The sequence below is a fragment of the Lysobacter sp. M2-1 genome, from assembly GCF_022662495.1.
Classification (GTDB): Bacteria; Pseudomonadota; Gammaproteobacteria; order Xanthomonadales; family Xanthomonadaceae; genus JAKPBU01.
Window position 1 is genome coordinate 1 of sequence record NZ_JAKPBU010000001.1, and the last position, 57,671, is coordinate 57,671.

At 66.9% G+C, this 57,671-nt stretch carries 48 protein-coding genes and 1 riboswitch (1 of these 49 running past the window's edge); of the genes, 27 read left to right on the top strand and 21 right to left on the bottom strand.

The features are described 5' to 3' along the window. Positions 1-356 precede the first annotated feature (356 nt). Entirely contained in the window at positions 357-560 is a 204-nt protein-coding gene (locus tag MC375_RS00005; RefSeq protein WP_242101239.1) for a dodecin family protein, read from the bottom strand. Between the two features lie 90 nt (positions 561-650). On the opposite strand from MC375_RS00005, the gene MC375_RS00010 reads away from it, so the two are divergent. From MC375_RS00010 to hemE, 4 genes are all read left to right on the top strand, one after another. Then, complete coding sequence (locus MC375_RS00010) at positions 651-1,202, top strand: shikimate kinase (protein ID WP_242101240.1); 552 nt, start codon at positions 651-653, stop codon at positions 1,200-1,202. Further along, the gene (aroB, locus tag MC375_RS00015) at positions 1,202-2,299 is read left to right on the top strand and encodes a 3-dehydroquinate synthase (RefSeq protein ID WP_242101241.1); all 1,098 of its coding nucleotides are present in this window, start codon (positions 1,202-1,204) and stop codon (positions 2,297-2,299) included. The genes MC375_RS00010 and aroB overlap by 1 nt, the downstream gene beginning before the upstream one ends. A 121-nt stretch (positions 2,300-2,420) precedes the next feature. Next, positions 2,421-2,678: a WGR domain-containing protein gene (locus MC375_RS00020; RefSeq protein ID WP_242101242.1), complete on the top strand. Its 258-nt coding sequence runs from the start codon at positions 2,421-2,423 to the stop codon at positions 2,676-2,678. 288 nt (positions 2,679-2,966) lie between these two features. After that, a complete protein-coding gene (hemE, locus tag MC375_RS00025; RefSeq protein ID WP_242102910.1) occupies positions 2,967-4,028 on the top strand; it encodes a uroporphyrinogen decarboxylase in 1,062 nt (353 codons plus the stop codon). Between the two features lie 117 nt (positions 4,029-4,145). Here hemE and MC375_RS00030 read toward each other — a convergent pair whose 3' ends face one another. Beyond that, positions 4,146-7,682, bottom strand: coding sequence for a two-component regulator propeller domain-containing protein (locus tag MC375_RS00030; protein WP_242101243.1), 3,537 nt, complete (start codon positions 7,680-7,682; stop codon positions 4,146-4,148). 117 nt (positions 7,683-7,799) lie between these two features. On the opposite strand from MC375_RS00030, the gene MC375_RS00035 reads away from it, so the two are divergent. Genes MC375_RS00035 through MC375_RS00045 form a run of 3 tightly spaced genes read left to right on the top strand, consistent with a single transcriptional unit; the run spans position 7,800 to position 9,680 of the window. Beyond that, complete coding sequence (locus MC375_RS00035; protein ID WP_242101244.1) at positions 7,800-8,543, top strand: YceI family protein; 744 nt, start codon at positions 7,800-7,802, stop codon at positions 8,541-8,543. After that, the gene (locus tag MC375_RS00040) at positions 8,540-9,136 is read left to right on the top strand and encodes a cytochrome b (RefSeq protein WP_242101245.1); all 597 of its coding nucleotides are present in this window, start codon (positions 8,540-8,542) and stop codon (positions 9,134-9,136) included. The genes MC375_RS00035 and MC375_RS00040 overlap by 4 nt, the downstream gene beginning before the upstream one ends. After that, complete coding sequence (locus tag MC375_RS00045) at positions 9,129-9,680, top strand: YceI family protein (RefSeq protein WP_242101246.1); 552 nt, start codon at positions 9,129-9,131, stop codon at positions 9,678-9,680. Before MC375_RS00040 ends, MC375_RS00045 begins: the two co-directional genes overlap by 8 nt. Before the next feature lie 28 nt (positions 9,681-9,708). Here the strand turns inward: MC375_RS00045 and MC375_RS00050 are convergent, their stop codons facing one another. Beyond that, positions 9,709-9,942, bottom strand: coding sequence for a glutaredoxin family protein (locus tag MC375_RS00050; protein ID WP_242101247.1), 234 nt, complete (start codon positions 9,940-9,942; stop codon positions 9,709-9,711). A 42-nt stretch (positions 9,943-9,984) separates the two neighbouring features. On the opposite strand from MC375_RS00050, the gene MC375_RS00055 reads away from it, so the two are divergent. From MC375_RS00055 to MC375_RS00065, 3 genes are all read left to right on the top strand, one after another. Next, positions 9,985-11,367 carry an L-serine ammonia-lyase gene (locus tag MC375_RS00055; protein WP_242101248.1) on the top strand — a complete coding sequence of 461 codons (1,383 nt, stop codon included), beginning with the start codon at positions 9,985-9,987 and terminating at the stop codon, positions 11,365-11,367. 178 nt (positions 11,368-11,545) lie between these two features. After that, a complete protein-coding gene (locus tag MC375_RS00060) occupies positions 11,546-13,093 on the top strand; it encodes a sulfatase (protein WP_242101249.1) in 1,548 nt (515 codons plus the stop codon). Positions 13,094-13,217: 124 nt separating this feature from the next. After that, positions 13,218-14,738, top strand: coding sequence for a sulfatase (locus MC375_RS00065; RefSeq protein ID WP_242101250.1), 1,521 nt, complete (start codon positions 13,218-13,220; stop codon positions 14,736-14,738). A gap of 221 nt (positions 14,739-14,959) precedes the next feature. Here MC375_RS00065 and MC375_RS00070 read toward each other — a convergent pair whose 3' ends face one another. Then, positions 14,960-17,344, bottom strand: a complete 2,385-nt coding sequence (locus tag MC375_RS00070) for a TonB-dependent receptor (RefSeq protein ID WP_242101251.1) — start codon at positions 17,342-17,344, stop codon at positions 14,960-14,962. 171 nt (positions 17,345-17,515) lie between these two features. Between MC375_RS00070 and MC375_RS00075 the strand changes: the two genes are divergently transcribed. Further along, on the top strand, positions 17,516-18,661 hold the full coding sequence (locus tag MC375_RS00075) for a phytase (RefSeq protein ID WP_242101252.1): 1,146 nt from the start codon (positions 17,516-17,518) through the stop codon (positions 18,659-18,661). Positions 18,662-18,677: 16 nt separating this feature from the next. On the opposite strand, the gene MC375_RS00080 is transcribed toward MC375_RS00075, so the two are convergent. Genes MC375_RS00080 through MC375_RS00090 form a run of 3 tightly spaced genes read right to left on the bottom strand, consistent with a single transcriptional unit; the run spans position 18,678 to position 22,125 of the window. Next, a complete protein-coding gene (locus tag MC375_RS00080) occupies positions 18,678-19,802 on the bottom strand; it encodes a homoserine dehydrogenase (RefSeq protein ID WP_242101253.1) in 1,125 nt (374 codons plus the stop codon). Beyond that, positions 19,799-21,073 (bottom strand): O-succinylhomoserine (thiol)-lyase, encoded by a 1,275-nt coding sequence (locus MC375_RS00085; protein WP_242101254.1) that lies wholly within the window; start codon positions 21,071-21,073, stop codon positions 19,799-19,801. Before MC375_RS00085 ends, MC375_RS00080 begins: the two co-directional genes overlap by 4 nt. Then, on the bottom strand, positions 21,070-22,125 hold the full coding sequence (locus tag MC375_RS00090; protein WP_242101255.1) for a homoserine O-succinyltransferase: 1,056 nt from the start codon (positions 22,123-22,125) through the stop codon (positions 21,070-21,072). The genes MC375_RS00085 and MC375_RS00090 overlap by 4 nt, the downstream gene beginning before the upstream one ends. A 97-nt stretch (positions 22,126-22,222) precedes the next feature. Beyond that, a riboswitch (SAM riboswitch) is annotated at positions 22,223-22,352 on the bottom strand. Positions 22,353-22,589: 237 nt separating this feature from the next. Between MC375_RS00090 and MC375_RS00095 the strand changes: the two genes are divergently transcribed. The 6 genes from MC375_RS00095 to MC375_RS00120 all read left to right on the top strand — a co-directional run bounded on the left by MC375_RS00095 (position 22,590) and on the right by MC375_RS00120 (position 29,414). Continuing rightward, positions 22,590-23,576: a phytase gene (locus MC375_RS00095; RefSeq protein WP_242101256.1), complete on the top strand. Its 987-nt coding sequence runs from the start codon at positions 22,590-22,592 to the stop codon at positions 23,574-23,576. Between the two features lie 5 nt (positions 23,577-23,581). After that, entirely contained in the window at positions 23,582-24,514 is a 933-nt protein-coding gene (locus MC375_RS00100) for a M23 family metallopeptidase (RefSeq protein WP_242101257.1), read from the top strand. Between the two features lie 125 nt (positions 24,515-24,639). Then, complete coding sequence (locus MC375_RS00105; RefSeq protein WP_242101258.1) at positions 24,640-26,262, top strand: peptide chain release factor 3; 1,623 nt, start codon at positions 24,640-24,642, stop codon at positions 26,260-26,262. A gap of 45 nt (positions 26,263-26,307) precedes the next feature. Then, entirely contained in the window at positions 26,308-26,985 is a 678-nt protein-coding gene (locus MC375_RS00110) for a hemolysin III family protein (protein WP_345779235.1), read from the top strand. Between the two features lie 106 nt (positions 26,986-27,091). Next, positions 27,092-29,023 carry an AsmA family protein gene (locus MC375_RS00115; protein WP_242102911.1) on the top strand — a complete coding sequence of 644 codons (1,932 nt, stop codon included), beginning with the start codon at positions 27,092-27,094 and terminating at the stop codon, positions 29,021-29,023. Further along, entirely contained in the window at positions 29,013-29,414 is a 402-nt protein-coding gene (locus MC375_RS00120) for a hypothetical protein (RefSeq protein ID WP_242101259.1), read from the top strand. Before MC375_RS00115 ends, MC375_RS00120 begins: the two co-directional genes overlap by 11 nt. Before the next feature lie 542 nt (positions 29,415-29,956). Here the strand turns inward: MC375_RS00120 and MC375_RS00125 are convergent. Genes MC375_RS00125 through mtgA form a run of 3 tightly spaced genes read right to left on the bottom strand, consistent with a single transcriptional unit; the run spans position 29,957 to position 32,099 of the window. Then, positions 29,957-30,385 (bottom strand): CBS domain-containing protein, encoded by a 429-nt coding sequence (locus tag MC375_RS00125; protein ID WP_242101260.1) that lies wholly within the window; start codon positions 30,383-30,385, stop codon positions 29,957-29,959. Further along, the gene (locus tag MC375_RS00130) at positions 30,345-31,361 is read right to left on the bottom strand and encodes a glycosyltransferase family 2 protein (RefSeq protein ID WP_242101261.1); all 1,017 of its coding nucleotides are present in this window, start codon (positions 31,359-31,361) and stop codon (positions 30,345-30,347) included. The genes MC375_RS00125 and MC375_RS00130 overlap by 41 nt, the downstream gene beginning before the upstream one ends. A gap of 18 nt (positions 31,362-31,379) precedes the next feature. Beyond that, complete coding sequence (gene mtgA, locus MC375_RS00135) at positions 31,380-32,099, bottom strand: monofunctional biosynthetic peptidoglycan transglycosylase (protein WP_343223510.1); 720 nt, start codon at positions 32,097-32,099, stop codon at positions 31,380-31,382. A 95-nt stretch (positions 32,100-32,194) separates the two neighbouring features. Here mtgA and MC375_RS00140 point away from each other — a divergent pair, with 95 nt between their 5' ends. From MC375_RS00140 to MC375_RS00150, 3 genes are all read left to right on the top strand, one after another. Next, on the top strand, positions 32,195-33,109 hold the full coding sequence (locus tag MC375_RS00140; RefSeq protein WP_242101263.1) for an Hsp33 family molecular chaperone HslO: 915 nt from the start codon (positions 32,195-32,197) through the stop codon (positions 33,107-33,109). Positions 33,110-33,261: 152 nt separating this feature from the next. Then, positions 33,262-34,095 carry a hypothetical protein gene (locus MC375_RS00145; RefSeq protein ID WP_242102912.1) on the top strand — a complete coding sequence of 278 codons (834 nt, stop codon included), beginning with the start codon at positions 33,262-33,264 and terminating at the stop codon, positions 34,093-34,095. Between the two features lie 227 nt (positions 34,096-34,322). Then, positions 34,323-37,217, top strand: a complete 2,895-nt coding sequence (locus MC375_RS00150; RefSeq protein ID WP_242101264.1) for a TonB-dependent receptor — start codon at positions 34,323-34,325, stop codon at positions 37,215-37,217. 119 nt (positions 37,218-37,336) lie between these two features. On the opposite strand, the gene MC375_RS00155 is transcribed toward MC375_RS00150, so the two are convergent. The 4 genes from MC375_RS00155 to MC375_RS00170 form a co-directional block, all read right to left on the bottom strand. Further along, on the bottom strand, positions 37,337-38,941 hold the full coding sequence (locus tag MC375_RS00155) for a sulfotransferase (protein ID WP_242101265.1): 1,605 nt from the start codon (positions 38,939-38,941) through the stop codon (positions 37,337-37,339). Between the two features lie 30 nt (positions 38,942-38,971). After that, complete coding sequence (locus MC375_RS17755) at positions 38,972-40,231, bottom strand: aspartyl/asparaginyl beta-hydroxylase domain-containing protein (RefSeq protein ID WP_242101266.1); 1,260 nt, start codon at positions 40,229-40,231, stop codon at positions 38,972-38,974. Positions 40,232-40,280: 49 nt separating this feature from the next. Then, on the bottom strand, positions 40,281-41,825 hold the full coding sequence (locus MC375_RS00165; protein ID WP_242101267.1) for a putative 2OG-Fe(II) oxygenase: 1,545 nt from the start codon (positions 41,823-41,825) through the stop codon (positions 40,281-40,283). Positions 41,826-42,143: 318 nt separating this feature from the next. Then, on the bottom strand, positions 42,144-42,644 hold the full coding sequence (locus tag MC375_RS00170) for a hypothetical protein (RefSeq protein ID WP_242101268.1): 501 nt from the start codon (positions 42,642-42,644) through the stop codon (positions 42,144-42,146). A gap of 103 nt (positions 42,645-42,747) precedes the next feature. Here MC375_RS00170 and MC375_RS00175 point away from each other — a divergent pair, with 103 nt between their 5' ends. The 5 genes from MC375_RS00175 (at position 42,748) to MC375_RS00195 (ending at position 48,186) form a co-directional block, all read left to right on the top strand. Then, positions 42,748-43,689, top strand: coding sequence for a class I SAM-dependent methyltransferase (locus MC375_RS00175; RefSeq protein WP_242101269.1), 942 nt, complete (start codon positions 42,748-42,750; stop codon positions 43,687-43,689). Next, the gene (locus tag MC375_RS00180) at positions 43,686-45,239 is read left to right on the top strand and encodes a sulfotransferase (protein WP_242101270.1); all 1,554 of its coding nucleotides are present in this window, start codon (positions 43,686-43,688) and stop codon (positions 45,237-45,239) included. Before MC375_RS00175 ends, MC375_RS00180 begins: the two co-directional genes overlap by 4 nt. Before the next feature lie 93 nt (positions 45,240-45,332). Continuing rightward, positions 45,333-45,869: a hypothetical protein gene (locus MC375_RS00185; protein WP_242101271.1), complete on the top strand. Its 537-nt coding sequence runs from the start codon at positions 45,333-45,335 to the stop codon at positions 45,867-45,869. A gap of 245 nt (positions 45,870-46,114) precedes the next feature. Further along, positions 46,115-46,645, top strand: a complete 531-nt coding sequence (locus MC375_RS00190; RefSeq protein WP_242101272.1) for a hypothetical protein — start codon at positions 46,115-46,117, stop codon at positions 46,643-46,645. A 437-nt stretch (positions 46,646-47,082) separates the two neighbouring features. Further along, positions 47,083-48,186, top strand: a complete 1,104-nt coding sequence (locus MC375_RS00195; RefSeq protein ID WP_242101273.1) for a tetratricopeptide repeat protein — start codon at positions 47,083-47,085, stop codon at positions 48,184-48,186. A 61-nt stretch (positions 48,187-48,247) separates the two neighbouring features. Here the strand turns inward: MC375_RS00195 and MC375_RS00200 are convergent, their stop codons facing one another. Together MC375_RS00200 and MC375_RS00205 are read right to left on the bottom strand one after the other, a co-directional pair. Beyond that, a complete protein-coding gene (locus MC375_RS00200) occupies positions 48,248-50,023 on the bottom strand; it encodes a phosphoenolpyruvate carboxykinase (GTP) (RefSeq protein WP_242101274.1) in 1,776 nt (591 codons plus the stop codon). 10 nt (positions 50,024-50,033) lie between these two features. Next, complete coding sequence (locus MC375_RS00205; RefSeq protein ID WP_242101275.1) at positions 50,034-50,651, bottom strand: TetR/AcrR family transcriptional regulator; 618 nt, start codon at positions 50,649-50,651, stop codon at positions 50,034-50,036. A gap of 229 nt (positions 50,652-50,880) precedes the next feature. Between MC375_RS00205 and MC375_RS00210 the strand changes: the two genes are divergently transcribed. Continuing rightward, positions 50,881-53,361 carry an acyl-CoA dehydrogenase gene (locus tag MC375_RS00210; RefSeq protein WP_242101276.1) on the top strand — a complete coding sequence of 827 codons (2,481 nt, stop codon included), beginning with the start codon at positions 50,881-50,883 and terminating at the stop codon, positions 53,359-53,361. A 28-nt stretch (positions 53,362-53,389) separates the two neighbouring features. Then, complete coding sequence (locus MC375_RS00215) at positions 53,390-53,872, top strand: hotdog fold domain-containing protein (RefSeq protein ID WP_242101277.1); 483 nt, start codon at positions 53,390-53,392, stop codon at positions 53,870-53,872. A 42-nt stretch (positions 53,873-53,914) separates the two neighbouring features. Here MC375_RS00215 and MC375_RS00220 read toward each other — a convergent pair whose 3' ends face one another. From MC375_RS00220 to MC375_RS00240, 5 genes are all read right to left on the bottom strand, one after another. Continuing rightward, complete coding sequence (locus MC375_RS00220) at positions 53,915-54,265, bottom strand: DUF1304 domain-containing protein (RefSeq protein ID WP_242101278.1); 351 nt, start codon at positions 54,263-54,265, stop codon at positions 53,915-53,917. Positions 54,266-54,336: 71 nt separating this feature from the next. Beyond that, positions 54,337-55,242: a DUF4097 family beta strand repeat-containing protein gene (locus tag MC375_RS00225; RefSeq protein ID WP_242101279.1), complete on the bottom strand. Its 906-nt coding sequence runs from the start codon at positions 55,240-55,242 to the stop codon at positions 54,337-54,339. Positions 55,243-55,284: 42 nt separating this feature from the next. Continuing rightward, entirely contained in the window at positions 55,285-55,794 is a 510-nt protein-coding gene (locus tag MC375_RS00230) for a hypothetical protein (protein ID WP_242101280.1), read from the bottom strand. Beyond that, on the bottom strand, positions 55,791-56,384 hold the full coding sequence (locus MC375_RS00235) for a sigma-70 family RNA polymerase sigma factor (protein ID WP_242101281.1): 594 nt from the start codon (positions 56,382-56,384) through the stop codon (positions 55,791-55,793). Before MC375_RS00235 ends, MC375_RS00230 begins: the two co-directional genes overlap by 4 nt. Before the next feature lie 205 nt (positions 56,385-56,589). Beyond that, positions 56,590-57,671, bottom strand: the 3' portion of a protein-coding gene (locus tag MC375_RS00240; RefSeq protein WP_242101282.1) for an MFS transporter. 244 nt of this gene lie beyond the right edge of the window; only the last 1,082 of its 1,326 coding nucleotides appear in the window; its start codon lies beyond the right edge, outside the window; the stop codon is at positions 56,590-56,592.

Sequence of the window (57,671 nt, forward strand, 5' to 3'; positions counted from 1 at the left end):
TTTCTTTTGGTTACTTTTCTTTACTCGCACCTGCGGTGCTCGCCCTTCGGGCCGGCTTCGCCGTTCGCGCCTTCGGCACAGTGCACCAGCAAAGAAAAGTAACTCGCCGGCAGGCGAAAGCTCTGCTCTTATAGCTCCTGATACCTCCACCTACGGAACTCAGGAGCAACGTCCTTGGACCTCGTCTTCCATTCGGGCAGGCTCTGCGCGACGACGAGGAAATCAGGGAGTCATCGGGGGCTTGCGGCCACTCGCTGTAGGGCGAACTCGCGAAGATCAACAACGCCCCCTTGGCGCCAGATCACTCCCCAGGCCGCGATGCAGATGCATCGCGGCCGTTGCTGTCGACTCGGCGCCTAGTGCACGATGAAACTGATCTTCATGTTGACCCGCCACTCCTGGATGCTGCCATCCCCATTGGTGACCACCTTGATCTCGTTGACCCAGGCCCCCTGGATGTTCTTGACGGTCTCGGCGCACTTGGCCAGGCCGCCCTTGACCGCATCCTCGACGCTGGTTTTCGACGATGCGCTCAGCTCGATCACTTTCACTACCGACATCCGGGATTCTCCTTGCGGCTGGCGCACTGGCGCCGGAACCGGCAGCGTAGGCGCGCGCGTGTTAATCCCCGGTTGTTAAGATCGCGGCGCATGAATCCCTCCGCCAATCTCGTCCTCGTCGGCCCCATGGGAGCCGGCAAGACCTCCATCGGCAGGCGCCTGGCCGGGCGCTTCGCCCTGCCGTTCGTGGATGCCGACCGCGAGATCGAGGCGCATACCGGCGCCACCGTCGCCACCATCTTCGAGTGCGAGGGCGAGAGCGGGTTTCGCCTGCGCGAACGCACCCTGCTCGCGGAACTGCTGCAGGGTTCCGGCCATGTGATCGCCACCGGCGGCGGCGCGGTGCTCGATCCGGACAATCGCCGGCTGCTGCGCGAACACGGCTTCGTGGTGCACCTGCACGCCGACGTCGCCGCCCAGCTCGCCCGCCTGGCGCGCGACCGCACCCGACCGCTGCTGCAGCGCGAGGACCGCGAGGAGGTCCTGCAGGCATTGGCCCGGAATCGCGCGCCCTTGTACGCGGAGGTCGCCGACCTGTACTACGACACCAGCCACCAGTCCTGCAGCGAAGCCGCTGGCCAGCTCGCCGTGCTGCTGTCCGCACAATGGCAGCGTCGCGCGGCGCCGCAGGATGCCGCCTGATGGGCGCGTCGATCGCAACGGTCGAGGTCGGCGGCGCCCAGCCCTACCGGATCGACATCGGCGGCGGCCTGCTGGCGGACAGCGCACGGCTCGGCCGGCATTGGCGCGGGCGCCACGCACTGGTGGTCAGCGACGACCAGGTGGCGCCGCGGTATGCCGACGCTCTGGAAGCCGCCCTTGCGCGTGCAAAGCCGCAGGCGCGCATCGCCCGCTTCGTGCTGCCGGCGGGTGAGGCATCGAAGACGCTGGACACCTTCGCCGGCTGCATCGATGCCCTGGCCGCGCTGGGGGCGACCCGCGATGCCTGCGTGTTCGCCTTGGGCGGCGGCGTGGTCGGCGACCTCGCCGGGTTCGCGGCGGCGTGCTGGATGCGCGGCATCGACTGCGTGCAGCTGCCCACCACGCTACTGGCGATGGTCGATTCCTCGGTGGGCGGCAAGACCGCGATCGACATCCCGGCTGGCAAGAACCTGCTCGGCGCGTTTCATCCCCCACGCGCGGTGCTGGCCGATACCGACACCCTGCGCACCCTGCCCGCGCGCGAACTGCGCGCGGGGCTCGCGGAAGTGGTGAAGTACGGCGCGATCGTCGACGCGCCGTTCCTCGACTGGCTCGAGGCCAACGCCGACGCATTGCTGGCCATGGACGCCGCTGCGCTGGCCGAGGCCATCGCCCGCAGCTGTGCGCACAAGGCGGCGATCGTGGCGCGCGACCCCCTGGAACATGGCGAACGCGCCCTGCTCAACTTCGGCCACACCTTCGGCCATGCAGTCGAGGCCGAGCAAGGCTATGGAGAAGGCCTCAACCATGGCGAGGCCGTCGCGGTAGGCATGGTGCTGGCCGCGCGCCTGTCCACGCGGCTGGGCATGGCCGACGAGCACGATGCGCTGCGCCTGCAGGCACTGCTGGAACGCTTCGGCCTGCCCACGCGGATGCCGCCCGGGCTCGACCCGCAGGCGCTGGCGGCGCGCATGCGTCTGGACAAGAAGGCCGTCGGCGACGGGCTGCGCTTCATCCTGTGGGATGGCGCGGGCCGGGCCCGCATCGTCGCAGGAGTGGACGAAGCGGCGGTCGCGCAGCTGCTCGCCGCGACCTAGCCAACAGGCGCGTCCCCACGCACCCGTCGATGCTCTCAGGCGCGGGCGGCGCAGGCCTTGTTGGATCACCTTCGCCAACCGCCCAAGCGCCGGAGCCGGGCCAGCCCTACAATATTTCCCCATGCGCCTGCTGCTGCAACAACGTCCCGACGGCCGCGAAGCCCCGCGCTTCGTGCAGCTGATGCTCGAGCCGGACCTGCTCGGCGGCTGGGCGCTGGTGCGCGAAACCGGCCAGATCGGCGGCCGGAGCACCCTGCGTCGCGAGCAGTATCTGGACCAGGCCAGCGCAATGGCGGCGCTGGAACATGCGCGCGATGCACAGCTAAAAAGGGGATTCCAGCTGATGTTCGCGCAGGGTGCCGAAGCGCCGAAAAGCTAGGAACCATCGCCTCGCCCCTCCACTCCGTTCGTCCTGAGCGTAGGCGCGCAGCGCCGCCCTTCGACTCCGCGGCCTGCGGCCGCTACGCTCAGGACGAACCGGCCCCCCAAGCCGGCAGCCCCGGCGCCGCCCGGGGCCGCGGCGGCCCCCCCCCCCCCCCACCGGCCACACTACCCGCTCATCCTGAGCGTAGGTGCGTAGCACCGGAGTCGAAGGGCGACTCCGCCTCGCTACGCTCAGGACGACCGGTTTATTGATGCACAGAGAACGCATTTGAACGTTGACCGCTTGAAGAACGACCGCTTCCTCCGCGCCCTGCGCCGCGAGCCCGTGGACCGCACGCCCATCTGGCTGATGCGCCAGGCCGGCCGCTACCTGCCCGAATACCGCGAGACGCGGCGCAGGGCCGGCAGCTTCCTGGCGATGGCGCAGAACCCCGACATCGCCTGCGAAATCACCCTGCAACCGCTGGCCCGCTTCGATCTGGATGCGGCGATCCTGTTTTCCGACATCCTCACCATCCCCGATGCCATGGGCCTGGGGCTGTATTTCGTGGAGGGCGAAGGGCCGAAATTCCGCGATCCGGTGCGCGACGCCGCAGCGATCGCCAAACTGGGCGTGCCCGACATGGAACGCGAACTGCGCTACGTGATGGACGCGGTGCGCACCATCCGCGCCGAGCTGGACGGCAAGGTTCCGCTGATCGGCTTCTCGGGCAGTCCCTGGACCCTGGCCTGCTACATGGTCGAAGGCGGCGGCAGCAAGGATTTCGCGCGGATCAAGGCGATAGCGCTGAACGATCCGCAGGCGCTGCATGCGCTGCTGTCGGTGAACACCGACGCGGTGATCGCGTACCTGTCGGCGCAGCGCGCGGCCGGCGCGCAGGCGCTGCAGGTGTTCGATACCTGGGGCGGCGTGCTCAGCCCGGCGATGTACCGCGAATTCTCGCTGCCCTACCTGACCCGCATCGCCGCGGAACTCGAGCGCGGCGCGGGCGTCGAACGCACCCCACTGATCCTGTTCGGCAAGGGCAACAGCGCCCATCTCGAAGCCCTGGCCGACTGCGGCACCGACGCCGTGGGAGTGGACTGGCTGGTGGAACTGGGCGAGGCCGCGCGCCGGACCGGCGGCAAGGTCGCGCTGCAGGGCAACCTCGATCCGGCCGCGCTGTACGGCTCGCCCGAGGCGATCCGCCGCGAGGCACGTCGCGCACTCGACAGCTATCGCGACGGCAACGCCGGTTCGCGCGAGGGCCATGTGTTCAATCTGGGCCACGGCATGTCGCCGGACATGGACCCCGAACATGTCGCGGTGCTGGTGGACGAGGTGCATCGCTACAGCGCACGCTGACTTGCCGAGTGGGAGCGGCTTCCGCCGCGAATGCTCTTTGTTGCCCGTGGCAATGACCGGTGCGTCCAGTTTCCTTGAAAGCAATCGCGGCCGAGGCCGCTCCCACTGGCTGCCCGATCAGGCCATCGCCGCCTCGATCGCGCGCGCCAGCATCGCGCCGGTCAGCGGCTTGCGCAGGAAGCCGTCGAAACCGGCAGCGCGCGCCAGCGGCTCGGCTTCGGCGTCGGCACGGGCAGTCACCGCCACCAGCGGCTTGGCGAAGCCCTGCGCGCGCAGCTGGCGCGCCAAGGCCAACCCATCGATACCGGGCAGGTCCAGGTCCAGCAAGCCGAGATCGAAGGCCCGACCGGATACTTCGGCCAGCGCCGCCAAGCCATGGGGGACGTGCACGACCTGGTGCCCCTGCGCCTGCAGCAGGCCCACCAGGACTTCGGCGACCGTGGGGTCGTCCTCCACCAGCAGCAGGCACAGCGGCCCGGTGGAGGCCGTTTCGCCGGACGCGGTTTCGCCGCCGTGCCCGACGCTTACTTCCACTGCGGCGGGCAGGGGCAGGTCCACGATGAAGCGGGTGCCCTTGCCCGGCGTGCTTTCCACGTCGATACGCCCGCCCATCGCCGCGGCGAGCTCCTGGCTGATCGCAAGCCCAAGCCCGCTGCCGCCGTAGCGGGCCGCGGTGCGTGCGCCTTCGGCCTGCTCGAACCTGCGGAACAGGCGTTGCTGCTGCTCCTCGTTGAGCCCCGGGCCGCTGTCGGTCACCGCGAAGCGCACGCCGCCGCCGGCCAGCGGCATGGCTTCGAGCGCGACGAATCCGCGTTCGGTGAACTTGATCGCATTGCCGAGCAGATTCATCAGGATCTGGGCCACACGCGTCCGGTCGCCGCGCAGGGCACGCGGCGCGCTGCCATCGATGGCATCGCTGAACTGCAGGCCGCGTCGCTCGGCGAGCGGCGCCATCAGGCCGACCACGTCGTGCATCAGGGCGGACAGCGAAAACTCCCCGCTTTCCAGCTGCAGCTTGCCGGCTTCGATCCGGGCCAGGTCCAGGGCATCGTTGACCAGACGCAGGAGATGCTCGCCAGCGCGTCGGATCGAGGTCACGTGGCTGCGCTGCTCCGCGTCCAGGTCGGTCGCGAGCAGCAATTCGCTCATGCCCAGCACGCCGGTCATCGGGGTGCGGACTTCGTGTCCGAGCATGGCCAGGAAACGCGTCTTGGCTTCGGACGCCTGCTCGGCCACGGCCCGCTGGTGCTTGGCCAGCTGCCAGGCATGGCGACGCTTCAAGCGCAGGCGATAGGCGTGCGCCGCCCACCACAGCAGCGAGAGCAGGGTCAGTCCGAAGACCGCATAAGCCCAGGGCGTGCGCCACCACGGCGGCGGCATGCGCAAGTCCAGGAACTGCGATGGGCTCCATTCCCCGTCCACGGTGCGCGCCTGTACCGCCAGGCGATAGCTACCCGGCGCAAGCGTGGCGAACAGGCGCTCGCCGGTGGCATCGGCGTCGACCCACCCGGGATCGTAGCCCTGCAAACGGAAACGGTAGCGATGGGCGTGCACGTCGGTGAACGAGAGCAGGCGCGCCACGATGCGCAGGTCGCGATCGCCCGGCTTGAGCACGATCGCGCCCGAACGCGGCAGCTCGACCCGCCGCTCGCCGCGGCGCACGCCAACGGAGGCAATGGCCAGCGTCGGCACCCGATCGCTCCACTGGATCTGCTGCGGATGGAACAGCAGCAGGCCGTCCGCGGTTCCGACCGCGAGATAGCCCAGGGGCGAGAGCTGGATCGGGCTGTCGCTGAACTCCTGGCTCGGCAGTCCGTCGCGCACTCCGAAGACGCGTACGCGCTTGCGCTGCGGGTCGTAGCGGACCAGTCCGCGCATGCTGGTCATCCACAGCGTCCCGACGCCGTCCACGGTGACGCCGCTCGGCGCGACCATCGGCAGACCCTGTTCCGCGCCGACGCTGGCGGCTTGGACCAGGCGCGCACCGTCCCAGCGCCAAGCCGAGAGGGTGCCCATGCCGGTCAGCCAGACCATGTCGCGCCCGGCCAGGGTGAAGGCCGACAGCGGCCGGCGCGGCGCGCCTGGCACCGGCTCGATCCGGCGCGCGCCGTCGTTCCACATCCACAGCCCGTCGCTGGTCGCCAGCCACAGCCCGCCGTCGGGCGCGATCGCGAGCTGGCTCACCAGCGCATCGGCGCGCAGGCCACGCCCGTCGCCGGCCACGAGTTGTTCAAGCACACGTCCGGCGGTGCTGCGCAACTGCAGCACGTTGCCGTCGGTCAGCCACAGGGCACCGTCACCGCGTTCGGTCATTGCCGAAATCAAACCCGCGGGCGGCGCATCGATCGAGTCCCCAGCCCGCCAGCGCGTGGCTGCGCGGCTGCCGGGGTCCACCCGCACCAGTTCGCCACGGCAGCCGATCCAGACACTCCCATCGCCGGTCTGCAGCACGGATTGCGCGCGCACTTCGCCGCAGACATTGCGCAGCACGTGTTCGATGCGGCCGGTCTGCGGGTCGAGGCGATCGAGCACCCCGCCGCTGCCCACCAGCCACAGCCCGTTGTCGTGCGCCGGCGCGACGCCGTGCACGAAGGCATTGGCGGGCGTGCCCGGATCGTCCACGCGCCGGGTGAGCAGGCTGAAATCGCGCCAGTTGGACGGCAGGTGCCACAGGCCCGAATCGCTGCTGCCGAACCACAGGCCGCCTTCCCGATCCTCGTAGGCCGCGCTCCACGCCGGGCGCACCAGCCCGCGGCTGGTGGTGCTGTACAGGGGCACGTCCTGCACCAGGCCGCGGCGCTCGCGCGCCAGCCCGCTGCGGGTATCCAGCCAACGCGCGCCCTGCCGGTCCTGCAGCAGGACCTGCAAGGCTGGCCCTCCCAGTACCGGATCGGAGAACGGCATGCGCTCGATGCGGCCGGTGCGCCGGCGCACCTGGCCTTCGCCGCTGACGCCCATCCACAGGTCGCCGGCGTCGTCCACGGTCAGCGAGTCCACCCGGTGCACGCTGCCGAGCATCGCCAAACGGGCAAAGCCGCTGCCGGTCCAGAGCGCGACCCCACCGGTCGTCGCCACCCACAGGCTGCCGGTGTCATCGACTCTCAGTGCCGTGACGCTGTCGGCGGGCAGGCTCGCCGCATCGCCCGGCCGGTGCACGAAACGCCGGATGCGTCCGTCCGCTCCCAGCCTATGCAAGCCGCCTCCCGCGGTACCGAACCACAGCGCACCGTCGCGCGTGCGTTCCAGGCTCCAGACCTCGTTGCTACCGATGGCTGGATGCGAGGTCCGGTCGAAATGGCGGAAGCTGCGCCGTTCGGCATCCAGCACCGACAGTCCCGCATTGCGGGTGCCGATCCAGACCCGATCCTGCGCATCAACGCGCACGCTCCAGACGAAGTTGTCGCGCAGGCCGTTGCCGACCCGCCAGACACGGAAGCCCACGCCGTCATAGCGCGCCAGCCCGTCGCGGGTGGCGATCCACAGATAACCCTGGCGATCTTCCGCAATCGCGTTGACGCGATTCGACGGCATGCCGTCGAGCACGCTCAGCTGGCGCGGCTGCGGCGTATCGGGTATGGCCGCACGGCCCACGCCCGCCAGCAGCAGGCATGTCCACGCAGCCACGATTCCGAGCCGGCCCGCCCCTCGCCGCATCCGAACCTCCTTGCCCGAGCCCCGCCGCATGCTCGCAATGGACCGTTGCGCGCGCAAGCGGCACGGTTCACCCGCCCACGCCTAGAATCGCTGCGATTCCCTTCCTGGCTTTGCTCGATGCGCGCATCCGGCCTGCTCCTGGCCTTCCTGCTGTCGACCTCACCCCTGGTCGCCCAGGCCGAGGCCGTGCGCTACGAACTGGATCCGGTCCACACCCGGGTCCTGTTCGCGGTGAGCCACGCCGGGTTCTCGCACGCGCTCGGCACCGTCTCCGGCAGCACCGGCGAGCTGTGGTTCGACCCGGACGACTGGTCGAGTGCCCGCCTGCAGGCCAGCGTGCCGATGACGCGCCTCGATCTGGGCGACCCGAAATGGAACCGCGCGGCGCTGGCGAAGAATCTGCTCGATGCCGACGACCATCCGGTGGCGACCTTCGTGTCCACCCGCGTCGAGCCCATCGATGCGACCCATGCCGCGGTCTTCGGCACGCTGACGCTGCATGGCGTGTCGAAGGAGGTGAAGCTGGATGTGACCCTCAACGCCGCGAGGCGTCATCCGATGCCGCCCTTCCGGCGAACGGTGGGTTTTTCGGCGACCGCTGCCCTCAGCCGCAAGGACTTCAGTATCGACGCCTGGCCGAGCGTGATCGGCGACGCGGTGGAGCTGCGGATCGAAGCCGAGGCGACGCGCGCAAGGCAACCCGACGACGAACCAGCCGACGAGATCGAAGCCACGGATCCCGCGACGAACCCGGTCGATACCCCAACGCCACCGGAAGCCGAACAACCGCCGGCGGGACCACCCGCGCCGTCCGGCATTCCGGACACGACCGTACCCGCGATACCGGAGCCGGCGCCGTGAGCCTGAAGAACACCGCAACCGAATGGGGCTGGCTCAGCAAACTGTTCCACTGGCTGATCGTGCTGCTGATCCTGGGCCAGGGGAGCGTCGGCCTGTGGATGGTGACCCTGCGCAACAGCCCGGACAAGATCCAGCTCTACGCGCTGCACAAGTCGTTCGGCCTGACCATTCTCGCGCTGGCGCTGCTGCGGCTCCTGTGGCGCCTGTATTCGGGCGTACCGCGCCCGGTCCCCGGCATGCCGCGCTGGCAGGAGCGCATTGCCGACCTGTCGCACTGGGGCCTGTATGTCCTGCTGTTCGCGATCCCGATCAGCGGCTGGGTCCTGAATTCCGCCGCCGGCTTTCCGCTGCAGTGGTTCGGCCTGTTCAACCTGCCGCGAATCGCCGGCAAGGACGAGGGCCTGCACGAATTCGCCGAGCAGGCGCACGAACTGCTGTTCTGGACCCTCGTCGGCGTGGCGCTCGTGCATGTCGCCGCAGCGTTCTACCACCACCTGTTCCAGCGCGATGCCACGCTCGCGCGCATGCTGCCCAAAGGCTGGTTGCGTCTGGAGCAACCGCTCGACCCGATCGAGGATTCACGCAATGCGTAAGACCCTGTTCGCCGCTGCGCTCGTGCTTGTTTCGTCCACCAGCGCCTTCGCCGCCGATTACGCGCAGGCACCCGGTTCGCGTCTGACGTTCGCCGGCACCTACCAGGGCGAAGTGTTCACCGGGTATTTCCCTGGCTTCGCGACCCGGCTCTCGTTCGACCCGAAACAACTGGCGGGCGCGAAGCTGGATGTCGTGATCCCGATGGCGAGCGCGACGACCGAGAATGCCGACTACGACGGCGAGTTGCGTGGCAGCGCGTTCTTCGATGCCGGCAAGTTCGCGCAGGCACGCTATACGGCGACCCGGTTCCGTGCGCTCGGCGGCAACCAGTACGCGGCCGACGGTACCCTCGCCCTGCGCGGCGTGAGCAAGCCCGTCACCCTGACCTTCACCTGGACGCCGGGCGCCAGGCCGGTGCTGGCCGGCAAGGCCACGGTCCGCCGTCTCGACTTCGGCGTCGGCGGCGGCGAGTGGGCCGATACATCACTGATCCCGAACGCGATCGCCATCAGCACCAAGGTCGTGTTCGAACCCGCACCGTGAGTTCGCGGAAGCTTCCGCGGGCGTCTGACTAACCGGCTGCGCCGATCGCCGCCAGCGCGGCTGGATCGAACGGCCAATCCAGCTCGACTCCATTCGCGTCGTCGCGAAATACCGGCACCCGTTCCCCATAGCGCGCTTCCAGCGCATCATCGCCGTCGATCCATACGCTCTCGAACTCCGGCACCCGGGCGGCCGCCAGTACGCCCAGCGCCTGGTCGCATAGCGGGCAGTCGTCACGCTGGTACAGGATCAGCCGCGGCATCGCTCGCCCGGTTCATTCGGAGGCAGGGCGTAGAATCTTCGCATGGCCGTCAGCACCTTCGACCTTTACAAGATCGGCATCGGACCGAGCTCATCGCATACGGTCGGTCCGATGCGCGCGGCTGCGCGTTTCGTCGAACGCTGGCTGGTGGAACCGGGGCGGCTATCGGACGTGGCCCGGGTCCGCGCCGAAGTGTTCGGCTCGCTGGCGCTGACCGGTCGCGGCCACGGTACCGACAAGGCGGTGCTGATGGGGCTCGAAGGCCAATGGCCGAACCTGATCGATCCCGACGTCATTCCCAAGGCCCTGGAACGCATCCGCAGCGAGCGCAGGATCCGGCTGCACGGCAGGCACGAAGTCGACTTCGACGAGAAGCGCGACCTGGTGATGAACAAGCGCCAGAAGCTGCCCTACCATACCAACGGCATGCGCTTCGCGGCCTATGACGCCGACGGCAACGAGCTCGCCACGCGCGACTACTACTCGGTCGGTGGCGGTTTCGTCGTCAACCAGGACGAAGCCGCCGAGGACCGCATCGTCGCCGACACCACGCCGCTGCCGTATCCGTTTTCCAGCGGCGACGAGCTGCTCGCCCAGGCCCAGCGCAGCGGCCTGACCATCGCCCAGCTGATGTTCGAGAACGAGCAGGCCTGGCGCAGCCCGGACGAGATCCGTGCAGGACTGCGCGAATTGTGGTCGGCGATGCAGAGCTGCGTGCAGCGCGGCATCCGCCAGACCGGCACCCTGCCCGGCGGGCTGCACGTGTCGCGCCGCGCGCCGGCCCTGTTCGCCGAACTCTCGTCCAAACCCGAGGCGGCGATGCGCGATCCGCTGACCGTGCTCGACTGGGTCAACCTGTACGCACTCGCGGTGAACGAGGAGAACGCCGCTGGCGGCCGCGTCGTCACCGCGCCTACCAACGGTGCGGCCGGCATCCTGCCCGCCGTGCTGCATTACTACGACCGCTTCTGCCCCGGTGCGAACGAACAGGGCCTCTTCGATTTCCTGCTGACTGCATCGGCCATCGGCATCCTCTACAAGGAGAACGCATCGATCAGCGGCGCGGAAGTCGGCTGCCAGGGCGAGGTCGGCGTGGCCTGCTCGATGGCCGCCGGTGGCCTGGTCGCCGCGCTCGGCGGCACGCCGGGGCAGATCGAGAACGCCGCCGAGATCGGCATGGAGCACAACCTCGGCCTCACCTGCGATCCCATCGGCGGCCTGGTGCAGATCCCGTGCATCGAGCGCAATGCCATGGGCGCGGTCAAGGCGATCAATGCCGCGCGCATGGCTGTGCGCGGCGACGGCAAGCATAAGGTCAGCCTGGACAAGGTGATCAGGACCATGCGCGACACCGGTCGCGACATGCAGGACAAATACAAGGAAACCAGCCGCGGCGGGCTGGCGGTGAATGTCATCGAGTGCTGAGCCCGGGCCGGCGGCCCAACGGTAATCGCACGATCACGCCGTGGCCGGCAGGCACGCGAGAAGGCCGCATTGCGATTACGGTGCGCCCCACGACGCGGGGCGCAATGGTGCACTGCCTCATGAAAACGGTTACACAGGCCGCTAGCATGCGCCAGGTCCTTGCTCGTTCCGGAACCGCATGCCCCGCCTCGACCGCCGCCGCGCCCTGCAGCTGCTCGGAGTTGGCGCTGCCGGCCTGTCGTTGCCGCCTGCGCTCGCCCGCATCGCCCAGGAGGGCGCGGGAGCGATCGGCAAGGCGCGCAAGGACGCGCCCAACATCGTCTTGATCATGCCCGACGACCAGGCCCGGGCCGCGCTCAGCATCTACGGCAACCAGATCCTGAAGACGCCGAACATGGACCGCGTCGGCAACGAAGGCCTGCGCTTCGACCAGGCCTTTGTCACCACCTCGGTCTGCGCGCCCAGCCGCGCCAGTTTCCTCACCGGGCTGTACGCGCACAGCCATGGCGTGACCAGCAACGGCGAGGAACCGGGCTGGTATGAGCAGATGGGCCTGGCCCACGACCAGATCACCTATCCGATCCTGCTACGGCAGGCCGGCTACCACACCGCGATGGTCGGCAAGTGGCACATCAAGTCCGAGCCGACCGGCTTCGACCACTGGGCGATGCTGCGCGGCCAGGGCAGCTATTTTGATCCGGAGTTCATCGTCAACGGCGCGCCGGTCAAGTTCCTCGGCCACACCGACGACGTGATTGGCGACCAGGCGTTGGCCTACCTGCGCCAACGGCCGAAGGACAGGCCGTTCTGTCTGTGCTACCAGTTCAAGGCGCCGCACGGACCGTGGGAACCGCACCCGCGCTTCTACGACGCTTTCAAGGACGTTGAGATCCCGCTGCCATCGGGCTTCGGCGAGCCGCAACCGGAAGACGCCCCGATCGCATTCTCCCGGACCACGCAGGAGATCGCCGACATGGGCGATTTCTTCCGCGACAACGAGCGCCGCAAGGCGCAGGTGGACAAGAACCTGCCCGAAGACGAACGCCTGCGCGCGGTGTTCCAGGCCTACGTGAAGGCCTACTACCAGGTGCTGCTGGGCGTGGACGAGAACGTCGGCCGCGTGCTCGATTACCTGGACCAGGAGGGACTGGCCGAGAACACCATCGTCGTCTATACCTCGGACAATGGCGCCTTCCTGGGCGAACACGGCTTCTACGACAAGCGGCTGATGCTGGAGCCGTCGATCCGCGTGCCGATGCTGATCCGCTGGCCCGGCCATATCGAAGCAGGCCGTGTCGACACCGACAACATGGTGCTGAACATCGATGTCGCGCCTACCTTCCTGGAGCTGGCCGGCGTCGAGGTGCCGGACTGGATGCAGGGGCGCAGCTGGAAGCCGCTGCTGGAAAACAAGAAGGCGGACTGGCGCGATGACTTCCTCTACGAGTGGTACGAATATCCGGCCGTGCATTGCGCGCGCAAGCACCATGGCGTGCGCAGCGAACGCTGGAAGCTGATCCACTTCTGGCAGGAGCCGGACGAGTGGGCGCTTTACGACCTGCACAACGACCCGGGCGAGACGGACAACCTGGTCGAGGATCCGCAGCACGCCGACACCGTCGCGCGGCTGAAGCGCCGCATCGACACGTTGCGCGCCGAGACCGGCGACACCGGCGAGCCGGGCGAAGTCCTGCCGAAGCTGGAACCGGGCAAGTGCCCGGCATGACCATGATCCCTCGTAGGAGCGACGTCAGTCACGATCTCTCGCCTTGCTTGGTAATCAAGGAACATCGCGACGAAGCCTGCCGCGGACCCGATCCGGGGTCGCTCCTACCGATACCGGGGGCCGCATGACCACATGCAATGGCCGCCGTAACGCGCTGAAGCGACTCGCCGGCGCCTCGCTCGGCCTATCGCTGGCGCCGCTGTTCGGCGGCTGCGCACCGGGCGTGGTGCGGTCGCGCAGCGCGCGCCGGCCCAACATCGTCTTCATCATGACCGACGACCATGCGCGCTCGGCGATGAGCCTGTACGGCAATGCGATCCTGCAGACGCCCAACCTGGATCGGATCGGCAACGAAGGCCTGCGTTTTGACCAGGCCTTCGTCACCAACGCGCTGTGCCTGCCCAGCCGCGCGAGCTTCCTTACCGGCCAGTATTCGCATACCCACGGCATGCGCACCAACGGCGAGGAAGCCGGCTTCACCCGCGAGCCGCCGTTGCGCAACGCGCAGACTTGGCCGCTGCTGCTGCGCACGGCCGGTTACCACACCGGCATGGTCGGCAAGTGGCATATCAACACCCTGCCGGAAGGCTACGACTATACGGCCATGATCCGCGGCCAGGGCAGCTACTTCGATCCCGAGATGTGGGTGCAGGGCCAATGGCGGGCACAGCGCGGGCATACCGACGATGTGATCGGCGGGCACGCCCTGCGCTTCGTGAAGGAGGCGCCGCGCGACCGTCCCTTCGCCCTGCTCTACCAGTTCAAGGCGCCGCATCGCGACTGGAACCCGGCGCCGCGCTTCCGCGACCGCTTCGAAGACGTCGAGATTCCGCTGCCGCCAAGCTTCGAGGAATCACTGGAGGCGCGCTCCCGGGCCGTGCGGGGCACGATGATGCGCATCGCCGAGATGCCGGACTTCCGCAAGGGCAAGATCGGCGAGCCCGCGGGGGAAGCCCTTGCGAAAGCCAACTTCCAGCAGTTCATGCGCAATTACTACCGCGTGCTGCTGGGCGTGGACGAGAACATCGGCCGCTTCCTGGACCATCTCGCGCACAGCGGCATGGCCGAGGACACGCTGGTGGTCTACACCACCGACAACGGCTTCTTCCTCGGCGAACACGGGCTGTTCGACAAGCGGCTGATGTACGAGCCGTCGATCCGCATCCCGTTGCTGCTGCGCTGGCCCGGCGGCATGGAAGCGGGCTGCGTCGACGATGCCCATTTCGCGCTCAATATCGACCTGGCGCCGACCCTGCTGGACCTGGGCGGCGCCACAATTCCCCATGCGATGCAGGGCGAAAGCTGGAGGCCACTGATCGAACGGCGCGCGACCGACTGGCGCCAGGACTTCCTGTACGAGTACTACGAATATCCGGGCGTGCATTGCGTGCGGCCCCATCGCGGCGTGCGCAACGCGCGCTGGAAGCTGATCGAGTTCTGGCGCGAACCGAGCGAGTACGAACTGTACGACCTGCAGGCCGACCCGCAGGAACGCAACAACCTGGCGCACGACCCCGCGCACGCGCAGACTCTCTCGCAACTACGCGCGCGCCTGGCCGAGCTGCGCGCCCGGTACGACGACCACGATCCACCGGATTACCTGCCCGAACAGCAGCAGCCACAGCAGTGCCATTACGGCGGCTGAGCCCCCCACGACGCGACGCAAAAATGGCGCGCTGAAGTCGCTCCGGAACCTCTGAATTTGATCGTCATTGCCGCGAAAGCGGAAGCGCTTTTCAACAGCCCGAAGGGCTGGTCAACCCGGCGTCTTGGATTTCTCCGGCTTGAAGACACTGGCTCCCGTTTTCGCGGGGATGACAGCAGTTATTCAAACCTTAGCCACAGGCCACAGGTGCAGTGGCGGGATCAGAACGCCCAGCGCATGACCAACTGGTAGCTCGGGCCGGCTTCTTCGGTTTCCAGTTCGTACTCGTCGTAGTCGCGGTCGAGTTGGTCTTCCAGCGTGTCGAACTTGTCGAAGAATTCGTCCTTCGAGGCATCCAACAGGTTGTTGGCAGACAGGCGCGCCGAGAAGCTGTCGCCGAAGCGCTTCTCGACGAACACGTCCAGTTCCTCGCCATAGCGGACGATGGCTTCCTCGCCCAGGATGCGGCTGTAGGCGTCGCCCTGCTTGCGATAGGTCACGCCGAAGCTGGCGGCCAGGTTCGGCAGGTCCTGGATGAAGCCGATGTTGTAGACGCTCTTGGCCTGGTCGTTGAAGCGACGGGTGCCCATGAAGTCTTCGACTTCTGACTTCACCCACGAGTAGTTCACGAACACGCCGGTGTCGTCCAGTCCGAACGCGGACAGCGGGGTGGACAGGTCGAATTCGAAGCCCCAGACCTTGCCGTCGCCAACGTTGGCCGAGGTATACAGCCAGCTTTCCGCGGGCTCCTGCGCCATCGCGTCGGCCAAATCGACGGCGTCACCGTCCTCGATCATTTCTTCCCAGGTGTCTTGCATTTCTTCGCTCGGCTCGCCGGTGTTGACGAGTTCGATCAGGTCCTTGACGTCGCGGTAGAAGAAGTTCAGGCCGACCACGCCCTTGCGGCCGAGGCGGTGTTCGAAGCCAAGGTCGAGGCCGTTGGCGGTTTCCGGTTCCAATTCCGGATTGCCAATGTAGTCGTTGTCGCCGAACTCGCCGTCCAGCACGGCCGGGATCAGTTCGTTGAAGTTCGGGCGCTTGACGGTCCTGGCCAGCGACAGGTTGATGCGGTCGGCGTCGGTCACGTCCCAGCGCAGGCTCGCCGACGGCAGCAATTCGTCGTACTCCTTGTCGACGCGGCCTTCGCTTTCCTCGTCCTCGATGTATTCCACTTCGGACTTGGTGGTTTCATAACGCAGACCGGCTTCCCACGAGAACACCTCGCCCTTGCTGCTGAGCATGATGTACGGGTCCAGGCGCTTTTCCTCGATTACCGAGGCGACGCTGCCGTCCAGCTCGTAGTCGGCCGGCCAGGCCGGGGTCTGGCCCTCTTCGTCGGCTTCCCACTCGTAGCTGGTGACGAGGCTTTCGCGCTTCTTGCTGCGGTGGTCCACGCCGAATTCCAGCTCGGCGGCGCCCACCGGGCGCATGTGGGCGAGCTTGAAGCCGGTTTCGGCGTCCTTTGCTTCGATGGCATCCGCCTCATACGCCGTTTCGTCCCACTCGGCGCCGTCGATGCTCCAGGTCTCATCCCAGTTTTCCGGACCGCTGACGTAGACGTGTTCGCCTTCGGTGGTCGCTTCGTTGTCGTCGAAGCGGGCGTGGTCGAGTTCGAGCTTGGTGGTGCCGCCGGCCATGTCTAACCTGTATTCGGCGGCGATGCCGTAGTTCTTCTGGTCGTACGGGTTGAGGCCGGGGACGCGCGCGTTAATGGTCTCGTCGTCGTCCAGCTCTTCCTCGAACGACACCTCGGTCACATCGCGATCGGTCTTGACGTAAAAGCCGTCGATGCTGAAGCGGCCGCTGTCGCCAACGTCGGCGGTGTAACTCAGGTTGGCCGAATAGTCGCGGCCGTCCTTCACTTCGGTCTGGTCTTCCCAGCTAACCTTCTCCGTCATGGTGTTGTCGGTGAATCGGTCGGAACGCTTTTCCTTGCGGCGGTAGCGGTCCTGCACGTTGATGCCGGCCAGCATGCGGCCGCCGAAGGCGTCGAACGAAGTCACCGCGCCGAAGGTCGGGTTCACTTCGCCGTCGTACCAACGGTTCACGCCGACACGGATATAGCCGCCAGTGAATTCGTAGGCATCGCGCAGCACGATGTTGATCGCGCCGGCCATCGCATCGCCGCTGCGGTTGGCGCTGGCACTGCGCTTGATCTCGATGTGGTCGACCATTTCCGCTGGGATGCGGTCGACGAAGAACGAGCGATCGTCACCGGCGCCAGGCACCTTCTTGCCGTTGATCAGCACCTGGGTGTAGCCGCCGCCGAGGCCGCGCAATTGCGCGCCGTCGTATTCCATGATGTCCGAACCAACGAAGCCGACGCCCGGCACGCGCTTGAGCATGTCGCCGACGGTGGAGGGTTCGAAGCGCTGGAAGTATTCGAGGTCGTAAGACAGCACCGGCGCGATATCGTCGGTGCGGTTGCGGTAGACGATCTCGGGCATCACCACGATGCGGTCGAGCTCCTTGGCCTCGGCCGCAGCGGGATCGGCGGTCATGGATCCCGACGGCGAATCCAGCGCCAACGCCGGCGAAAGTGTGGACAGCAGCGCTGCGGCAGCCAGTGCGCGCGTCAGCGCAGCCGCGAGACGGGTCTTGTGCATGGTGATTCACCCCTTGAGACCGGAGTGTTTTACGCGGCGCAGATAACGGAAATATGACGTGCGGCGCCATGTGTCGGAATTGCTTCCGGCAGATGCCCGCAACGCGACTTGTCACGCAAGAAACATATTCGTCATGTACAAGCCTGCGCCGACCCACCACGATCCGACGACATGACTCTGCGCCCGCTGCTGCCCGCTTTGCTGCCCACCCTGCTGGTGTTCCTAGCCGCCTGCGCCTCGGCGCCGGTGACCGACCGCGAACCAGACGAGGGTGCCGAGCACGAGCCGCTGTTGGCCGACGCCGGCATCGCGCACGTGGTGGTGCCGGAGGCGTTCGTCACCGCATCGACGCCCGCGGACAACATCGACTCGCCCGCCAGCTGGCTGGCGCCGGACGGCGGGCGCTGGCTGCTGGCCACCGCCAAGGCGACCGACCTGCTGATCGTCTACGACGGCGCTAGCGGCGCGCGTCTGCGCACGGTCGGCGGACCCGGCGCAGGCCCGGGCCAGCTGCAGCGTCCCAACGGCATCGCCGTGGTCGAAGACCCCGGCGCCGGCGCCGGGCACGCGCTGGCGCTGGTGGTGGAGCGCGACAACCACCGTGTGCAGGCCTTCGCCCTGCCCGCGCTGGAATCGGTGGCGATCTTCGGCAGCGAAGACCTGGTGCAGCCCTACGGCCTGTGGGTGCGACCGCTCGACGGTGCCTTCGAAGTCATCGTCAGCGACAACTACATGTCGTCGCAGGACGAGGACCTGCCGCCACCTGACGTCGAACTCGACCGCCGTTTCAAGCGCTATCGGCTGCGACGCGACGGCGGGGCCTGGTCGGCCGACCTTCTCGGCAGCTTTGGTGAGACCGGCGAAGGCGCAATCCGTATCGCCGAATCGGTGTTCGGCGATATCAGCAACGACCGTCTGCTGCTCGCCGAAGAAGACGTGGCCAGCGGCACGCGCCTGCGCGAATACGGACTGGACGGGCGCTATCGCGGCCGCGACATTGGCGCCGGATTGTTCAAGGCGCAGGCAGAAGGCCTAGCGCTGTGGCGCTGCGGCAACGACGGCTACTGGATCGCTACCGACCAGTTCAAGGATCGCAGCCTGTTCCACATCTTCGACCGCGACACCCTTGCGCACGTCGGCGCCTTTGCCGGCGAACGCACTGCCAACACCGATGGCATCTGGCTCGACCAGGCGCCCGACGCGCGTTTCCCCGAAGGCGTGTTCTATGCGGTCGACGACGACCAGGCCGTGGCCGCCTTCGACTGGCGCGACGTGGCCAAGGCACTCGGACTGCAGGAAACCTGCAAGACCCCGTAGTCCGTAGAGCGGAGCTCTACCGCTGGCCGGGTTGGCCGGCGATCGCGATCACATCGTCAAGCAAGGCCGCCGCGGTCACGTCCGCCCCCGCACCGGGTCCCTGGATCACCAGCGGCTGCGCGTCGTAACGACAGCTGCGGATCGCGACGCGGTTGTCGGTGCCGCCGCCGCCGCATAGCGCGTGCGTGTCGGGAAGCGCGTGCAGGCCGACGCTGGCGCTGACGCTGCCGGCGTCGTCGATGCGGAAACGGCCGACGAAGCGAAGTTTTGCGCCGGCGCGATACGCCTGCTGGTAACGCTCGCGCAAATCCGTGTCGAGCGATGGCAGCTGCGCATCCACGTGTTCCGGCTGCGCCTGGGCCAGCGCCTCGGGCACCAGCGAGTCGACCCGGACGTCCTCGGCGGCCAGCGCCACGCCTGCGGCGCGCGCCAGGATCAGCAGCTTGCGGCGTACGTCCTCTCCCGACAGGTCGATGCGCGGATCGGGTTCGGTGTAGCCGGCAGTGCGCGCCTCGCGCACGAAGCGGGAAAACGGACGAATGCCATCGTAATGGTTGAACAGCCACGCCAGCGAGCCCGAGAGCACCCCCTCGACTGCGTGGATCCGGTCCCCACCGCGGGTGAGTTCCCGGATCGAACGGATCAGCGGCAGGCCGGCACCGACGGTGGCCGCATCGCCGTAATGCGTGCGTCCCTCGCGCTGGGCCGCGGTAATGTCCTGCGCGCGCCGCAACGATGCGCCCATGCCCAGCTTGTTGGCAGTCACCACGTGCACGCCGCGACGCAGCCACTGCGCATGGCGTTCGGCGACCTGTTCGCTGGCGCTGGCATCCACCACGATGTCGCCGCGCACGAATGCGTCTGGGTCCAGTTCCACCGTACCGTGACGCCGGGCGGAACTGGCGAGGCTCCGCAGCACCTGATGGACATCGCCATTGCAACCCTGTGCGTCGCGCGAATTGGCGATCAGGGTGAGCGGCGGCAGCCGGACATCGTCGCCCAGGCGCAGGTAGCGCTGCACGAAGGCCGTACCCACCGTGCCCGTACCCAGAAGCGCGAGCCTGGCCTGTCGCGGCGCCGACAACGGGCGCAGCACGGTGACCTTGCCCGGAACGGCGGCGTCCGGAACAGCGGCGCTCATGCGTCGGCCAGGACCGCGTTCGCGCGTTTGCGGCTCCCGCACTCGATGACCTGCTGCGCCCGCTCCAGGGCTGCGGCAAGGTCCGCCCTCAGGTCCTCCAACGCCTCGATGCCCACCGACAGGCGCAGCAGTCCGTCGGAAATGCCGGCTGCCGCACGCGCCTCCGGCGTCATCGCCGCGTGGGTCATCGTGGCCGGATGCGCGATCAAGCTTTCCACGCCGCCGAGCGATTCGGCCAGGGTGAAGCACTGCAGGCCTTCGACGAAGGCGCGCACCGCCTGCTCTTCGACCGCCGGCTCGCCGCCGCGCAATTCGACGCTCAGCATCGCACCAAAGCCGTGCTGCTGGCGCGCGGCCAGTGCATGCTGCGGATGCGAGGCCAGGCCCGGGAAGTAGACCTTCGCCACCGCCGGGTGTGCCTCGAGCTGCTGTGCGATCGCCGCGGCGTTTTCCTGATGCACGCGCAGGCGCGCGTCCAGGGTGCGCAGGCCGCGCAAGGTCAGGAAGGCGTCGAAAGGCGAGGCGGTCAGCCCCAGGCAGTTGGCCCACCAGGTGAACTGTTCGTGCAACTCCGCGGTCTTCGCCACCACCGCGCCGCCGACCACATCGCTATGCCCGTTGATGTACTTGGTGGTGGAGTGGACGACCACGTCCGCGTCGAAGTCGGCGATCGGCGCCTGCAACGCGGGCGAGAGGAAGGTGTTGTCCACCACCGCGAGGGCACCGGCCTTGTGCGCAGCCTCGATCACGAAGCGCAGATCGGTGATGCGCAGCAGCGGATTGCTCGGGGTCTCGATCCACACCAGCTTGGGACCGCGGCCGTCATCGCCGGGGCGCAGCGCGGCGGCGAGTGCGCGCGGATCGGTGAGGTCGACGGTGACCAGCTCGAAGGCATCCTTGGCCGCGAGCGCGTTGAACAGCCGCCAACTGCCGCCGTAGCAGTCGTGCGGCACCACCAGCCGGTCGCCCGGCTGCAGCAGTGCCTGCAGGATCAGGGTGATCGCGCCCATCCCGGTTGCGGTGACCACGCCGCCCACGCCGCCTTCCAGCTCGGCAAGGGCTTCGCCGAGCAGGTCACGGGTGGGGTTTCCGCTGCGGGTGTAGTCGTACTGGCGCTTCTGGTTGAAGCCGGCGAAGCTGAAATTGCTCGACAGCACCAGTGGCGGCGTGACCGCGCCGAAGGCGGTGTCGCGGTCTATGCCGGCGCGCACCGCGCGTGTGGCGCGACGACAGTCGCCGGGGGCAGTCGTTCCGTTGGATCCAGGGCTCATGGGGCAACTCCAGCAGTGGTTTCGCGCAACGCGGCGCCGAGCAGCGCATCGATGCGATCGGTTTCCTTGAGAAAAGCGTCGTGTCCATAGCGCGAGCGCAGCACGCGCAGCCGGCCATGCAGGCCCAGGCCCTCGACCAGCGCCACCGCGTCGGACAGCGGCACCAGGCGATCGCCTTCCACCGCGATGACGGTCGTGGGAATGCGGATCTGGCGTGGATCGACCCGGTGCAGGTCGATCGATTCGGACAGACGCAGCCAGGCAGTGGCGGAGATCCGCGCCACGAAGCGTTCGCCGGCGGCTTCGAGATAGTCCTCCGCGGCGACGCGCACCCGGCCGTTTTCGAGTACCGGCGCGGCATCGAAGCGTTCGCCGAATTCCTCCGGCGTGCGGTAGCTGAGCATCGCGAACTGGCGCGCGAGCGACAGGCCATGCGCGTCGCCACCCTGGTGCTGGCCCAGACCCACCGCCTTGCGCTGCAGGGCACGCCACGCCGCCGCGTAGGGGTGCGCGCGATGCGCGCCGCTGACCGCCACCAGCCGCTGCAGGCGCGCAGGATGCCGGGCGGCGAACTGCAGGCCTACGAGCGCGCCATAGGAATAGCCCACGAACGCCCTGAGCCGCTCGATGCCGAGCGCGTCCAACAGCAGGGCGATCGCGTCGGCCTGGTCGGCGGTGTCGATCGGTGCATCGAGACCGCCATCCGCGCCGACATAGTCGAAGGAAAGCAGGCGGAATGCGCGCGGGTCGAGCGCGCGCCCGGCATCGAGCAGCCCCTGCGCCCAGCCCGGCGCGGGATCGGCCGCATTCGCAGCGACGTGACGATGCGCGGAGATGCCGCCGGCAATCAGCAGTACCGGCGCATCCTCCGCTCCGACGATTTCATAGGCGATCTGCAGCCTGCGCCTGCCGGCATGACGTGTGGCCAGCGCTGCATCCACGCTGCCGCGGCGCACCCGAATGGCGTCGTTCTCGACCTGCGTCGCCCACGCAGGCACGTGCGGCTGCGGTTCGGCGTGGTGGAGCGCGGCAGTGGTGTCGACCAACGTCATGGCGGGTTCCCGGGGCTTGTGCGGCCATCGGGAAATCGCGGGGCTTGCCGGAAGTGCCCTCGCGGGGCGGAAGCGCCCGCCTGCAGCGCAGGCGTCGCAACCATCTTCCGGTGGACGCTCAGGTCCCCGCAGGATTTGGCACCGCGACGGAAGACGCACCTTGCGGTGGTCTCCATCAGGTTGCCCCGGCGTCTTCGGGCCTGTCCCTCAGCCGGTCTCGATGGATGGAGCGAGCTTGCCGGCGCTCGCAGCAAATGTCAATCGCTTCATGCGCATAAAGCGATGACCTTCCCAGACCGGTACCGTCTGCCCATCCGGCTGCGCATACTTGGCGCATGCCAAGACACCTACCAAGACGCCTGCACCCCCTCGTACTCGCCCTCGCCACCGTCGCGCTGATGTCGGCGTGCCGGACGGCGCCGCCCATTCAGCCGCCTGCGTCCGCACCATCGACCACGGTCACCGTGCCCGAGCGGTATGCCTCGCCTGCGTTCGCGGACGAGGAGCTCGACTCGCTGGCGACCTGGACGACCCCGGACGGCCAGACTTGGCTGATCGCCAGCGGCAAGTCGAGCGATCGCCTGTCGATTTTCGATGCCGACACCGGGACGCGGCTGCGCACGTTCGGTGGCCCGGGCAAGGCCGCCGGCCAGTTCGACCGCCCCAATGGCCTTGCCGTGTTCGGCGATCTGCTGTTTGTGGTGGAACGGGACAATCATCGCGTGCAGGCGCTGCGCCTGCCCGACTTCCGGCCGGCGGGCATGTTCGGCGAGAACATCCTGCGCAGCCCGTACGGGATCTGGCTGCACGAAACCGCGCCGGGCGAGCTGGATGCCTACATCACCGACAGTTTCATGTACGGCGAGCGCTTCGACGTGGTGCCGCCGCTGCCGGAACTGTCCCAGCGGGTACGCAGGTTCCGGTTGCAGACCGAGGGCGATGCGGTCGCGGCCGAACCGGCCGGCAGTTTCGGCGACACCACGCCCGATGGAGCGCTGCGCATGGTCGAGTCGCTGAGCGGCGATCCGGCCAACGACCGCCTGCTGATCGCGGACGAGGCGACCGCGCCCGGCAACCGCGGCTCCAACCTGCGCGAATACACCCTGGCCGGGCGTTTCACAGGCCGCAGCCTGCCCGAAGGCAGTTTCGATGCCGAGGCCGAAGGCGTGGCCCTGTGGAGCTGTCCGGACGGCAGCGGCTACTGGATCACCGTGGACCAGCTCACGCCGCTCACCCGTTTTCATGTCTTCGATCGCCGCAGCCTGCAGTGGCGTGCGACCTGGCAGGGCGAGACCACCGCAGATACCGACGGTATCGCCTTACACGCTGCGCCGACCGGCGCGTTCCCGGGCGGCGCGCTGTTCGCCGTGCACCAGGACAAATCGGTCGTCGCCTTCGACCTGCAGGAGGTCGCGCGCGCATTGCGCCTGCCGGCCAACTGCGTGCATTGAACGCGATGCGCGCGCGCCTGCTGCCGCTGGCCATGCTCCTGACCCTGTGCGCCGCCGGCGCCCAGGCCGGCAAGGTCTACAAGTGGAAGGACAGCAACGGCATCGTCCATTACGGCGACCGCCCGCCGGCCGCGAGCACGGCCGCACGCGAGCTCACGGTGATCCCCTTCCGCGCCGAACCTGGCGCCCTGGTGCGGCTGCGCCTGACCCAGGAAGGCGGCCAGTACCTTGCCTGGGTGGACAACGCGCTGGCCGGGCCGGTCGAGGTACGCCTGGACTTCGGCCGCAGCAGCAACGTCCGCGGCGAGCCGCAGCTGCCGGCGCGCGCCACGGTGCCCGGCAGCGGTAATGCGTTGGTGGCGCGGATCGTCGGCGTCGACCCGGCCCGCAATGGCGATTTCGAACTGCGGCTGGACGCGGTGCCCGGCAAGCCGGGGGCCACGCCGCGCGACGTCGAATACGTCTTCCCCCTGCTCACCCGCGACCTGCGCGTCGACCAGGGATATGGCGGCAGCTACAGCCACAACGACGCGCAGAACCACTACGCGGTCGACTTCGCCGCGCCGATCGGCACCGACGTGGTGGCCGCGCGTGACGGCGTGGTGATGCAGGTGGAGAACGACTTCGACCAGGCCGGCCTGAACCGCGAGAAGCTCGGCGGCCGCGCCAACTTCGTGCGCATCGTGCACGACGACGGCACCATGGCGCTGTATGCGCACCTGCGCGAGAACGGGGTGATGGTGCGCATGGGCCAGCGCGTGCGCGCCGGCCAGCTGATCGGGCGCTCGGGCAATACCGGCTTTACCAGCGGCCCGCACCTGCACTTCGCACTGCAGGTCAATCGCGGGATGCAGTTGGTATCCATCCCGTTCCGCATGTTCAGCCCGCACGGCATCCTGCGTTTTGGCGAGAGCCGTGCCGGGGCCGGGCATCGGTAGACGCCAAACCCGCGTCGCGAGCTGATAACGCCGTCGTCGGCACGCCGGACGGGCGTCTGCCCGCGGCTCGCCTATAATTTCCGCCCTCTCCGCCCCCTTCCCGCGCCCGCCCGGGCGCCCTCGCCATGTCCGCTGCACTCAAATCAGACGTCGCCAGCGAAGCCGCGCGCCGCCGCACCTTCGCCATCATCTCGCACCCCGACGCCGGCAAGACCACGCTGACCGAGAAGCTGCTGCTGTTCGGAGGCGCCATCCAGATGGCCGGGTCCGTCAAGGGCCGCAAGGCCGCGCGCCACGCCACCTCGGACTGGATGGCGCTGGAAAAGGAACGCGGCATCTCGGTGACCAGCTCGGTGATGCAGTTCCCTTACGAGGGTCGCGTCGTCAATCTGCTCGACACCCCCGGCCATGCCGATTTCGGTGAGGACACCTATCGCGTGCTGACCGCGGTGGATTCAGCGCTGATGGTGATCGACGTGGCCAAGGGCGTGGAGGAACGCACGATCAAGCTGATGGAAGTGTGCCGCCTGCGCGATACGCCGATCATGAGCTTCATCAACAAGCTCGACCGCGAGGGCAAGCCGCCGATCGACCTGCTGGACGAAGTGGAAAGCGTGCTCGGCATCCAGTGCGCGCCGATCACCTGGCCCATCGGCATGGGCCAGCGGCTCAAGGGCGTGGTCCACCTGCTCACCGGCGAGGTGCATCTGTACGAGGCGGGCCGCAATTTCACCCGCCAGGACTCCACCATCTTCGCCTCGATCGACGATCCGGCTCTCGAGGCCAGGATCGGCGGCGCCGACATGCTGGCCGAACTGCGCGACGAACTGGAGCTGGTCCAGGGCGCATCGCATCCGTTCGACAAGGCGAAATACCTGGCCGGCGAACAGACGCCGGTGTTCTTCGGCTCGGCGGTGAACAACTTCGGCGTGCAGCTGCTGCTCGACTTCTTCGTCGAACACGCGCCCGCGCCGCGGCCGCGCGAAACCACCACCCGCGATGTACACCCGGACGAGAACCGGCTGACCGGCTTCGTGTTCAAGATCCAGGCCAACATGGATCCGCAGCACCGCGACCGGGTCGCGTTCATGCGCGTGTGCTCTGGCCGCTTCAGCGCCGGAATGAAGGCGTTTCACGTGCGCAGCGGCAAGGAAGTCAAGCTGGCCAATGCGCTGACCTTCATGGCCAGCGACCGCGAGATCGCAGAGAGCGCCTGGCCCGGGGATGTGATCGGCATCCACAACCACGGCACCATCTCGATCGGCGATAGCTTCAGCGAAGGCGAGGCGCTTAACTTTACCGGCATCCCCAACTTCGCCCCGGAACTGTTCCGGCGCGCGCGCCTGCGCGACCCGCTCAAGCTCAAGCAGCTGCAGAAGGGGCTGGCGCAGCTGAGCGAAGAGGGCGCCACCCAGTTCTTCAAGCCGCTGATGTCCAACGACCTGATCCTGGGCGCGGTCGGAGTGCTGCAGTTCGACGTTGTCGCCTACCGGCTCAAGGACGAATACGGCGTGGACGCCAGCTTCGAACCCGTACAGGTGGCGACCGCGCGCTGGATCCGCTGCGACAACCCGAAGAAGCTCGAGGAATTCCGCGACAAACACGCGATGAACCTGGCCATCGATGCCGCCGGCCAGCTGGTCTATCTCGCCCCGACGCGCGTCAATCTCCAGCTCGCGGAGGAACGTGCAGCGGACGTGCTGTTCCTGGCCACGCGCGAGCATGCGCATGCGGTGGCCGTGGACTGAAGCGATGGCCAGATTGAGACGGTGCGCGTTCCGAGCAAACACTCCGTGACGAACGGGCATGGTGCCGATGTGGACACATCCGCCGCATCCACTTCATTGGCCACGTCCGAGCGCGAGAACGCGGCGACCGCGGCCGCCGGTCTCGCCGCCGCCGCCCTCGCAGCGCTCGTGCTCATCGCGATCGGCCTGCGCCAGGCCGACGGCTGGCGGCTTGCGGCGGCGCTGGTGTTCGGCCTGTCGCTGTGCGCGCTGCACCTGGCTTCGACCCTGTACCACGCAGCGTCCGAGCCGGCCACCAAGGCACAGCTGAAGCTGTTCGATCACTGCGCGATCTACCTGCTGATCGCCGGAACCTACACCCCTTTCACCCTGATCGGCCTGCGCGGACCGCTGGGATGGAAACTGTTCGTCGCGATCTGGTCGCTGGCAGCACTGGGCGTGGTGTTCAAGCTGTTCTCGAAGGGCCGCCTGCGCCTGCTGTCGACCTTCATCTACGTGGCCATGGGCTGGCTGGTGATTCTGGCGATCAGGCCGGTCATGGCCGCACTCGATACCTGGACCTTCGGCTGGGTGCTCGCCGGCGGCATCGCCTATACCGCCGGAACACTGTTCTACCATCGTCCCCGGATGCCGCATTCGCATGCAATCTGGCATCTGTTCGTGATCGCCGGCGGCGTCTGCCATTTCGTCGCAGTGCTGGCGCAGGTCAGCGCGCCCAGCTGAATGCTCGCTTGAAGTTTCACCGGCGCTTTACCGCGCTGCGTCGAAGGTGGAGGTCTTCGCGAGCCTCCGAGCGCCCATGAACGACCCGACCGCCTCGCGCGCCCGCATGCAACTCGATGCGCTCCGGCGTCATCCGGTACGCACCGCATTCGGCCTGTTTCTGCTCGGCCTGCTGATCGTGATCCTGCTCTGGGACTGGAACTGGCTGCGCGGGCCGGTCGAGCGCATCGTGCAGGCGCGCACCGACCGCGAGTTCGACATCGGCGGCGACCTCGACGTGGGCCTGGGCCGCGTCACCAGCGTGCGCATGGACGCGGTCCGCTTCGGCAATGCTCCATGGTCGACGCAGGGCGACATGGCCACCAGCGACCGGGTCGAGTTCAAGTTCGAACTCTTCCCCGCCCTCTTCCGCCGCGATTTCCGCATCCCCGACCTGCGGCTGAACCGGCCGCGGTTGCGGCTCGAACTCGGGCCCGATGGCAAGGGCAACTGGGTCTTCGGCGAACCGGGCGGCAGGCAACCGCAGTTCCGCAGCCTGTGGGTCGACGACGGCCGCCTGCAATACCTCGACGCCAAGGGCAAGACCGACATCGATATCGCGGTCGCGAGCAGGCCCGCGGGCAAGGCCGGTGGACGTCCGCCCATCGGGGTGGAGGGAAGCGGACGTTGGAAGGGCAATCCGTTCACTCTCGAAGGCACGGCGGAATCGCCGCTGGAACTGCGCGATCGCGAACAGCCCTATCGCATCGATCTGCGCGCCGCGGCGGGCGCCACCCGCGCGCACGCGCGCGGCAACCTGCTCGATCCGCTGCGCTTCCGGGACTTCGATCTCAAGCTCGCGCTGTCCGGCCAGAACATGGAGGATCTGTATCGGCTGATCGGCGTGGCCCTGCCCCCGACACCGCCCTACTCACTCGACGGCACGCTCACACGCGCCATCAACAGCCCGTCCAGCAGCACCTGGAAATACGATGGGTTCAGCGGCACGGTCGGCGACAGCGACATAGCCGGGTACGCGCATGTGACCACCGGCAAGCGGGTGTTCTTCAAGGGCGATTTCCGTTCGCAGCGGCTGGACTTCGACGACCTCGCGGGCTTCGTCGGCGCCGCACCGCAGGCCGGCGGCCAGGAAAATACCAACGCCGAACTGCAGGCACTGGCGGCGAAGCAGGCGGCCAGTCCCCGGATCCTGCCCGACACCCCCTACGAACTGGACAAACTGCGCGCCATGGACGCCGACGTCCGCCTGCGCGCGACGCGACTGAACGCGCCGTCGCTGCCACTCGACGACATGGACGCGCACCTATACCTGAAAGATGGCGTGCTGCGCCTGGAACCGCTCAATTTCGGCGTGGCCGGCGGCGACATCCGCTCGACCATCCGCATGAACGCCAGCGAGAGCCCGATCCGCACCGATGCCGACATCAAGCTGCGCGGACTCAACCTGGGCAAGCTGATCCCCGATGCGAAACTCACCCAGGACGCGATCGGCAAGATCGGCGGCGACCTCAACATCAATGGCACCGGCAATTCCATCGCGAAAATGCTCGGCAGCGCCAATGGCGACATCGCCGTGGGCATGGGCCGCGGCCAGATCAGCAACCTGCTGATGGAGCTGGCCGGCCTGGACATCGCCGAGGCGCTGAAATTCATGGTCACCAAGGACCGCAAGGTGCCGATCCGCTGCGCCTTCGGCGACTTCGCCGTGCGTGACGGCATCATGGATGCCCGCGCCATCGCCTTCGACACCACCGACACCATCATCGTCGGCAACGGCCGGATCAGCCTGCGCGACGAGACGCTCGACCTTCGACTGCGTCCGCGGCCGAAGGACCGTAGCCTGTTCGCGTTCCGCTCGCCACTGCTGGTCGGCGGCACGTTCAAGGATCCATCGTTCCGGCCGGACATGGCGCGCGTGGGGCTGCGCGGAGCGATCGCACTGACCCTGGGCAGTATCGCGCCGCCAGCCGCGCTCCTGGCTACACTGGAGCTGGGTCCTGGAGAGGACAGCACCTGTGGAGGCCGTTATGCCAAATGATCGTGTCACCCCCGTCACCGCGCGAATCGCGCTGCGATGCGCCTGTCTGCTGGTGGCCTGGGCTGCAGTGACTGCCTGCACACCCGGAGACGACACCGCAGCGACGGCGAACCCGCCGACCGATCCGGCCGCGACCATGAATCCGGCCGACCTCAAGGACGTCACCGCCAGCTACCGCTGCGACCAGGGCCATCGCATCGACATCGTCCGCGACAAGGTCGCGCGCGTGGCGTTGGCCGACGGCAGGGTGGTCAAGATCGAGGCGATCCAGGACAGCACGCCGCGTACCTTCATGGACAACGGGTTGACCTTCACGCTGTCGCCGCAGGGCGCCACGCTCGACGATGAAACCGGCCACACCCTGGCCTGCACGCCCGCACCCAAACCATAGCGCGGTGCCGGGCCTGGACTCGCGAAACATCCGACTCGGCGCCATTGCGCCAGCCGCTTGCATTTGCACAGAAAATCGCCGGATTCGACCGCAGCCTTGACTTCGGGCAGGTTCCTGTAACTGACGCCCGTCAACGAAATATTCGTTCCCGTCCCCACGCCTGCCAGGGCGATGCCGCAATAGGTGACTTCAGGATCGTCCATGTTCCGGTGCAGGAACCACCTGGTCCCGTCGGGCGCGGTTCCGCTGTCGAGATACACGCCGCCCCGGGTCTCTGGCCGTGTCATCAGGCCGAGGCCCGACACGTCTGCGCTGGTGCTTGCGCATTTGCTGTCGAGGATGCGTTTTTCGATCACCGTCCGGGCGGCGGAAACCGTGAACCACGGTGAGGTGGGGGGCGGCGAGAAGTATTCGGGCAGCAAGCCCGGCCTCCTGTCCGCAACCGAACTGCACGCCGCAGCGAAGACCGCACACACAAGGAGCAGGCACGTACCGGGAACCATCCGCACCAACGTGGAGCAGTGCGCTGGTTGGAACATGCGTCAACTCGCGATGTAGCGCTGCAGCTGGTCGAGCTCGAGCTGCTGATCCTCGATCACCGCCTTGACCAGATCGCCGATCGACACCACACCCACGACTTCGTCGCCTTCCCGCACCGGCAGGTGTCGGATCCGCTGATCGGTGACGATCTGCATGCAGGTGTCGGTCGTGTCGTCCAGCCGCACACCGATCACGTTGGCGGTCATGATGTCGCGAACCGGCGTGTCCTTCGAGGAGCGGCCTTCCAGCACGACCTTGCGCGCGTAGTCGCGTTCGGAAAGGATCCCGACCAGGCGGGTGCCTTCCATGACCAGCAGCGCGCCGATCCGCTTCTCGGCCATCAGCCGGATGGCGTCGATCACGGCCGCATCCGGGCCAATGGCATGGATTTCAGGCGCTTTCGCTGCGAGCAGTTGCCGGACGGTGCGCATGGACGTCTCCTGGCTCGAGGGACGGTTCGGAGGATAACCCCGCGCCGGGCCGCCAGGCGTCGACGAGGTAAAGCGGCCGCTGCTTGGCCTCGGCATACAGACGACCCAGGTACTCGCCGATCAGGCCCAGCGCCATCAGCTGCACGCCGCCCAGCAGCAGGATCACCGCCATCATCGTCGGCCAGCCCGCCACCGGATCCCCCCAGCGCAGCGCCTTGAACACCACCCATAGCGCATAGACGAAGGCGAGCAATGCAGTGCCCACGCCGAGGTAGGTGGCGATCCGCAGCGGTGCCGTGCTGAAGCTGGTAATCCCTTCCAGGGCGAAGTTCCACAGCCGCCAGAAGTTGAACTTGGTCTGCCCGGCGATGCGCGCGTCGCGCTGGTAGGCGATTGCAGTCTGATTGAAGCCGACCCAGCCGAACAGTCCCTTCATGAAGCGCTGGCGCTCGCGCAGCTGCCTGAGGGCGCTCAGCGCGCGCGGCGAGAGCAGGCGGAAATCGCCGGTATCCTGCGGGATCGGCGTCTTCGACAGCCGACCGATCACCCGATAGAAGCCGTGCGCGGTAGCCTTTTTCAACCAGCTTTCGCCTTCGCGTTCGATGCGCGTGCCGTGCACGTCGTCATAGCCTTCGCGCCACTTTTCGACGAACTGCGGAATCAGCTCCGGCGGATCCTGCCCGTCGGCGTCCAGGATCAGTGCCGCACCGGCGTCGATGTGGTCGAGCCCCGCGGTCAGCGCGGCTTCCTTGCCGAAGTTGCGGCTCAGGCGCAGCAGCGCAACGCGCGGGTCTTGTGCCGCCAACCGCTGCATGACCGGCCAGGTGCCATCGCTGCTGCCATCGTCGACATAGATCACCCGGCCATCGATGCCGGGCATGGCATCGAGCACCGCGACAATGCGCGGGTGCAGGCGCGGCAGCGCATCGGCTTCGTTGTATGCGGCAACGACGACGGTCAGGCGGTCAGCAGTCATCGCTCATCCTATGCCGGTTCAATCGAGCGCGCGCAAGTAGCCGGTGCCCCCGATCGCGCGCATCTGGCGCTCGATCGCACGTGTGCGCCGCTGCACGTACGGGCCGGGTCGCGCGGCACTGTAGCGCTTGGGGTTGGGCAGCACGGCGGCCAGCCGCGCCGCCTCGGCCGTACCGAGTCTGGCGGCGTCCTTGCGGAAATAGGTGCGTGCAGCCGCCTGCGCGCCGTACACCCCATCGCCGAACTCGGCGACGTTGGCGTAGACCTCCAGTATCCGCTGCTTCGGCCACAGGAGTTCGATCAGCAGCGTGTACCAGGCCTCGACGCCTTTGCGCAGCACCCGCGACCAGCCGCCACCGCCCCAGAGGAACAGGTTCTTTGCCGTCTGCTGGCTGATCGTGCTGCCGCCGCGCAAGCGGCGCCCGCGCGCGTTCGAGGTGCGCGCCTTCTCGATCGCCCGCAAGTCGAAGCCATTGTGCAACGCGAAACCCTGGTCTTCCGAGGCGACCAGCGCCACCGGCACGTTCCCGGAGACCTCCTCGAGATCGCGCCAGTCGTAGGCGACGCGGAATTTCCAGTCGCCTTGCGTCCACGCCTCGGCCTGGCGGATCAGCATGAAACTGGAGAACGGCGGATCGACGAAGCGCAGCACGATGACCTGGACCACGCTGAATGCGATCAGGTACAAGGGGCCCTTCCACCACCATCCACGCCAGCGTCGTGGCCGCGACGCGGGGATCGATTGCTCTTCGGCTTGCACTGCGCGTTCCCGCCCCAACCTGATGGGGTCTGTTCCCGATCCGCATTATCCGCCGTCGCGCGGCTTTGACCGACATGACCGATCCCGATCGACTGACCCGATTCCTGCTGCCGCGCGCCGGGGTGCGCGGCGTGCGTGTGCACCTGGACGACACCTGGCGACGGATCCGGGACAGCAGCGACTATGCCCCCGCGTTATCCGAACTGCTCGGCGAAGCCTGCGCAGCGGCTGCGCTGTTCACCGGCCATGCCAAGGTGCAGGGTCGGCTGTCGATCCAGCTGCGCGGTGAAGGCGCGCTGCGCACGTTGTTCGCCGAGTGCACCGCCGCCGGCACATTGCGCGGCATCGCCCGCACCCGCGAAGACGACGGCGGGGCCGGCGTCTCCCGCGACCTGCAGGCGCTGGGAGATGGCGCGATCCTGGCCATCACGATCGAGAATCCGGGAACCGGCGGCCGCGAGCCCTCGCGCTATCAAGGCTTGGTCCCGATCGAGTCCGATTCGCTGGTCGGCGCCTTCGAGGGTTACTTCGAACAGTCAGAGCAGCTGCCGACGCGGCTGCTGCTGGCCTGTGGCGATGACTCCGCGGCAGGCCTGATGCTGCAGCACCTGCCTTTCGACCGCCGGCCCGACGAGCTCGGCGGCGATGCCGACGGCTGGACCCGGGCAAGCGCCTTGTTCGAAACCCTGGAACCTATGGAACTGCTGGAACTGCCGGCCGATGCGCTGCTGCACCGGCTGTTCCACGAGGAGGACGTGCAGCTGCTCGGGGAACGCCCGCTTTCGTTCGCCTGCTCCTGCTCCCGCGAACGGGTCGGCGCGATGCTCGAATCCCTGGGCGCCGAGGAGGCCTACGCCGCCTTGTCCGACGAGCGGGCCTCCATCCGTTGCGAGTTCTGTGGCCAGACCTATATGTTTGACCGCGACGATCTGGACGCGATCTTTACGGGCGGGGCGCTCCAAGCGCCCGCGCCGGAGCAGCTTCAATAGGTCCAGCCTTTACATAAATTTAACATTATCGGTATTGTTAAAGAAACATAAATCCGATAGATTTCATGCTGAGGGAACCGGGAACTCGAACGCCCGGTGGGAGTCTGATTCGGGCCATGCGCCACCGCCTGCTGCCGCTGCTGTCCGCCGTCCTGCTCGCCCTTGGCGCCGCAGCGGATGCGCATGCGCAGACCGCGCCTGTTGAAGACACCGCGATCCTTCCGGTCTGGAACAACGCCAGCGGCAAGCTCGAAGCGTATCTGGTGCTCGAGCCATCCGACGTCGCGAGCGCGCGCGTGCGCAAGCGCTTCGGCATCAATTCGCTGGATGCGACTTTCGACCTGGATGCCGGCGATTCGCTGGCACTGCTGTGCGACCGCAAGAACGGCATTGCCGGCGCGATCGGCAACCTCGCCAACAACTGCATGCTCGCCACGCTCAGCGATGAGGTCGAAGGCGAGAACAGCCGCCGCGCCAGCGCGACCGCGGCGTTCAACCGCGGTGGCGGCCGGATCGGCCTGACCGCAGGCGTGGGCCGCGACAACCTGCCCGGCTGGCTGACGCCCGGGGCCGCAGCCAACAACCGCGTCGACATCAACGACCTGACCGTCTTCGCCCGCAAGTCGCTGCCTGGGGAGGGCTACGTCTCGATCGCCGGCACCGTGGCGAAAGCCCGGCTGCTTTCACCGGCCGCAGCCGAGGCATCGGGACTGGATCTGGACCGCTGGACCAGCAAGAGCCTGACCGTGGGCGGTGGCTTCGGCAATTTCGGGGCCAGCATTGTCGGTCACGTGGTCGACACCCCGGGTCAGCCGAAATGGGAAGGCCTGGGCCTCGGCGTCACCTGGCGGACCCCGTGGAGCGGCGAACTCAGCGTCGGCGCCGACAACGTGATCAGCCGTGGACGCAACCCCTTCGCCCCTGTCGGCGAGAACGGCGAGGAAGAGGGCACTGTGCCCTACGTCCGGTACGAGCAGGACCTCTAGAGCGCCCCCAGCGAGAGCGATCTCTTGACTGGATGAGACAAAAGGCCCCGCAACCGGGGCTTTTTTATCGCGTGGATCTGCCGGCAAAAGCCGGCTTTAACGACACTTTAATTTTTGGTGAAGGCTCGGTACTATCGACCCCGGCCTTACCCGACTTGGCGTCTTCCTTGACTCCGCGGGGCAGGTTCCCATGGGAAACACCCAAGACTCACTTGTGGAGAGAGAGAATGACCTTTAAGACCACCAAGCTCCGCGATGCGATTACCTTCGCACTCGCGGTCGGCCTGTCTGGCCCTGGCCTTGCGTTCGCGCAGGACGCGGCCGCGCAGCAGACCACGCCGCCTGCGGAATCGCAGGAAGCGACGGAACTCGACACCATCGTCGTTACCGGTACGCGTATCCAGAGTCAGACCGTTACATCATCCTCGCCGGTGACCGAGATCCAGCAGGAAGAGTTCAAGTACTCCGGCGCGACCCGTGCCGAGGATCTGGTCAACCAGTATCCGCAGGTGGCTCCCGCCTTCGACGCGTTCACCAACAACGGCTCGCTGGGCTATCCCACCGTCAACCTGCGCAACATGGGCGCTGACCGCACCCTGACCCTGGTGAACGGCTTCCGCCTGCCGCCGGGCGCCGGCGAAGTCCCCGACATCAGCATCGTGCCGGCCGCGCTGGTCAAGCGCGTTGACCTGCTCACCGGCGGTGCCTCGGCGGTGTATGGCTCCGACGCGATCGCGGGCGTGGTCAACTTCGTGCTCGACGACGAGTTCGAGGGTGTCTCCCTCAGCGCCGGCTATTCGGCCTATCAGCACAACAACGACAACGACTACATCCAGGGTCTGATGGATGCGCGTGATTTCGACTATCCGACCGGCGATTCCGGTTTCGACGGCGCGTCGCGCAACCTCGACCTCGCGGTCGGCAGCAGCTTCGCCGACGGCCGTGGCCACGCGGTGGCATGGCTCAACTGGCGCAAGAACGACCCCCTGTTCCAGGGCCAGCGCGACTACTCGTCCTGCGCCCTGACCGCGAGTGGTCTTGGCTGCGGTGGTTCGAACACCAATGCCGCCGGCAACTTCTACTGGGAGCAGGGCGGATTCGACACCTACGGTCCTGCAAGCCTGAACCCCGACGGCTCGTGGATCGGCGCTTACGGCGCACCGTACAACTACGCGCCGATCAACTACTACCAGCGTCCGGACGAGCGCTATACCGCCGGTGCGTCGATCAAGTACGAGATCAACGAGCATTTCCGTCCGTACATGGACTTGATGTTCATCAACAAGAGCGACTCGGTGCAGATCGCAGAATCGGGCGCGTTCTTCACCCGTCTGCCTGATCTGGCCTGCACAGATCCGCTGATCGGCACCATGTGCGCCGACCTCGGCCTGGATCCCGCCGTTCCGGTGGGCATCTACGTCGCCAAGCGCAACATCGAAGGTGGCCCGCGCATCTCCCAGACCGACAACACCCAGTGGCGCGTGGTCGCAGGCGTCGAAGGCGCGCTGGACGAAGCCTGGTCGTACAACGCCTCGTTCCTGCACGGCGAGGTGAGCAACACCACCATCGGCAAAAACGACTTCCTGTCCGACCGCATCGTCCAGGCGATCCTGGGCTGCCCGGATGGTTCGTTCGCCGGCTGCATTCCGTACGATGTGTTCACCCCGGGCGGCGTGACCGCCGAGGCAGCAGCCGCTCTGGCGGGCACCAGCTTGTCAAAGGTCGACACCGAGCTGAACCAGATCAACGCCTACATCACTGGCGACACCGGTCTGAGCCTGCCATGGGTTGACGAGAATGTCTCACTGGTGATGGGCGCCGAATGGCGCGAGAACAAGTTCTCCTTCGTCGCCGACACCAATAGCGAGACCGGTAACTTCGCCGGATCGGGCGGTTTCGCCACCCCGGTCAGCGGCAAGACCAGCGTGACCGAAGTCTTCCTGGAAAGCGCCGTGCCGTTGTTCCGTAGCGAAGGCCTCCTCAGGAGCCTGGACATGGACCTGGGTTTCCGCCACTCCGACTACAACCTGTCCGGTGGCGCGAATACCTGGAAGGCGGGCCTGGGTGCGAACTTCATCGACAAGTTCCGCGTCCGTACCGGCTACAACCATGCGATCCGCGCGCCCAGCGTGACCGAGCTGTTCACCCAGCAGACGGTTGGTCTGTTCGGCGGTTCCGATCCGTGCGCCGGCCCCACGCCGACCCTCACGCCCGAGCAGTGCCTCAACACCGGCGTTCCGCTGGACCGTTACGGTTCGATCGCGGCCAACCCGGCCGACCAGAACAACTTCCTGGGCGGCGGCAACCCGGATCTGGCTCCGGAAGTGGCTGATACCTTCACATTCGGCGTGGTGTATACGCCCACCAACAATCTGCAGTTCAACGTCGACTACTACGACATCAAGCTGGAAGATGCCATCGGTGGTATCGGCCCGACCAACATCCTGCAGATCTGCGGCCTGACCGGCGATCCGAGCATGTGTGACCGGATCCATCGTGGCCCGGCCGGCGACCTGTGGCGCGCTAACACGTCGTATGTCGAAGACACCCTGGCCAACGTCGGTGAACAGCATTTCCGCGGTATCGACCTTGGCGGTATGTACCGCTTCGATCTGGGTCCGGGCCGGCTGATGCTGTCGTTGAACGGCACCTACACGCTGGAACAGGAGTTCGTGCCCCTGCCGCAGGACAAGACCACCGCTTACGACTGCGCCGGTGTGATCAATCCATCGTGCCGGCAGGCAGAGTGGCGGCATATCGCCACTGCCCGCTACTCGCTGGATGACTACACCTTCAACCTGCGCTGGCGCTATATCGGTGCGCTGGACTATGAGCTGGAAGACGGCTCGCCTGGTATCGCCGACAAGCTGCTGTGCAAGAGCGACGGCACCACCGCCACGGCGACCTGCCTGGGCGATGGAGAGTTGGATGCCTATAACTACTTCGATGCTTCGGCGACTGCCTTCATCGGCGAGCACACCGAAGTCACGGTGGGCGTGAACAACATTGCCGACAAGGAGCCGCCGATGGTGGGCACTTCCTTGGCGACCAATGCCAACGCCCCGGGTGGTTACGACCAGGCCGGCCGCTTCTTCTTTGGCAGCATCACGTTCCGGTTCTGATCGCCTAGAGCCACCTTGCAAGTTATTCAGCGGCGGGCCTCGGCCCGCCGCTTTTTTTGTGCCCGTTCGCTACCCGGATCGGGGCCATGGCGGATCGTCCCGGCCGCGGCGCAAGGTTCTCAGAGTTGCAGGACACCGCCCGCTTGCAGCTGTCGCCTGAGCGGTTCCAAGCCAGCGGCGTAGCGGCGCCATTTGCCAACTGACGCGGCATGTACCGGCTCGCGCACCTGCGCGGCGCTGGCCGTGGTCACAGGCCGCGACTCGGAATGCGGCGCGAGCACGGCCGGATCCCAGTCCAGGCCACACCACGCCAGCAGCCGCCGCGCCTGCGATTCGGTGTCGGTCACCAGATCTTCGTAGCTCAGGTCCAGGATCCGGCCAGGCATGACCGCATGCCAGTGCGCCATCAGTCTGCGATAGGTCAGGTAGTACGCCGCGAGTTCGTCGAGGTCATTGGAAAAGAAGTAGGCCTTCTGGAACAGGGTCTTGTACACCGCATAACAGGTATCCATCGGATCCCGCACCACGTGGACGATCCGCGCGTTGGGCAAAGCTTTCCGGATCAGCCCGCAATACATGAAATTCACCGGCATCTTGTCGATGATCATGCCGGCGCCGGGCACCGCTTGACGCGCACCTTCCATGTAGGCGCGCCCCAGCGCGGCAAAGTCGATGCCCAGCGATGCCTCGACCATATTCGCCGCGGCGGAATCGCGCATGCGTCTCCGGGCTGCGGTGGCCAGCGCTCCGGCGAAATATGGCAGCTCGCCCGCGGACTCGACCTTGCTGTGACGACCGAGGATGCGCTCGACCAGGGTCGTTCCAGTTCGGGGCATTCCCACGATGAAGATGGCGCCGGCTTCCGAATGCCCGCCATCTTCGTCTCCAATCACATCCACCGGATAGGCGCTACGGATACCATCGATCGCCGCCAGCTCGGCAGCCGCATCGTATTGCAGGGAGCCGCGCTTGATCCTGGCCCCGTGGCTCAATGCCGAAAAGGCTTTGTCCCACTGCTCTAGGTCCTCATGTTCCTTGGCCAGGGAGTAGAGGCAGCCAGCCGCGTCGACGGGATTGCGGATGCCTGACTTGAGCCGCGCTTCCAGATCGGCGACGTTGTTGCGGGAGCGGGTCTGACGGCGCAGGGTGGAACGCAGGTACAACGCGTCGCCGGAGGTCGGCCGGCGCACCAGCAGCGCATCGAGATTGCGTTCGGCCTGTTCGAACTGGCCCAGGAAGAACCGCGATGACGCCAGGTCGTAGAGCAAGCCGGGATCATCGCAACCCGCCTGCAAGGCCCTTTCGTAGTACTCCACAGCGACCGCTGGATTCTCGCAACGGGCGTGGATCCTGCCCGCGGTCCAGAGCTGCCGGCCGTCTTCGCCTGCGAGGTCTGCTATGCGGGTCGCCACCTCACGTGCATCCGCACGCCGCATCAATGCCATTAGCACGTGCGCCTTGCGCGGCAGCAGCAGCTGCGGTTGCGGCGACAGCGCGATCGCCCGCTCGATCAGCTCCAGCGCGTCTTCCGGCTCGTCCTGCGCGAGCCGGAGCTCGCAGGCGAAGGCCAGCACATCGGTATCGTCGCCATACGAAGGCAGCAGCGTACCGGCGATGGCATCGGCCTGGTCGATCTCTCCGCGGCGTAACAGTTCCAGGCCGGCTTCCAGCTGCTGCCGTACCCCGGCTTCGGCCGGTACCGGCGGTGCATCCTCGTTCTGCATGCGTCTTCCTCTTGCGAATCGGCTTCGAGATTACCTGAAGTCGAATTCGCGCCTGGCCAAGGTGATCTCCCTGACCATCTCGCGCTCCCCCTCCGACAGCAGCGGGTTCCAGATGTCGAAGATCAGCACCACCCGCAGCTCGTCGCTGTCGTTGCGGGCTTCGTGCTCGATGCTGTCGTCAAAGATCAGCACTTCGCCGACCTTCCAGCGGCGCTGCTCGAAACCGACCCGATACAGGCAATTGTCCGGCACGATCAGCGGCAGATGTACCACCAGGCGCGCGTTGGTGTCGCCAGTGTGCGGAGGAATATGGGTATGCGGCGCCAGGGCCGAAAACATCGCATTCGGGCACATGCCATCGATGTCGACCTGACCCACCTGTTGCAGCGTTTGCACCGTGCGCGGACAGCGTTCCAGATGTTCCTTGACCGGGTCGCCGTTGTTCCACAGCGTGTAGCCGCTCCAGCGATTCGAGTGGTTGAGTTCCTGCCACTGGTTCACGGGAGTGCCAGGCGCATAGGCCACGTAAGGGCGGAACTCCTCCCCTTCCGCGGAAAGGGCGGTCCGCAGTTCTTCGGTGATCGCCTCGGTACTGGCCTCCACTGCCTCGACCCAGTCGAACTGCGCGCGATCGAAGAACGGGATCGCCGGCAAGCGCGGCACGTAAAGCTGGTTGCAGATGGAGGGATAGGCCTGCGACTGTCCGCTAACGATGGCACCCGCCTCCCGCCAGCGTTCGGCCTCGAACGGCGAGAGCGCCGTCATCCTGCGATCAGTGCGATCGGCGAGGTAGGCAGAAAGCTCCATTCCGAAGCGCTGCACCAAGGCCTGACCATGGACGAGCTGATCACGCTGCGCTGGCGGCCAGCGCGATTCGGGTGGGGCTACCTTGAGCGCGTTGCGGTAAACACCTACGGCTGCCTTCGCCTGCCCCAGCCGCTCGAGCAACGCGGCCTTGGCAAGTAGTCCTGGGAGGAAATAGGGATCAGCGGCAAGCGAAGCCTCGATTGCCCTGCTCTCGGCATCGGAATTGCCCAGCTCGCGATGGACTGCGGCGATCGACAGCAATATCACCGGATCGCCCGGCGCTGCGGCACGCGCTGCGCGCAACGCCTGCAACGCCTCGTCCATGCGGCCACGTTGGAAGGCATGCACGCCCGCGCTGTACAGGGCTTGCGGATGCTTCGGATCCAACGCCAGCACTCTTCGCCAGGCCTGCTCGGCCTCCTGCCAGCGGCCCTCGTTGGCTGCGCGGGTGGCGGTTGCGACCCAGTGCCTGATGTCGTTCACTTGCGCTCCGCTTCGTTGATCATCATGCCGCGCCGTACCGCATCTGTGTTCACCGTTGTTCCCTTAGCGGAGTCATGTCGAAGGCGATTGTCATCCTTGGTGCGTCGTCATGGAACGGGACGGTACCGTGCCACATGAACGATGGAAACAGGGCCAGCTGTCCGACCCGGGGTGCGATCACCCGGCGCGGCGGTACCTCAAGGCCCAGCTCAACGGGAGGCTGCCCGAACTGAATTGCTCCCGCCTGCCCTTCATCGTCTTGATCCCGCACCGAAGGTGGCAGGGCAACGTAGAAGGCCGAACTCATCCAGCCTTCCGAATGAATATGGTTGGCGTGGCTGCCGGCAGACCAGAGTTTCACCGACCAGGAACCGCCGATGCGCACGCTGCCCAAGTTGCGCTGCAGGAATGGATGGGCGGCATCTGCCGGCAAGCTCGCCAGCCACTGCCTGACGCCACGCACGAGGACCTTGCGCGCAGCGGCGATCACTGGATCCGGGCGGCCGAACAGGCGTCCCGGCGTCTGCGAGCCGCCGCGCAGGCTCTGCTCGAGCGGTTCGCGACGCGCCTGATGCAAGGGTTCGAGCACTTCGATCAGAGCCTCGAGGAACGCCTGACGGTTACCGAACCCCGGTGGTGGCTCAATCTCGACGACGCCGATCAGCTGTTCGTAGTCGCATAGCCAGAATTCGCGCTCGTCTCCGAGCATCCGCCAGGCCGTGGCGAGGTATGCCCAGGCCTGTTGATCCTGCGGCGCAATCCGCGTCACGCGCATCGCCATATCAGCCGCACGCGCATAGTCGCCGGCGCGCAGCAGGTGGCGGCTGTAGGCATTGAGCAAGGTCGGCGAGGTATCGCCGTCCGCGCTTAGCAGCGCCGCATACCTCGCACCCGCTTCAATGGTCCTGCCCAAGGCGTCGTACGCATGCGCCTCCAGCAGGGTCAGTTGCGGGCTCTCGCCCTGCGCCCGCATTGCGAGCACCTGTTCCAATGCCTCTTCCGGATCCCCGCTCGACAGCAGGAAACGCACGTAGGCAGCCGCCAGGTCGCGATCCCTTGGACGCTTGGCGATGGCGTCGCAAAACACCGACCGGCCTGTATCGGAGCCGGCGTCCGATGGTGGATGTTCCCAAGCCAACTCGGCCAGAGTCGCCAGCGCGGGCACGAACTCCGGATGCGCGGCGACGATCCGCTGCGCCAGTTGCCTGGCGTCTTCCACCCTGCCCGCATCCAGCAACGCCCCCACCTTGGCATGGTCAAGCTGCGGGCTCGCCACACCCTGCCGGACCGCCTGGTCGTAACTGGACAGCGCGAGATCCGGACGCCCGGACAGGCGCTGCACGGCCCCCAGATTGATCCACGCCGTGTGTTGCCCGGGGTCCAGCTCCAGGACCTTGGAAAATGCCACGGCTGCAGTCCCCATATCTCCATCTGCGCGCGCTGCGGCTCCGAGGGCCTGCCATGCCAGCACCAATCCCGGCTGGAGTTCGACCGCGCGCTGCGCTGCTTCCACGGCCCTCGCGGTCATCCCGGCACCCCGCGCGGTGAATGCGAGCTCCGCCCATGCCTTTGCCGACGCGGGCGTCTGCTGCACCAGTTGCTCGGCCAGCGGCAGGGCGGCGGCGTGGCGACCACTCTTGCGCAGCATCGCCGCGTAGTTGGTCAGAATCAGGGGATGCCCCGGCGCCAGCCACAGGGCATGGTCGAACGCGGTCTTCGCGCCATCGACATCACCGCCGCTGGCGAGGCACATTGCCAGCAACTGCTGCGCATCTGGCGCCTGAGGAGCACGGACGGACAGCCGTCGCGCGATCTCGAGCGCCTCGTTCGCACGTCCGGCCTGCAGCAGACCGAATGCCCTGTGCAGTTCCCCGGCCAGCGGCCCGTCGAGACTGCGCGACACGGCTGTGTACTACCGCAGCCGTTTGGCCCGCAGCGCGACACCTGTCGACGTGACCAGCATATAGCTGCCCAAGGCGGCTTCGCGCAGCGTGACCTGGTCGCCTGTTTTCAGGCGACCGCGCGAGGTGACCTCGGTCAGCAGCCAGACCTGACCGCTTTCGAGGGTGACCACGCGTTCACCGGTCGCACGCACGAGCACGCCCTTGATGGTGCCCTGAATGCGATCGGGTTCGGTCTCGCGCAGCTGTTCTGGCAGGCGCTCGACCCGCTGCTGGCGGTTGAGACCGAAGTCCTCCACCGCTTGCTGGCGCCTGGCTTCCATGTCCGCCAGCATGGTGGCCCCACTGGACGGCGGGAACGCCTTGTCGTAACAGGCCAGTCGCGCCGATGCCTCCGCCACGGTCGCACAAGCGTGCGACTGGTCGGGTTCCGCAGCGGCGGCGGCGGCGCTCGCTGCGAGGAACAGCGCAAGGCCGGTGATAATTCGCCGGATCAGGATTTGCTCGAGCATGGCGTTCCGACTCCCCAAGTCATCATTGGCCAGCCGGTGCCTGGCTGGCAGATCTCAGGATCTATACTAAACGACTCCATCAGCGACTCCGGCAGGTTGAAACTTGAATTCGTCAGCCCAGGGACAGCAGCCCTCCAACGCCAGCCGTCCGCCCCCTGGCGACGGCGGCTATTCCGGCGAAGTGCGCCTCGCCTGGATCGAATTCCTGAACACGTTGCCCCCGGCTGCGCGGATCCTGGACATGAGCATCGGCAACCACGTGCCGGCGCTGATTGCCGCGGAACTGGCGGCTGCTCCAGGTCGGGACTGGCGCATCGACGCGATCGATCCCGCGGGCGCCGAGGCGGACCGCCAGTCGAAGCACGGCCAGGCAGGTGCGCAGCGGATCGCCTTCCATGCAGATGCTGCGTTCGCACGACTTCCGTTCGAGGACGCGAGCTTCGATGCAGTCTGCGGCCACCATGCGATCGAGTTCACCGACACTGGCAAGGCGCTGGCTGAAGTCCACCGCGTACTCAAGCCTGGCGGCGATGCGCAGTTCACCTTGCACCATGCCGATTCACCGCTGCTGCGCGCTGCCCGACTGTCCCACCGCGAGGCGGACCTGGTCTTCGCCCAGACCAAGGCGTTCCGACGGCTGCACAAGCTGGTGACCATGAGCCAGATCATCCCGGACACCACCGAGCGCGCGACCAACGACGTGCGCAACGCGATCCGTACCCTCAAGCGCGGGCTGCAGGTCGCGCAGCAGCAGGGCGGCGGCCGGGTGCTGACCGTGGCCCTGGATGCCATCCAGAAGCTGCTGGCGGCACGCCGCGAAGCCAAGCCGGACGCGGCGGGACTGGCGGTGGACCGCGCCGAAGCCGAGCTGCGCGCTTCCGTGCGCCGTCTCGCTGACATGGTCTCGCACGCGCGCGCAGACGCGGACATGCGGCTCGTTGAACAGGCGGCGGCCGACCTGGGCTTTACCCAGATCGAACGCGCGGTGCAACTGCACGCCGGCACCGAACCCATGGCTTGGCAGCTGCTCGTGCATCGCCCGTGACCGTCTCGCAGAGCCGCACGCCAGACTCAGCGCAACTGCGTCTTCTGCAGCAGGCCCGAGAACTGCAGCGGCAAGGGCGGGGCGCCGAGGCGATCGCACGTTTCCGCGAAGCACTGGACACCGACCCGGCGAATGGTGAGGTCTGGTACGAACTCGGTTACCTGCTCAAGAGCGAAGGCCGCTACGAGGAATCGCTGCAGGCGTTCGGCCATGCACTGACCTGCGTGATTTCGCGTCCCGAGGAAGTACACCTCAACCGCGCGGTGCTGTTCTCCGATCACTTCCGTCGCGACGATGATGCCGAGCGCGAACTGCGCGCTGCGCTCGCGCTTGCCCCGCACTATGTTCCCGCCATGCTCAACCTCGGCAACCTGCAGGAGGAGCGCGGCCAGCGCGATCAGGCGCTGCAGACCTACGAGACGCTGCTCGCGCAGCCCGACGGACCGGATCCGGACAACAACCAGCTGCGGATGGAAGCCCTTGCGCGGATCGCGAACATGCGCCCCCCGGCCAGCCTGAACGACCCCCTGCTGCAGCGTGTGCGCGACGCTGCCGAGTCGCAGCCCGACAAGACGGTACGCGCCAACCTGCTCTTCGCCTTGGGAAACTCCTACGACCGGCTCGGCGTCTACGACCTTGCGTTTGACGCCTATGCCAAGGCCAACCGGTGGCTCGTGCGCCAGGCCGGGCAGCGCCACGACCGTGGCCACGTCGAGCGGTTGACCGACGCGCTGATCGATGCGTTCCCGTCAGGCGCCAAGGCCGATGCGGCGGGGGCGGCCGATCTGGGCCGGCCCGAACCGCTGTTCATTTGCGGCATGTTCCGGTCGGGTTCGACCCTGATTGAGCAGGTACTGGCTGCACATCCGCAGGTCTCCGCCGGCGGCGAGCTTGACTGGCTGCGTCGGCTTGCTTCGGTGCAGCTCGCACCGTTTCCCCAGACCATGGCGACGCTCGATGCTGAGCGTCTGCGGGAACTGGCCGCCGGATACCAGGCCCACCTGCGCAAACTTTTCCCACTCGCGGCGGCCGATGCGTTCATCACCGACAAGCGTCCGGACAATTTCCTGCTGATCGGGCTGATCAAGCGACTGTTTCCCAGCGCCCGAATTATCCACACTACCCGCGACCCCCTGGACAACGGCCTTTCGATCTTCGCCCACCATCTGCACCCGAAGATCGCCGGATACGCCTGCGACCTCAGCGACATCGGCCATTATTTCGGCCAGTACCGCCGGCTGATGGCGCACTGGCAGGCGTTGTACCCGGGCGACATCCTCGATTTCGACTACGACGCTTTCGTCGCCGACCCGAGGCCGGCGCTGGAGGCCCTGCTGGGGTTCCTCGACCTGCCGTGGGACGACCGCTGCCTGGACTTCCACCGCCTCGGCAACACGGTCAAGACCGCCAGCTACTGGCAGATCCGGCAGCCCCTGCACAGCCGGGCATCGGGTCGCTGGCGCAATTACGGCCCACATCTGGACCCGCTGCGCCGGGCATTGGCCGAGGCAGGGCTGAGCGCTGGGAATCAGCATAAGGTCGCGGGCTGACAGCCTCCAAGCCAGCCAAACCAGACAGTCGGGCGGGTCTTGCAATCGACATTTGGCAGGTGCAGGATCGGGTGGTCTATGGGAGGCATGCACATGAAATCGTCAATTGTCAAGTTCACGCCCGCTGTCCTCGCTGCTGCGCTTGGTGTGCTGGTCTCCAGCGTTGCCGCGGCCAACACCACTGAGGAACGTGCTCCCATTGCTGGCGAGGCAGCGCCCGCACCCCCCACCGATCCGATCAAGCAGATTCCGCACACGCTCAAGGCACTGGAAGACGCAAAGACCGGGAAGTATGGCCAGTTGCGCGCTGATCACAAGCAGGCCCTCGACAAGGCGGACTACGACATCCAGCGGCTGATACAAGGCCATGAGGATCTGAACGAACTCAGTGCGCAAGAAAAGGTGGACCTGTTCAACGCACAGGAGACGATCCTCGGCATCGTTGACAAGGTCCAACTGACCAAACTCGTGTGTACCTACACGGCGCAGGCTGGCACGCGGTTCAAGAAGAAACGCTGCATGACCCGAGACGCGGCGGAAGCGATCAAGAAAGAGTCTCGCGACGCAACCCACTCGCTTCAGAATCCGCTGTGCGTCCCGGGAGAAGGCAATCCCTGCACCACTGATTAAGAAAAGGAGTTCGAAGGCAGGAGGCTCTGAGCAAAAGCAGGTCCCGGTCCGATTGCGATAGAGACCGAGCTGTCCTGGAGCGCCTCTGCACAATCGGAGCGCCTGAACCGGAAAGGGGTGGACCGGGCCTCTTATCACTGTAACGGAGGTGAAACTCCTCGGAGAGGCCCCCAGGCACTTGAAATCTCCAAGGCCGCAGGAGGACTATTCTCCACGTAACCAACCAATCAATGTGGAGCAGGGGCATGAAGGCAGTTTCTTGGAAGGTGGCTTGGATCGGCATGGCCTTGGCCATCGGTATGGCGTCGCAAGCCGGCGCATCTGCTTCCACCTCTCCGGTGGATCAGCAGCAGGCTGCCGACGCACAAGTGGCGAAGATCGGGGATCCGGCGCGGTACCTGGCCAACCAGCGCGAAAAGGTCGCCGCCGCAAAATCGGGAAAGAACGGCAAGATCAGTTCTCACGATATCCGCCGCCTTGAGGCAGCCGAACGAGAGATCGAGCGACTGGTCTCTGGGCGCAACAATCTCAACGATCTAAACTCGGCCGAACGCGTCACCGTCTACAACGCCCAGGAAACCATCGCGGGCATCACCTCGGGTGAGGATCGCACACGGATGGTCTGCAAGCGTCGTCAGCTCGCCGGTACCCGGCTGCATACGACCGAATGCCTGACCAAGGAACAATCCGATGCGCGCGCCGCGGCTGCGAAGGAGGCAACCCGCAGCACGCAGAATCCCAGCTGTGTGCCGGGAGAAACATCCTCCTGTAACTGAAACCGCGCGAGCGGTTTCACCCTGAACACAGGACGATCCCGATCCGTCGAAAGGATGGGTGCTTAAACGCAGGCTAACCAGCGCTGTCAGCGTGTCTGGCAGCGCTGGTACGTGAGTTGGAATGAAGGCGCGCAAAGCGCCTCTGACGCGCGCCTTGCGTCCTCTCCTGAATAATTCGATGGTTGCCGCATAGAGCGCACAATGCGCAGGCCGCCGCCTGGAGTCCGTCATCCCAACAGCACGCTTCGTGCGGTGCACCATCGCCGCGCGGTGGGATGCGCGCCGCCACCGGAACGATCATGGCTTCCGCCCCCACGACCGCGCAGAAACGTGCCAAGTGGACCTTGAAAGACGGGAAATTCCGGAGCAGCATCCGCCTGCCGGGTAGGCGTAGTCACACCTGATTCGCGCGCCAAAGGGTGCGCAGGCTGGTTCCTATGAAGCTGTCCAGATTATCGATGGTGGCCGTGCTGCTGGCGCTGGCCACGGTGACCCCCGTGTGGGCCCAGGTCGAGCAGCCCGCGGCGGCAACGCCCCCAGATCCCGCAACCATCGTGGCCATCCCGCCCGAACTCGAGGCGCTGGTGCGCGAACGCGTCATCCGGACGACCACTTCGCACGAGCGGCGGCTGGACAAGCTTGTGGACCTGCTGTTCGGTCCGCAAGGCCTCGCCCTCGAATACGATGGCAGCCGGACCCGCACCATCAGCGAGGCGTTCACCGACCGCAAGGCCAACTGCCTGTCGTTCTCGCTCATGTTCGTCGCGCTGGCGCGGCGTGCTGGCATCGATGCCCACGTGCAGGAAACCGACCACGTGCTGGCTTGGCAGGGTGATGGCGTGCTGTATGGCAACGGGCATGTCAACGTCGCTGTGAAGGTCGGGCGCGCGCGCAAGACCGTCGACATCGACCGGAGCGTGGTGAGCATCCGCGGCACCCAGCGGGCGATCTCCGATGAGCGCGCACTTGCGCATTTCTACAACAATCGCGGCGCCGAGCTGATGGGCCAGGGACAATTGCCGGCCGCGGGCCTGCACATGGCCATGGCCATCCGGATGGAACCCGAATTCGTGGGCGCATGGAGCAATCTCGGCGTCCTGCACATGCGCGAGGGTTCCCTGCAGGAAGCCGAGCGCGCCTATCTGGCCGCTCTGGAACGCAACAAGAAGCACGCGCCGGCTTTGTCGAACCTGGTCAATCTGTACCGTCAAGTGGGCGACGACCGGCGTCGGGCCGAATTCGAACGGCGGCTCTATGAAGTGCAGCGCAGGGATCCCTTCCACCAGATCATCCTCGCGCTGAGCTACGAGAAGAGCCACAACTATGCTGCTGCGGTTGAGCACTTCCGCCGCGCGATCAGGCTCAAGGCAAGGGATCACTTCGTTTACTACGGGTTGGCGCGTTCGTACGCGCACCTGGGCGACACCCGGCGGGCCGCAGACGCACTGGTGCGGGCACGTGACGTCGCCGGCGACCAGGGCCACATGTACCAGGCGAAACTCGAACAACTGCGACGCAGCCACGCATCCCTGATGCATTAACGCATCGCCCGCCCTTCACGCGCATAGACGTCGCGCTGGCGATGCGGGTCTGCCGACGGCCTCACCCCAACGCGGATTGGATGCGGCGCGCCTCTTCGCGCAACGCCTCCGGCATGCGCGGGCCGTACTCCTCCAGGCCAGCGCTGATCGCCTCGAACTCCCGGACCCAACTCGCCCGATCGATTCCGAACAGACTCGATTCGGCCTCGTCGGACAACTCGATGCCGTCAAGATTCAGATCGCAGGGACGCGGCATGATGCCGATCGGCGCCTCCTGCCCACCGGCCTGGCCCTGCACGCGGCCGATGATCCATTCCAGCACTCGCAGATTGTCGCCGAAGCCCGGCCACAGGAACCTGCCGTCGCTGCCCTTGCGGAACCAGTTGACGTGGAAGATCTTCGGCAATTGCGCAGCCGGCTGGTCGAACGAGAGCCAGTGGGCGAAGTAGTCGGCGAAGTTGTAGCCGCAGAAGGGCTTCATCGCCATTGGATCGCGGCGGACCACGCCCACCTGGCCGGTGGCCGCCGCGGTGGTTTCCGAACCCATCGCCGCGCCGACCAGCACGCCGTGGGTCCAGTCGCGCGCTTCGAACACTAGCGGCACCAGCGACGCGCGGCGGCCCCCGAACACGATCGCGGAAATCGGCACGCCCTGCGGATCCTCGGCACGCGGGGAATAGCTCGGGCACTGCGCCGCGCTGACCGTGAAACGCGAGTTCGGATGCGCCGCCGGACCGTTGGCCGGGTCGAAGTCGCGGCCACGCCAGTCCTGCGCCGGGGTCCGGTCGTCGAGCCCTTCCCACCACGGCTGTCCGTCGTGGGTTACGGCGACATTGGTATAGATCGTGTCGCGGCCGATCGTGGTCAATGCATTGGGATTCGAGTTCGCACTGGTTCCGGGCGCGACGCCGAAGAAGCCGGCTTCGGGATTGATCGCGTACAAGCGGCCATCGGGACCGGGCCGCATCCAGCAGATGTCGTCGCCGATGGTCCAGACCTTCCAGCCAGCCTCGCGGTAGGACTCTGGCGGGATGAGCATCGCCAGGTTGGTCTTGCCGCAGGCGCTGGGGAAGGCGGCCGCGATGTAGTGGGTTTCACCCTGCGGGTTCTCGATGCCGACGATCAGCATGTGCTCGGCCAGCCAGCCTTCGCTGCGCGCCTGGTGCGAGGCGATGCGCAGGGCGTGGCATTTCTTGCCGAGCAGGGCATTGCCGCCATAGCCCGAGCCGAACGACTTGATCGTCAGCTCTTCCGGGAAATGCATGATGAAGCGACGCTCGGGGTCGAGTTCGCCGATCGAGTGCAGGCCCTTCACGAACGCGCCGCCCTCGCGCTCGATCCTCGCCAGCGCCGCATCGCCCATGCGCGTCATGATCCGCATGTTGGCCACCACGTAGGGCGAATCGGTGATCTCCACGCCGCAGCGCGAGATCGGCGAGTCGATCGGCCCCATGCAGTACGGGATCACGTACATCGTGCGGCCGCGCATGCAGCCGTCGAACAGCGCGTCCATCTTGGCGTGGGCCGCATCCGGCGCCATCCAGTGGTTGTTGGGGCCGGCGTCCTCGCGCTCGGGCGTGCAGACGTAGGTGAGATGCTCGACGCGTGCCACGTCGTCCGGGTCCGAGCGATGCAGCCAGCAACCCGGATGTGTGTCGGCGTTGAGCGCCAGCAAGGTGTCGTCGGCCTGCATCTGCGCGACAAGGCTGTCGTATTCGGCCCGGGTGCCGTCGCACCAGTGGATGCGGTCGGGCCGGGTCAAGGCAGCCACTTCCGCAACCCACGCGTTCAAGGTCTCCAGCGCGGTCGGTGAGGAAGGTTTGCGGATCGCGTTCATGCGGGGAACCTCATGGCTGCGCCGCGGAATCCGCGGGCGCATCATTGGGAATCAGGGTGCTCATGACATGGTCGACGTAGCCTTCGAACTCGTCATGCTGCAGGCGCTGCTGGTGCAGCTGCATGTTGAGCTGGAGGAAGCCGACGTACGCCGCATATGCAAGGCGGGCGCGGTGTTGGGCGTCGGTGCGGCTCAGCCCAGCCTGGCGGAACGACGCGGCCAGCCAGTCGAAGCGGCGTTGGGAGACCCGGCCGATCACCGGACTCACGGTCGGGTGGTCGAGCGCCTTGAGCAGTTCGCTGTAGACGATGTGCGACTTGAATTCATGCGCGACCAGCTGGAACAGCGCGCGCAGGCGTTCGCGCGGATCCGATACGGCTTCGAGCTTGCCGAACACCATTTCCTGCTCGACTGCCTCCCAGCGTTCCAGTGCGGCCTGGAGCAGCGCATCGCGCGATGGAAAGTGCCAATAGAAGCTTCCCTTGGTCACGCCCAGGCGTCGCGCGAGCGGCTCGACCGCGACCGCAGCGACACCCTGCTCGGCGATCAGGTCCAGGGCGGCCTGGGCCCAGTCTTCTGCGCTCAGGCGGCCGTGGCGCTCGGCTTTGGTTGCAGCGGCAACAGTCATGGCACCCAGTGTAACCATACGCCCGTGTCCCCTACAGTATCGAAGTCACTGAAAACGCTTACAAATCCGTATGTTGCGGTGCGCAACGCGATTCAAACGCGTGATTGACAGGCGCGCGCGCGCCTGCCCATACTGCTACGTATGGTACGGGTTGCCGGTGCAGGGGCCGCCCCGCCTATAGTCCATTCCTACGTGTTCCTGGCCGCGCCACGGCCAGCCGGAGCTTCCAATGAGCGTCGCGATCCCGTTCCTGGCCTTCCTGTTCGCCGGCGCGTTCGCCGCCTATCACCGCCTGCGCCTGTGGCTCTGGGCAGCGCTGACCTTGCTGCTGCTGACCGCCTGCTGGTTCCTGGGTGCGGATCCGACCGCCACGCTGGCGGCGGCGGTCATCGTCGCGCTGATCGCGATCCCGCTGCTGCTGCCTTTCCTGCGCAAGCCGTTGATCACCGCGCCGCTGCTCAAGTTCTATACCCGACTGCTTCCGCCCTTGTCGGATACCGAGCGCACCGCGCTGGAATCGGGCACGGTCGGTTTCGAGGGCGAACTGTTCTCGGGCAAACCCGAATGGGACAAGCTGCTCGCGCTACCCAAGCCGCAACTGACGGCGGAGGAACAGGCCTATCTGGACGGTCCGTGCGAAGAGCTGTGCCGCATGGTCGATGACTGGGACATCACCCACGTGCGCGCCGACCTGCCGCCCGAACTGTGGGATTACGTGAAGCGCAACAAGTTCTTCGGACTCAATATCCCGAAGGAATACGGCGGCCTGGGCTTCTCGGCGCTGATGAACCACAAGGTCATCCAGAAGCTCGCGTCGATCTCGACCGTGGTGAGTTCCACCGTCGGCGTGCCCAATTCGCTCGGGCCGGCCGAGCTACTGATGCATTACGGCACCGAAGAACAGAAGCGCCACTATCTGCCACGCCTGGCCGATGGGCGCGAGGTGCCATGTTTCGCCCTGACCGGACCGTTCGCCGGCTCGGATGCGACGTCGATCCCGGACTACGGCATCGTCTGCAAGGGCGTGTGGAACGGCGAGGAAACGCTCGGTTTCCGGCTCACGCTCAACAAGCGTTACATCACCCTGGCGCCGGTGGCGACGCTGATCGGCGTGGCGTTCCGAATGTACGACCCGGACGGGCTGCTTGGCGACAAGCGCGACATCGGCATTTCGCTGGCATTGGTGCCGCGTGATGTTTCCGGCCTGGACATCGGGCGCCGCCACTTTCCGCTCAACTCGCCGTTCCAGAACGGGCCGATCCGTGGCAAGGACATCTTCATTCCGCTCAGCCAGCTCATCGGCGGACGCGAGAAGGCCGGCCACGGCTGGCAGATGCTGATGGAATGCCTGTCGATCGGGCGCTCGATCACCCTGCCCTCGACCGCCAGCGGCGGCTCCAAGATCGGCGCGGTCGTGGTGGGCGCCTATGCGCGCATCCGCAAGCAGTTCGGCCTGTCCGTGGGCCGCTTCGAGGGCGTGGAGGAAGCGCTCGCACGCATCGCCGGCAAGGCCTACGCGATCAGCGCGCTGTCGCAGGCAACGGCGGCCGCCGTGGCGCGCGGCGAGAACCCGGCGGTTCCCTCGACCATCGCCAAATACCACTGCACCCAGATGGGGCGCGAAGTCGCCGTGGACATGATGGACATCCTCGGCGGCAAGGGAATCATCCTGGGACCGCGCAATTTCGCCGGGCGCGCCTGGCAGGCTTCGCCGATCGCGATCACGGTGGAAGGCGCCAACATCATGACCCGCAGCCTGATGATCTTCGGCCAGGGCGCGATCCTGTGCCACCCGTGGGTGCTCAAGGAGATGAAGGCCGCGCAGCTCGCCGACCCAAAGCAGCGGATCGACGAATTCGACTGCAACCTGTTCGGCCATATCGGTTACGCGATCAGCAACGCAGTACGCAGCTGGTGGTATGGCTTGACTAGTTCCAAGCTCGGCGCCGCGCCCGGCGACGACTACACCCGCCGGTTCTTCCGCAAGCTCAACCGCTATTCGGCCGCGCTGTCGGTGATGGCCGACACCTCGATGTTGCTGCTCGGCGGCAAGCTCAAGTTCAAGGAATCGCTGTCCGGGCGCCTGGGCGATGTGCTCAGCCAGCTGTACATCGCCAGCGCCATGCTCAAGCGCTACCAGGACGAGGGCGCACCCGTGGGCGACCAGCCTTTGCTGGCCTGGGCCTTCCACGACGCGGTCAACAAGATCGAAACGGCCCTGTCGGGCGCGCTGCGCAACTTCCCGATCCGTCCGGTCGGCTGGCTGCTATGGCTGGTGATCTTTCCCTGGGGTCGTCGCGCACAAGCACCCAGCGATCGCCTGGGCCATCGCGCCGCCTCGCTGCTGATGACGCCCTGCGACGCGCGCGACCGCCTGGCCGAAGGCGTGTTCATCGCGCCGACCATGCACAATCCCGCCGGCCGCATCAACAGCTATCTGCCCAAGGTCATCCTCGCCGATCCGGTCGAGCGCAAGTTCCTCAAGGCGCTGAAGAACAGCGACATCGAGGCCTGGGAGTTCACCGCCCAGCTCGACGAAGGAGTGAAGGAAGGCTGGATCACCGCCGACGAGCGCAAGCAGCTCGAAGAGCTGCGCGAGATCACCCTGGACGCGATCACCGTGGATGATTTCGATACGGAAGAACTGCGTTCGGCCGGCTACCGCGACCTGTACGGCGAAGGCGCGCGCGCGCCGCGGGCGGCAGCCTGATTCCCGGCCCATCGCACGAGAAACGCCAGTGCCGGCTTCGGTCCTGACGCTCTACAACCGCCTTGCCCGCAATCCGGCCGGCCGCTGGCTGTTCTCGCGCCTGATCTGCCTGAAGGCGCCCTACTTCGCCAGCATCGCCCCGCGCATCGAATCGCTCGAACCCGGTCGCGGCGTGGCGACGCTACGGCACCGGCGCCGTGTGACCAACCATATCGGCAGCGTGCACGCGATCGCGTTGTGCAACCTGGCCGAGTTCATCGGCGGTTTGACGACGGAAGTCAGCCTTCCGGCTTCGATGCGCTGGATCCCGAAAGGGATGACGGTCGAATATCTGAAGAAAGCGATGGGAACGATGCGTGCGGTCGCCACGCCGGAGTTTGCTCCGACTGCATCGGAAACCGGCTATGCGCTACCGGTGCTGGTGGACGTGACCAATACCCAGGGCGAGGCCGTGTTCCAGGCTCGCATCGCGATGTGGGTATCGCCGAAGCCGTCGCCCGGCGCCAGATAGCCGCGCCATGCGCGCATCGCGATCGTCCGGCCTGCGTGGACGCTACACGATTTGCCAGGCCGCAATCGCCAACAGTGCAGGCAACCCCTGCACGAAGAAGATCTGCCGGTTCACGGTCATCGCGCCGTAAACCCCGGCGACCAGGACGCAGGCCAGGAAGAACAGCACGAACTCGCTCGCGCCGGTCGCGATCCCGTACAGCAGACCCACCGCGAGAAAACCGTTGTAGAGCCCCTGGTTGGCCGCAAGCACGCGGGTGGCTTCCGCCTTCTCGCGTGTATTGCGAAAAGTCTTCAATCCCAGCGGCCGGGTCCACAGGAACATTTCCAGGACCAGGAAGTACAGGTGCAGCAGCGCGACCAGCAGGGTCAGCACGGTGGCGACGACTGACATGGATTCCCCAGAACGCGAAGGCCCGCCGCGAGTGTACGCGGCGGGCACATGGATAGGCATTTTCCCGGCGCTCAGTCCAGGGAAAGGGTGAAATCGCCTGAGAAGGTTTCCACCCGGATCTCGCCAGCGCCGCTGCCGTAGCGGGTCCGCAGGCTGGAACCGGGACCGAACTCTTCCTTGTCGACCGTGGCACCGGGAGCCTTGAGACTGCCGCTGAAGCTCTCGGCCTCGACTTGGGCGGACAGCGCGCGCGGCATGTGCAGGCTGAAGTTTCCGCTGACGGTTTCGCCGCGAATCTCGCCGCCATTGGCCAGGCCGACCCGCGCACCGATGTCGCCGGACACGCTGCTGGCCGAGAGGCGACGCACCGCTTCGCCGCGACTGTCCACCTCGACGTTGCCCGAAACGGTCTCAAGATCCAGGGCGCCCTTGAGGCGGCCGCGCAACGTGACATCGCCGCTCACGCTCTCGCTGCTGACGTCCCCGTCCGAATTGAGCGTCAGGGTCTGGTTGCCGCTGACGCTGTCGATGTCGGCAGCACCGGGCGCGCCGGCGAACACGATGTCGCCGCTGACGCTCTGGATATCCAGCTGCGGCGGGGCCACGCCGTCGACATGCACGTCAGCCGCGACCGATTCGATGTCGAGCGATGCCTGTAGCGGAACCTGCAGGATCAGCGTGGTCGGGCCGGTCCGGTCGTTGCGGCCCCAGCCGCCGCGCTCGGGATACTTGGCCTTGACCCGCAGGTTGCCGCGATCGCCGTCGATCTCGAGCTTCTCCACGCCGTCACCGAGCGTGCCGGTCACCTGCACCTCGTTGCGGTTCCAGGCATGCACCTCGATGCGGCCTTTGACGTTTTCGATCTCGACCTTGCCACGCGCATCCAGCGGCCGGGTCTGGTTGATGGGCGTGGCCGCGAAGGCCGGGGCGGCAATGCCGGCCAGCAGGGCCATGGCGAGCAGGTGGAAGCGGATCATGTCGGTTCTCCGGAAATCGGGCGGGTCGGCGCTCAAGGCGCGTCAACTCAAGGTGGCGCGCTGGGTGAGTTCCAGGCGTTTTTCGTAGGTGCGGCGCAGCTGGTCGAGCAGGAAGCGCGCATCGGGATCGCGCGTCAACGCGGTGCGGATCTGCGCGGCACTCTGGTCGAGCTGCTGCAAGGCGTTGCCAGCCGGCGCGGAGGGCGTGCCGGCGGCCTGCAGCTCTCGCAGTGCGGCATCGTATTCGCGGGTGAGCGCATCGGCTTCCCGGTGGATCAGGCGACCGGTCGGGTCGACTTGTTGGACGCCGAAATCCGGACGCTGCTGCCAGGCCACGCCGACTGCCAGCACCAGCGAGGCGGCCAGCGCAAACGGCGCCAGTCGCGCGCCGCGGCGGCGCAGCGGCACCACGTTGCCGGCATCGCCGGATGGCCTGTCGTGCTGCGCGATGCGCGCGGCGATGCCGGGCCACAGATCGTTCGTGGGCATGGTCTCGCGGCGCAGGTCGCGCAGCTGCCACAGGAGTTCCTGGTCGTTGTGATTGGTGTTCATGCGTGTGCTTCCAGTCTGGCGCGCAGCAGGCCGCGCGCGCGATGCAGCTGTGCCTTGGAACTGCCGACCGCCATGCCGAGCTCGTTGGCGATTTCCTCGTGCTTCCAGCCTTCCACGTCGTGCAGCACCAGCACCGCGCGGGCGCGCGGCGGCAACGTGGCGACGGCGCGCTCCAGGTCCAGGCCCAGCGCGGTGGCGTGGCCGGCCGAGTCGACGCTGCCGAGGGCGTCGAAGACATCCTCGCCATCGTCCTGCTGCGGCCGGCTGCGGCGCGAACGCAGTTCCATGAGCGCGGTGTTCACTGCCAGCTTGTGCAGCCAGGTCGAAAAGCGGCTTTCGAACCGATAGCCCGGCAGCGCCTGCCAGGCACGTACGAAGGCTTCCTGGGTGAGATCCTCGGCCCGTGCGCTGGCGCCGCCCACCAGACGCGCGATGACGCCATGTACGCGACCGGTATGACGCCGGTACAGCGCTTCGAAGGCAGACATGTCGCCCGCGGAGGCCAGCCTGGCCAGGGCGTTGTCGGGATCGTCGGCGCCCTGCGGGGCGTCGGTGTCGGCAGGCCAGTTGGTCACGGCGAGAGTCAGCATAGTCCTTGTGATGCCGAGAGACTCCACAAGGTTTAACCGCGTGCCTCCGGGGACTTCAGGCCCGCGATTGACCACATGCCCATCACATTCCGCTACGACCCCGGCGCGCCGGTTCCACCACGGAACCGCGACCCGACAGACCGGTCACCGCGTCGGCCAGCGCGTCCGCACGCCGGCTGCCCCAGGCGCACGCGCCGCCAGCCGATCACGCGACGGCCGCTGTCCCGCCGCCGGGCGCGGTGCGCCCCTCGACCCTGCGCGCCAGGCGGACGCCGACCACCCCGGCTGCGGCAAGCGCCATCGCCCCCACCACGCCGAAGCCGCCTACCGTCACCCCCAGCGCGCGCAGTGCATTGATCGACAGCGCGCAGACCACGTCGCCCGCACGCCACACGGCGGTATCCACCGCGTTCTTGCCCTTGTAGCGCAGCTCACGCGGCACCCGGGTGTACAGGCTCTCGCGGGCGGGCATGACCATGCCGTAGGCCAGGCCGCGGGTGACGATCATGACCAATGCCACCCAGGGGAAGGCGCCGACGAAGGGCACCACAATGGCCTGTGCATGCGGATCTGCGGACAGCGCCATTGCCAGGCAGGCAGCGATCCCTGCCGCGGCCCAGGTGGCGATCACCGGACCGGCGCCATAGCGCATCAGCATCCAGCGGGTCAGGGTGAGCTGGACCACGATCTGCAGGCCATTGGTGGCCAGATCGATGGTCGCGGCGAAGCGGGTACGGTCCACCGCATTGTCGAACGTGGCCCCCGAGTAATCGGCAATCAGCACGTAAGCCACCGTGCCGATCGCATCGCCCAGGACCATCAGCACTGCCATGGCGCGCATGAACGGGTCGGCGAAGATCTGCTTGAGCCCGTCGAACATGCCGCCGCCGAGCGCCGTACCCTGCTGGGCCTGCTCGCCCTTGGCGCCGTGCCGCTGCACCCACCGCCCCAGCACCAGTACGCAGGCCAGCGCCACGCCCAGCAGACTGGCCGACACCAGCAGCAGCGCCGAAACGCCGATCATTTCCACCAGGCCGCGGGTGAGCAAGGGCCCGGCGATCGCCCCGGCCACGCCGCCGATGCCGATCAGCGGGAACAGGCGGCGCGCCTGTTCGGCGTTCCAGATGTCCGCCATGAAGCTCCAGAACACCGAGACCACGAACAGGTTGAACACGCTCAACCAGACGAAGAACACGATCCCCAGGGTGCGCGGGCTGAGCACATCGGCGTTGGCGAACAGGGGCAGGAAACTGACCAGGCAGCCGATGAAGAACAGATAGACCAGCG

Excerpts from the sequence above, each read along its gene's own strand:
- MC375_RS00005 (WP_242101239.1), bottom strand. The coding sequence starts at position 560 with ATGTCGGTAGTGAAAGTGATCGAGCTGAGCGCATCGTCGAAAACCAGC.
- MC375_RS00010 (WP_242101240.1), top strand. The coding sequence starts at position 651 with ATGAATCCCTCCGCCAATCTCGTCCTCGTCGGCCCCATGGGAGCCGGC.
- aroB (WP_242101241.1), top strand. The coding sequence starts at position 1,202 with ATGGGCGCGTCGATCGCAACGGTCGAGGTCGGCGGCGCCCAGCCCTAC.
- MC375_RS00020 (WP_242101242.1), top strand. The coding sequence starts at position 2,421 with ATGCGCCTGCTGCTGCAACAACGTCCCGACGGCCGCGAAGCCCCGCGC.
- MC375_RS00030 (WP_242101243.1), bottom strand. The coding sequence starts at position 7,682 with ATGCGGCGAGGGGCGGGCCGGCTCGGAATCGTGGCTGCGTGGACATGC.
- MC375_RS00035 (WP_242101244.1), top strand. The coding sequence starts at position 7,800 with ATGCGCGCATCCGGCCTGCTCCTGGCCTTCCTGCTGTCGACCTCACCC.
- MC375_RS00045 (WP_242101246.1), top strand. The coding sequence starts at position 9,129 with ATGCGTAAGACCCTGTTCGCCGCTGCGCTCGTGCTTGTTTCGTCCACC.
- MC375_RS00050 (WP_242101247.1), bottom strand. The coding sequence starts at position 9,942 with ATGCCGCGGCTGATCCTGTACCAGCGTGACGACTGCCCGCTATGCGAC.
- MC375_RS00055 (WP_242101248.1), top strand. The coding sequence starts at position 9,985 with ATGGCCGTCAGCACCTTCGACCTTTACAAGATCGGCATCGGACCGAGC.
- MC375_RS00060 (WP_242101249.1), top strand. The coding sequence starts at position 11,546 with ATGCCCCGCCTCGACCGCCGCCGCGCCCTGCAGCTGCTCGGAGTTGGC.
- MC375_RS00065 (WP_242101250.1), top strand. The coding sequence starts at position 13,218 with ATGACCACATGCAATGGCCGCCGTAACGCGCTGAAGCGACTCGCCGGC.
- MC375_RS00070 (WP_242101251.1), bottom strand. The coding sequence starts at position 17,344 with ATGCACAAGACCCGTCTCGCGGCTGCGCTGACGCGCGCACTGGCTGCC.
- MC375_RS00075 (WP_242101252.1), top strand. The coding sequence starts at position 17,516 with ATGACTCTGCGCCCGCTGCTGCCCGCTTTGCTGCCCACCCTGCTGGTG.
- MC375_RS00080 (WP_242101253.1), bottom strand. The coding sequence starts at position 19,802 with ATGAGCGCCGCTGTTCCGGACGCCGCCGTTCCGGGCAAGGTCACCGTG.
- MC375_RS00085 (WP_242101254.1), bottom strand. The coding sequence starts at position 21,073 with ATGAGCCCTGGATCCAACGGAACGACTGCCCCCGGCGACTGTCGTCGC.
- MC375_RS00090 (WP_242101255.1), bottom strand. The coding sequence starts at position 22,125 with ATGACGTTGGTCGACACCACTGCCGCGCTCCACCACGCCGAACCGCAG.
- MC375_RS00100 (WP_242101257.1), top strand. The coding sequence starts at position 23,582 with ATGCGCGCGCGCCTGCTGCCGCTGGCCATGCTCCTGACCCTGTGCGCC.
- MC375_RS00105 (WP_242101258.1), top strand. The coding sequence starts at position 24,640 with ATGTCCGCTGCACTCAAATCAGACGTCGCCAGCGAAGCCGCGCGCCGC.
- MC375_RS00115 (WP_242102911.1), top strand. The coding sequence starts at position 27,092 with ATGCAACTCGATGCGCTCCGGCGTCATCCGGTACGCACCGCATTCGGC.
- MC375_RS00120 (WP_242101259.1), top strand. The coding sequence starts at position 29,013 with ATGCCAAATGATCGTGTCACCCCCGTCACCGCGCGAATCGCGCTGCGA.
- MC375_RS00125 (WP_242101260.1), bottom strand. The coding sequence starts at position 30,385 with ATGCGCACCGTCCGGCAACTGCTCGCAGCGAAAGCGCCTGAAATCCAT.
- MC375_RS00130 (WP_242101261.1), bottom strand. The coding sequence starts at position 31,361 with ATGACTGCTGACCGCCTGACCGTCGTCGTTGCCGCATACAACGAAGCC.
- MC375_RS00140 (WP_242101263.1), top strand. The coding sequence starts at position 32,195 with ATGACCGATCCCGATCGACTGACCCGATTCCTGCTGCCGCGCGCCGGG.
- MC375_RS00150 (WP_242101264.1), top strand. The coding sequence starts at position 34,323 with ATGACCTTTAAGACCACCAAGCTCCGCGATGCGATTACCTTCGCACTC.
- MC375_RS00155 (WP_242101265.1), bottom strand. The coding sequence starts at position 38,941 with ATGCAGAACGAGGATGCACCGCCGGTACCGGCCGAAGCCGGGGTACGG.
- MC375_RS00170 (WP_242101268.1), bottom strand. The coding sequence starts at position 42,644 with ATGCTCGAGCAAATCCTGATCCGGCGAATTATCACCGGCCTTGCGCTG.
- MC375_RS00185 (WP_242101271.1), top strand. The coding sequence starts at position 45,333 with ATGAAATCGTCAATTGTCAAGTTCACGCCCGCTGTCCTCGCTGCTGCG.
- MC375_RS00190 (WP_242101272.1), top strand. The coding sequence starts at position 46,115 with ATGAAGGCAGTTTCTTGGAAGGTGGCTTGGATCGGCATGGCCTTGGCC.
- MC375_RS00195 (WP_242101273.1), top strand. The coding sequence starts at position 47,083 with ATGAAGCTGTCCAGATTATCGATGGTGGCCGTGCTGCTGGCGCTGGCC.
- MC375_RS00200 (WP_242101274.1), bottom strand. The coding sequence starts at position 50,023 with ATGAACGCGATCCGCAAACCTTCCTCACCGACCGCGCTGGAGACCTTG.
- MC375_RS00205 (WP_242101275.1), bottom strand. The coding sequence starts at position 50,651 with ATGACTGTTGCCGCTGCAACCAAAGCCGAGCGCCACGGCCGCCTGAGC.
- MC375_RS00210 (WP_242101276.1), top strand. The coding sequence starts at position 50,881 with ATGAGCGTCGCGATCCCGTTCCTGGCCTTCCTGTTCGCCGGCGCGTTC.
- MC375_RS00220 (WP_242101278.1), bottom strand. The coding sequence starts at position 54,265 with ATGTCAGTCGTCGCCACCGTGCTGACCCTGCTGGTCGCGCTGCTGCAC.
- MC375_RS00225 (WP_242101279.1), bottom strand. The coding sequence starts at position 55,242 with ATGATCCGCTTCCACCTGCTCGCCATGGCCCTGCTGGCCGGCATTGCC.
- MC375_RS00230 (WP_242101280.1), bottom strand. The coding sequence starts at position 55,794 with ATGAACACCAATCACAACGACCAGGAACTCCTGTGGCAGCTGCGCGAC.
- MC375_RS00235 (WP_242101281.1), bottom strand. The coding sequence starts at position 56,384 with ATGCTGACTCTCGCCGTGACCAACTGGCCTGCCGACACCGACGCCCCG.